General features: G+C 65.6%; 52 protein-coding genes and 1 riboswitch (2 of these 53 cut by a window edge). Of the genes, 21 read left to right on the top strand and 31 right to left on the bottom strand.

Going from position 1 to position 55,781, the window contains the following annotated elements; all coding sequences use genetic code 11:
- Positions 1–295, top strand: the end of a protein-coding gene (locus tag OEW28_RS05955; RefSeq protein WP_263733786.1) for a coiled-coil domain-containing protein. 2,603 nt of this gene lie to the left of the window's left edge; the window shows 295 of its 2,898 coding nt (coding positions 2,604–2,898); the start codon falls outside the window, past its left edge; the stop codon is at positions 293–295.
- A gap of 20 nt (positions 296–315) precedes the next feature.
- Positions 316–1,011 carry a CpXC domain-containing protein gene (locus OEW28_RS05950; RefSeq protein WP_263733785.1) on the top strand — a complete coding sequence of 232 codons (696 nt, stop codon included), beginning with the start codon at positions 316–318 and terminating at the stop codon, positions 1,009–1,011.
- A gap of 17 nt (positions 1,012–1,028) precedes the next feature.
- Here the strand turns inward: OEW28_RS05950 and OEW28_RS05945 are convergent, their stop codons facing one another.
- Positions 1,029–1,670: a GntR family transcriptional regulator gene (locus OEW28_RS05945; RefSeq protein WP_263733784.1), complete on the bottom strand. Its 642-nt coding sequence runs from the start codon at positions 1,668–1,670 to the stop codon at positions 1,029–1,031.
- A gap of 153 nt (positions 1,671–1,823) precedes the next feature.
- Here OEW28_RS05945 and OEW28_RS05940 point away from each other — a divergent pair, with 153 nt between their 5' ends.
- The 3 genes from OEW28_RS05940 to OEW28_RS05930 all read left to right on the top strand — a co-directional run bounded on the left by OEW28_RS05940 (position 1,824) and on the right by OEW28_RS05930 (position 4,059).
- On the top strand, positions 1,824–2,468 hold the full coding sequence (locus OEW28_RS05940; protein ID WP_263733783.1) for a pyrimidine 5'-nucleotidase: 645 nt from the start codon (positions 1,824–1,826) through the stop codon (positions 2,466–2,468).
- 73 nt (positions 2,469–2,541) lie between these two features.
- The gene (locus tag OEW28_RS05935) at positions 2,542–2,790 is read left to right on the top strand and encodes a hypothetical protein (protein ID WP_263733782.1); all 249 of its coding nucleotides are present in this window, start codon (positions 2,542–2,544) and stop codon (positions 2,788–2,790) included.
- Between the two features lie 69 nt (positions 2,791–2,859).
- Positions 2,860–4,059, top strand: coding sequence for a UbiH/UbiF family hydroxylase (locus OEW28_RS05930; protein ID WP_263733781.1), 1,200 nt, complete (start codon positions 2,860–2,862; stop codon positions 4,057–4,059).
- 20 nt (positions 4,060–4,079) lie between these two features.
- On the opposite strand, the gene OEW28_RS05925 is transcribed toward OEW28_RS05930, so the two are convergent.
- From OEW28_RS05925 to OEW28_RS05915, 3 genes are all read right to left on the bottom strand, one after another.
- Positions 4,080–5,210, bottom strand: coding sequence for an aminotransferase class V-fold PLP-dependent enzyme (locus OEW28_RS05925; RefSeq protein ID WP_263733780.1), 1,131 nt, complete (start codon positions 5,208–5,210; stop codon positions 4,080–4,082).
- A gap of 89 nt (positions 5,211–5,299) precedes the next feature.
- Positions 5,300–5,758, bottom strand: a complete 459-nt coding sequence (locus tag OEW28_RS05920; RefSeq protein WP_263733779.1) for an Lrp/AsnC family transcriptional regulator — start codon at positions 5,756–5,758, stop codon at positions 5,300–5,302.
- Positions 5,755–6,213, bottom strand: coding sequence for an Lrp/AsnC family transcriptional regulator (locus OEW28_RS05915; protein ID WP_263733778.1), 459 nt, complete (start codon positions 6,211–6,213; stop codon positions 5,755–5,757). Before OEW28_RS05915 ends, OEW28_RS05920 begins: the two co-directional genes overlap by 4 nt.
- A gap of 128 nt (positions 6,214–6,341) precedes the next feature.
- Between OEW28_RS05915 and ilvC the strand changes: the two genes are divergently transcribed.
- Positions 6,342–7,364 (top strand): ketol-acid reductoisomerase, encoded by a 1,023-nt coding sequence (gene ilvC / locus OEW28_RS05910; protein WP_263733777.1) that lies wholly within the window; start codon positions 6,342–6,344, stop codon positions 7,362–7,364.
- Between the two features lie 117 nt (positions 7,365–7,481).
- Positions 7,482–8,063, top strand: a complete 582-nt coding sequence (locus OEW28_RS05905) for a hypothetical protein (protein ID WP_263733776.1) — start codon at positions 7,482–7,484, stop codon at positions 8,061–8,063.
- A 51-nt stretch (positions 8,064–8,114) separates the two neighbouring features.
- Here the strand turns inward: OEW28_RS05905 and glmM are convergent, their stop codons facing one another.
- The 8 genes from glmM to OEW28_RS05865 all read right to left on the bottom strand — a co-directional run bounded on the left by glmM (position 8,115) and on the right by OEW28_RS05865 (position 16,342).
- Positions 8,115–9,458 (bottom strand): phosphoglucosamine mutase, encoded by a 1,344-nt coding sequence (glmM, locus tag OEW28_RS05900; RefSeq protein WP_263733775.1) that lies wholly within the window; start codon positions 9,456–9,458, stop codon positions 8,115–8,117.
- Positions 9,455–10,468 (bottom strand): dihydropteroate synthase, encoded by a 1,014-nt coding sequence (gene folP, locus OEW28_RS05895; protein ID WP_263733774.1) that lies wholly within the window; start codon positions 10,466–10,468, stop codon positions 9,455–9,457. Before folP ends, glmM begins: the two co-directional genes overlap by 4 nt.
- A gap of 43 nt (positions 10,469–10,511) precedes the next feature.
- Positions 10,512–11,402 (bottom strand): dihydroneopterin aldolase, encoded by an 891-nt coding sequence (locus OEW28_RS05890; RefSeq protein ID WP_263733773.1) that lies wholly within the window; start codon positions 11,400–11,402, stop codon positions 10,512–10,514.
- Positions 11,403–11,475: 73 nt separating this feature from the next.
- Positions 11,476–12,159 carry a cell wall hydrolase gene (locus OEW28_RS05885; RefSeq protein ID WP_263733772.1) on the bottom strand — a complete coding sequence of 228 codons (684 nt, stop codon included), beginning with the start codon at positions 12,157–12,159 and terminating at the stop codon, positions 11,476–11,478.
- Between the two features lie 299 nt (positions 12,160–12,458).
- A complete protein-coding gene (locus tag OEW28_RS05880) occupies positions 12,459–13,220 on the bottom strand; it encodes an ABC transporter permease (RefSeq protein WP_263733771.1) in 762 nt (253 codons plus the stop codon).
- A complete protein-coding gene (locus OEW28_RS05875; protein WP_263733770.1) occupies positions 13,217–14,137 on the bottom strand; it encodes an ABC transporter ATP-binding protein in 921 nt (306 codons plus the stop codon). Before OEW28_RS05875 ends, OEW28_RS05880 begins: the two co-directional genes overlap by 4 nt.
- A gap of 79 nt (positions 14,138–14,216) precedes the next feature.
- On the bottom strand, positions 14,217–14,825 hold the full coding sequence (locus OEW28_RS05870) for a GcrA family cell cycle regulator (RefSeq protein ID WP_263733769.1): 609 nt from the start codon (positions 14,823–14,825) through the stop codon (positions 14,217–14,219).
- 110 nt (positions 14,826–14,935) lie between these two features.
- Positions 14,936–16,342, bottom strand: a complete 1,407-nt coding sequence (locus tag OEW28_RS05865; protein WP_263733768.1) for a hypothetical protein — start codon at positions 16,340–16,342, stop codon at positions 14,936–14,938.
- Between the two features lie 358 nt (positions 16,343–16,700).
- Here OEW28_RS05865 and OEW28_RS05860 point away from each other — a divergent pair, with 358 nt between their 5' ends.
- Both OEW28_RS05860 and argF read left to right on the top strand, forming a co-directional pair.
- Positions 16,701–17,891: an aspartate aminotransferase family protein gene (locus tag OEW28_RS05860; RefSeq protein ID WP_263733767.1), complete on the top strand. Its 1,191-nt coding sequence runs from the start codon at positions 16,701–16,703 to the stop codon at positions 17,889–17,891.
- 59 nt (positions 17,892–17,950) lie between these two features.
- Positions 17,951–18,877: an ornithine carbamoyltransferase gene (argF, locus tag OEW28_RS05855; protein WP_263733766.1), complete on the top strand. Its 927-nt coding sequence runs from the start codon at positions 17,951–17,953 to the stop codon at positions 18,875–18,877.
- Between the two features lie 9 nt (positions 18,878–18,886).
- Here argF and hrpB read toward each other — a convergent pair whose 3' ends face one another.
- The gene (gene hrpB / locus OEW28_RS05850) at positions 18,887–21,340 is read right to left on the bottom strand and encodes an ATP-dependent helicase HrpB (protein ID WP_263733765.1); all 2,454 of its coding nucleotides are present in this window, start codon (positions 21,338–21,340) and stop codon (positions 18,887–18,889) included.
- A gap of 171 nt (positions 21,341–21,511) precedes the next feature.
- On the opposite strand from hrpB, the gene meaB reads away from it, so the two are divergent.
- On the top strand, positions 21,512–22,489 hold the full coding sequence (gene meaB, locus OEW28_RS05845; RefSeq protein WP_263733764.1) for a methylmalonyl Co-A mutase-associated GTPase MeaB: 978 nt from the start codon (positions 21,512–21,514) through the stop codon (positions 22,487–22,489).
- On the opposite strand, the gene OEW28_RS05840 is transcribed toward meaB, so the two are convergent.
- The 4 genes from OEW28_RS05840 to OEW28_RS05825 form a co-directional block, all read right to left on the bottom strand.
- Positions 22,486–25,029, bottom strand: coding sequence for a pyruvate, phosphate dikinase (locus OEW28_RS05840; RefSeq protein ID WP_263733763.1), 2,544 nt, complete (start codon positions 25,027–25,029; stop codon positions 22,486–22,488). The genes meaB and OEW28_RS05840 overlap by 4 nt on opposite strands.
- 129 nt (positions 25,030–25,158) lie before the next feature.
- Positions 25,159–27,477 carry a glycine--tRNA ligase subunit beta gene (glyS, locus tag OEW28_RS05835; protein ID WP_263733762.1) on the bottom strand — a complete coding sequence of 773 codons (2,319 nt, stop codon included), beginning with the start codon at positions 27,475–27,477 and terminating at the stop codon, positions 25,159–25,161.
- A complete protein-coding gene (locus OEW28_RS05830; RefSeq protein WP_263733761.1) occupies positions 27,478–27,951 on the bottom strand; it encodes a DUF6446 family protein in 474 nt (157 codons plus the stop codon).
- Entirely contained in the window at positions 27,948–28,871 is a 924-nt protein-coding gene (locus OEW28_RS05825; RefSeq protein WP_263733760.1) for a glycine--tRNA ligase subunit alpha, read from the bottom strand. Before OEW28_RS05825 ends, OEW28_RS05830 begins: the two co-directional genes overlap by 4 nt.
- A gap of 153 nt (positions 28,872–29,024) precedes the next feature.
- On the opposite strand from OEW28_RS05825, the gene OEW28_RS05820 reads away from it, so the two are divergent.
- Complete coding sequence (locus OEW28_RS05820; protein ID WP_263733759.1) at positions 29,025–30,746, top strand: trypsin-like peptidase domain-containing protein; 1,722 nt, start codon at positions 29,025–29,027, stop codon at positions 30,744–30,746.
- 37 nt (positions 30,747–30,783) lie between these two features.
- On the opposite strand, the gene OEW28_RS05815 is transcribed toward OEW28_RS05820, so the two are convergent.
- The 5 genes from OEW28_RS05815 to metZ all read right to left on the bottom strand — a co-directional run bounded on the left by OEW28_RS05815 (position 30,784) and on the right by metZ (position 37,809).
- The gene (locus OEW28_RS05815) at positions 30,784–32,364 is read right to left on the bottom strand and encodes a 5-guanidino-2-oxopentanoate decarboxylase (protein ID WP_263733758.1); all 1,581 of its coding nucleotides are present in this window, start codon (positions 32,362–32,364) and stop codon (positions 30,784–30,786) included.
- The gene (locus OEW28_RS05810) at positions 32,364–33,812 is read right to left on the bottom strand and encodes a TrkH family potassium uptake protein (protein WP_263733757.1); all 1,449 of its coding nucleotides are present in this window, start codon (positions 33,810–33,812) and stop codon (positions 32,364–32,366) included. Before OEW28_RS05810 ends, OEW28_RS05815 begins: the two co-directional genes overlap by 1 nt.
- Before the next feature lie 51 nt (positions 33,813–33,863).
- Complete coding sequence (locus OEW28_RS05805; protein ID WP_263733756.1) at positions 33,864–35,312, bottom strand: TrkH family potassium uptake protein; 1,449 nt, start codon at positions 35,310–35,312, stop codon at positions 33,864–33,866.
- 128 nt (positions 35,313–35,440) lie between these two features.
- Positions 35,441–36,538: a GTP cyclohydrolase FolE2 gene (gene folE2 / locus OEW28_RS05800; protein WP_263733755.1), complete on the bottom strand. Its 1,098-nt coding sequence runs from the start codon at positions 36,536–36,538 to the stop codon at positions 35,441–35,443.
- Between the two features lie 95 nt (positions 36,539–36,633).
- Complete coding sequence (gene metZ / locus OEW28_RS05795; RefSeq protein WP_263733754.1) at positions 36,634–37,809, bottom strand: O-succinylhomoserine sulfhydrylase; 1,176 nt, start codon at positions 37,807–37,809, stop codon at positions 36,634–36,636.
- Positions 37,810–37,853: 44 nt separating this feature from the next.
- Positions 37,854–37,932, bottom strand: a riboswitch (SAM riboswitch).
- Between the two features lie 96 nt (positions 37,933–38,028).
- Here metZ and OEW28_RS05790 point away from each other — a divergent pair.
- Both OEW28_RS05790 and OEW28_RS05785 read left to right on the top strand, forming a co-directional pair.
- Positions 38,029–38,283 carry a hypothetical protein gene (locus OEW28_RS05790; protein WP_263733753.1) on the top strand — a complete coding sequence of 85 codons (255 nt, stop codon included), beginning with the start codon at positions 38,029–38,031 and terminating at the stop codon, positions 38,281–38,283.
- Positions 38,284–38,349: 66 nt separating this feature from the next.
- On the top strand, positions 38,350–39,051 hold the full coding sequence (locus tag OEW28_RS05785; protein WP_263733752.1) for a glutathione S-transferase N-terminal domain-containing protein: 702 nt from the start codon (positions 38,350–38,352) through the stop codon (positions 39,049–39,051).
- Positions 39,052–39,061: 10 nt separating this feature from the next.
- On the opposite strand, the gene OEW28_RS05780 is transcribed toward OEW28_RS05785, so the two are convergent.
- The 3 genes from OEW28_RS05780 to ftsY all read right to left on the bottom strand — a co-directional run bounded on the left by OEW28_RS05780 (position 39,062) and on the right by ftsY (position 41,836).
- Positions 39,062–39,670: an inner membrane-spanning protein YciB gene (locus OEW28_RS05780; RefSeq protein WP_263733751.1), complete on the bottom strand. Its 609-nt coding sequence runs from the start codon at positions 39,668–39,670 to the stop codon at positions 39,062–39,064.
- 3 nt (positions 39,671–39,673) lie between these two features.
- Positions 39,674–40,573: a DMT family transporter gene (locus tag OEW28_RS05775; RefSeq protein ID WP_263734382.1), complete on the bottom strand. Its 900-nt coding sequence runs from the start codon at positions 40,571–40,573 to the stop codon at positions 39,674–39,676.
- 81 nt (positions 40,574–40,654) lie between these two features.
- Positions 40,655–41,836, bottom strand: a complete 1,182-nt coding sequence (ftsY, locus tag OEW28_RS05770; protein WP_263733750.1) for a signal recognition particle-docking protein FtsY — start codon at positions 41,834–41,836, stop codon at positions 40,655–40,657.
- Between the two features lie 115 nt (positions 41,837–41,951).
- Between ftsY and OEW28_RS05765 the strand changes: the two genes are divergently transcribed.
- Together OEW28_RS05765 and OEW28_RS05760 are read left to right on the top strand one after the other, a co-directional pair.
- Positions 41,952–43,022 (top strand): alkane 1-monooxygenase, encoded by a 1,071-nt coding sequence (locus OEW28_RS05765; protein ID WP_263733749.1) that lies wholly within the window; start codon positions 41,952–41,954, stop codon positions 43,020–43,022.
- 59 nt (positions 43,023–43,081) lie between these two features.
- The gene (locus OEW28_RS05760) at positions 43,082–43,471 is read left to right on the top strand and encodes a hypothetical protein (RefSeq protein WP_263733748.1); all 390 of its coding nucleotides are present in this window, start codon (positions 43,082–43,084) and stop codon (positions 43,469–43,471) included.
- Between the two features lie 3 nt (positions 43,472–43,474).
- On the opposite strand, the gene xseA is transcribed toward OEW28_RS05760, so the two are convergent.
- Positions 43,475–44,977 (bottom strand): exodeoxyribonuclease VII large subunit, encoded by a 1,503-nt coding sequence (gene xseA, locus OEW28_RS05755; protein ID WP_263733747.1) that lies wholly within the window; start codon positions 44,975–44,977, stop codon positions 43,475–43,477.
- A gap of 67 nt (positions 44,978–45,044) precedes the next feature.
- Between xseA and purD the strand changes: the two genes are divergently transcribed.
- The 3 genes from purD to OEW28_RS05740 all read left to right on the top strand — a co-directional run bounded on the left by purD (position 45,045) and on the right by OEW28_RS05740 (position 49,089).
- The gene (gene purD, locus OEW28_RS05750) at positions 45,045–46,307 is read left to right on the top strand and encodes a phosphoribosylamine--glycine ligase (RefSeq protein ID WP_263733746.1); all 1,263 of its coding nucleotides are present in this window, start codon (positions 45,045–45,047) and stop codon (positions 46,305–46,307) included.
- A 109-nt stretch (positions 46,308–46,416) separates the two neighbouring features.
- The gene (locus OEW28_RS05745) at positions 46,417–47,631 is read left to right on the top strand and encodes a multidrug effflux MFS transporter (protein WP_263733745.1); all 1,215 of its coding nucleotides are present in this window, start codon (positions 46,417–46,419) and stop codon (positions 47,629–47,631) included.
- A 63-nt stretch (positions 47,632–47,694) separates the two neighbouring features.
- Positions 47,695–49,089 carry a helix-turn-helix domain-containing protein gene (locus OEW28_RS05740; RefSeq protein WP_263733744.1) on the top strand — a complete coding sequence of 465 codons (1,395 nt, stop codon included), beginning with the start codon at positions 47,695–47,697 and terminating at the stop codon, positions 49,087–49,089.
- 1 nt (position 49,090) lies between these two features.
- On the opposite strand, the gene OEW28_RS05735 is transcribed toward OEW28_RS05740, so the two are convergent.
- Entirely contained in the window at positions 49,091–49,330 is a 240-nt protein-coding gene (locus OEW28_RS05735; RefSeq protein WP_263733743.1) for a YdcH family protein, read from the bottom strand.
- Positions 49,331–49,531: 201 nt separating this feature from the next.
- Here OEW28_RS05735 and OEW28_RS05730 point away from each other — a divergent pair, with 201 nt between their 5' ends.
- Both OEW28_RS05730 and OEW28_RS05725 read left to right on the top strand, forming a co-directional pair.
- Positions 49,532–50,662, top strand: coding sequence for an aminodeoxychorismate synthase component I (locus tag OEW28_RS05730; protein WP_263733742.1), 1,131 nt, complete (start codon positions 49,532–49,534; stop codon positions 50,660–50,662).
- Entirely contained in the window at positions 50,626–51,252 is a 627-nt protein-coding gene (locus OEW28_RS05725; RefSeq protein WP_263733741.1) for an aminotransferase class IV family protein, read from the top strand. Before OEW28_RS05730 ends, OEW28_RS05725 begins: the two co-directional genes overlap by 37 nt.
- A 2-nt stretch (positions 51,253–51,254) precedes the next feature.
- Here the strand turns inward: OEW28_RS05725 and OEW28_RS05720 are convergent, their stop codons facing one another.
- The 4 genes from OEW28_RS05720 to betI all read right to left on the bottom strand — a co-directional run bounded on the left by OEW28_RS05720 (position 51,255) and on the right by betI (position 55,123).
- On the bottom strand, positions 51,255–51,788 hold the full coding sequence (locus tag OEW28_RS05720) for a DUF1003 domain-containing protein (protein ID WP_263733740.1): 534 nt from the start codon (positions 51,786–51,788) through the stop codon (positions 51,255–51,257).
- Between the two features lie 75 nt (positions 51,789–51,863).
- The gene (betA, locus tag OEW28_RS05715; protein WP_263733739.1) at positions 51,864–53,513 is read right to left on the bottom strand and encodes a choline dehydrogenase; all 1,650 of its coding nucleotides are present in this window, start codon (positions 53,511–53,513) and stop codon (positions 51,864–51,866) included.
- A 10-nt stretch (positions 53,514–53,523) separates the two neighbouring features.
- Positions 53,524–54,516, bottom strand: a complete 993-nt coding sequence (locus OEW28_RS05710) for a pyridoxal-phosphate dependent enzyme (RefSeq protein ID WP_263733738.1) — start codon at positions 54,514–54,516, stop codon at positions 53,524–53,526.
- 31 nt (positions 54,517–54,547) lie between these two features.
- Entirely contained in the window at positions 54,548–55,123 is a 576-nt protein-coding gene (gene betI / locus OEW28_RS05705; RefSeq protein WP_263733737.1) for a choline-binding transcriptional repressor BetI, read from the bottom strand.
- Positions 55,124–55,333: 210 nt separating this feature from the next.
- Here betI and choX point away from each other — a divergent pair, with 210 nt between their 5' ends.
- Positions 55,334–55,781, top strand: partial view of a choline ABC transporter substrate-binding protein gene (choX, locus tag OEW28_RS05700; RefSeq protein ID WP_263733736.1) — the 5' portion only. It continues 476 nt past the right edge of the window; the window shows 448 of its 924 coding nt (coding positions 1–448); its start codon is at positions 55,334–55,336; its stop codon lies off the right edge, out of view.

Raw genomic sequence — 55,781 nt, 5'->3', positions numbered from 1 at the left:
AACCGCCTGGAGCGCTCGGAAGCAGAATGTGGACAACTGGTACAAGGCAATGTCGACTGGCAGCAAACCCTGGGACAACAAGCGTGCCTCAAGCGACTATGCGATAGGCGGAAAGGTCTACCATGAAGCCTACGGTGACACGTGGGTTTCGTATGACGCAGGTTCGCGCAGGCAAGGCGTTACAGGCTACCAGTTCCGAGCACCGGGCGAGTGGTTCTCGGAACTGTATGCGGCCTATCACACCGGCAAGCTCAACCCCAAGCATCCGGCTGCCAAGTGGCTGTCGACCCTCTGACACAGTGAAAGGATCACGCCATGTCGATGTTTACCACACTGTCCGTGGCCTGTCCCAACTGTGGGACGGCAAACGAGATGGACATCTTCCAGAGCGTCAATGCCGACCGGCGCCCAGACCTGAAGACCGCCATCCTAGAGCAGCGCTTTCAGGTGAAACCCTGTTCAAGCTGCGCGACCGAATTCAGGCCGGAACCCGATTTCAACTACCTTGACGGCAAGGCCGGGATCTGGATCTCTGCGCGCCCGATCGCGGCGCTTGCCCAGTGGGATGCCGAAATCGCAAAGGCGGCCGACGACTTCGCGCTGGCCTACGGCGACAAGGCGGGCGAGGCCGCGCGCGACATCGGGCGCGCCCTGAAGGCCAGGCTTACATTCGGATGGCCCGCGGTCCGAGAGAAGATCGTCATCGCGGACGCGGGCCTTGACGATGTCGCGATCGAGACGGTGAAGCTGGTGGTTTTGCAGACCCGGCCAGGAAATATCCTGCAAGCGGGCGCGGAACTGCGCTTGATCGACGCCGCCGGCGACCAGTTGACCTTTGGCTGGATCACGGTCGCCTCGGACGAGATCCTGCAAAGATTCGTGGCGCAGCGCGCCCTTCACGACGCGGTCCGGGATGGGGAGGACTGGGCCCAGACGCGCACGGACCTTTCGGGCGATCTGTTCGTGGACATCCAGCGCAACTTTATCGTTCCCGAACCGGTCGAGGTCTAGGACGCGCCGGCGGTGCCTTAGGCGTCGCTCTCCCTGCGCTGAGAGGCCGCGTCAAGCTTGAGCCGTGTTTCGAACGCTTTCGAGATATGCGCGCGCAGCGCAGTCTGCGCGCCGATCTCATCCCCGTTGGCAATCGCGCTCACGATGGCGTCATGCTCGGCCAGAGCCGCCTCGCCCCGTCCTTCCGCCGCAAGCGACGTCGTCGCCAGAAGCGCCATGGAGCGGTGGACCAGCCCAAGCTGCTGCACCAGGTAGCGGTTGTGGGAAGCAAGGTGAATCTGCTTGTGAAAGCGCCGGTTGGCGCGTGACAGCGCCTCGGGATCGCTAAGATGCGCGCGGTCTTCATCAATCATGTCCTCAAGCACGCGAATCTCCTCTTCGGTCGCGTGCTTGGCGGCCAACCGCGCAGCCAGGCCTTCAAGCTCGGCGCGCACGACGTAAAGCTCGGCCAACTGGTTGTGATCCAGAGAGGCCACGATCAGCGACCGCCCGTCCCGCGTCAGCATCGACTGCGTTTCCAGACGCTGAAGCGCCTCCCGAACCGGGGTGCGCGACACGCCAAGTCTCTCGGCCAGTTCGGATTCAACCAGGCGATCGCCCGGACGGTAGGTCCCGCCCTCGATCGCTTCGAGGATCAGGGTATAGGCATCTTTCTGCATCCGCATGTCCTGGCCGTAGTGAACAAGGCGCAAACCTAGGGCGCATCGCCCCCCCTAAGCAAGAGGCTTCGCTGCCGCATGGGCCTGGCGGCCTTGCCCCCTGCCCCGCCGCATGAGACAAATGCCCTGGTTCGACACGATGTGATTGCCGACATGCCCGCTTCTGCCTTTGCCCATGTGACCTGCTGGGTTTTCGACCTGGACAACACGCTATACCCCCCGGAAGCGCGGCTTTTCGATCAGATCGAAGTGCGTATGACCACATATGTCATGCAGTCGCTCGGCGTGGCGCGGGACGAAGCGGACCGCCTTAGGCGCCATTACTGGGCGCGCTATGGCACGACCCTGGCGGGGCTGATGACGGAACACGGCGTGGATCCCGCCCCCTATCTGACCGAGGTTCACGAAATTTCGCTGGACGCGCTGGCGCCGGACGCTGCGCTGCGACAGGCCATCGCCGCGCTGCCCGGCCGCCGCATCGTCTATACCAACGGCAGTCGCCCCTACGCCGAGCGGGTGATCGCCGCGCGCGGACTTGAGGGCGTATTCGATGCCGTCTACGGCGTGGAACACGCGGGCTTCCGCCCCAAGCCGGAACGCGGCGCCTTCGAGGCGGTCTTTGGCCACGACGGCATTGACCCCATGCGCGCCGCCATGTTCGAGGACGATCCGCGCAACCTGACCGAGCCTCATGCGATGGGAATGCGCACCGTGCACGTGGCGCCGCAACCTGATCCCGCGCCGCATATCCACCACCACACTGACGATCTGGCCGCGTTTCTGGCCCGGCTTGTCTGAGCCCTGCGGCGATACGTCTTCTCGTGTTCCTGCGCCCTCGACCTTAAGTCGACGCCGCGAACAGGAGTTTACGATGACTGACATGCCGATTTCCTCGGGCCGCCCCGTTCGGTCCTGGTTTCACCACATCCCGGTCCTGGGATGGATCGCCTTTGACATCGCCTACGGCGACCCCGACACCATCTGGTACGCGCTGGTCATCCTGGTGACCGTGATGGTTCTGGCGGTTCAGACCTGGGGGCTCGTGGCTTTGGCGATGACGGCGTTGGCGATGGTGCCGGTGATGTTTGTCACGCTGATCCTGATCACCCTTGGAAAGTAGCGCTCGGGACGGAATGTCGCTTGGCCCTCCGGCGCGGGACCGCATATCATGCGCCCAAAGGAGCATGATATGCAGGCCCAGGCGATAGACATCCTGATTTCCGGTGGCGGCGTGGCGGGGCTGACCGCCGCATCGGCCTTCGGTTCGGCGGGTTTTTCCGTCATTTGCGTCGACCCCGCCCCCCCGGTAACCGAGGCGGATGCCGCAGGCGCCGACATGCGAACGACGGCCTTTCTGCAACCGGCGCGCAAGGTGCTTGAGCAGGCGGGCCTTTGGGATCAGCTTGCCCCCCATGCCGCCGCGTTGAAGGTCATGCGGATCGTCGATGCCGGGGGCGAAGTTCCCGAACCCCGTATCGTCAGGGATTTCGATGCCTCGGAAATCGGGGATGAACCGTTTGGCTGGAATTTCCCGAACTGGCTTCTGCGCCGGGAAATGGTCGCCCGCCTGGCAGAGCTTCCGAATGTCGAATTCCGCCCCGGCGTGTCGACGCGGACAGTCCTGACCCGAGAAAGCGAGGCGCGGATTGCCCTGTCGGACGGAACGCAGGTCGCGGCCCGACTGCTTGTCGCCGCCGATGGTCGCGCCAGCCCGGTGCGCGCGGCGGTGGGCATCGGCGTCAAGACGATGCGCTACGGGCAAAAGGCGCTGGCCTTCGCGGTGACCCACCCAATCCCGCATCAGAACGTCTCGACCGAGGTTCACAGGACCGGGGGACCCTTCACGCTGGTGCCGCTTCCGGATCGGGAAGGGAAGCCCTGTTCCGCCGTCGTCTGGATGGAGCGCGGACCAGAGGCGGAACGCCTGGCCACCCTGCCCCTCCCTGAATTCGAGGCAGAGATGTTCACGCGTTCGGCCGGACTGTTCGGGCCGCTGAAGCTGGTCACCCGCCGATCGGTCTGGCCGATGATCGCCCAGATCGCCGACAGGTTCGAAGCTGAACGGACGGCGCTGATCGCCGAAGCGGCCCATGTGGTGCCGCCCATCGGCGCACAGGGCTTGAACATGTCGCTTGCGGATCTGGCCTGCCTGCTGGACCTTGCGGCCACAGCGCCGGATCGGCTGGGTGAACGCGCGATGCTGTCGGCCTACAACCGTCGACGCTGGCCCGAGGTCAAGGCGCGCGTGACGGGGATCGACCTTCTGAACCGCACGTCCATGCTGTCGCCGCGCCCCCTGCGCGACCTGCGCGCCGGGGCTTTGAACGCGCTTTATTCGCTGGCCCCCGTGCGCAAGACCCTGATGAAGGCTGGGCTCGGCATGCGCTAGGGCAGCCGGGCCCTCCTTGCTTAGCCCAAGGCCTCGTCCAGCGCGCGCCGGACGCGCGCGACGGTCGCTTCGACGTCGTAAAGCTTGTCCAGGCCGAAAAGGCCGATGCGGAAACTGCGGTAGCTGTCGCCTTCCCCAACCTGCAACGGCACGCCGGCGGCGATCTGCACCCCTTGGGCCGCGAATTTCTTGCCGGTCTGGATGTCGGGATCGTCGGTGAAACTGACAACGACACCGGGCGCCCCGAAACCCTCGGCCGCGACCGAACGGATACCACGGGCGGCAAGGTCCGCCCGAACCGCGTCGCCAAGCGCCCACTGCGCTGCGCGAAGCCGCTCGAATCCGTAATCCCTGGTTTCCAGCATCGTATCGCGGAACGCCTTGAGCGCGTCCGTCGGCATGGTCGCATGATAGGCGTGTCCGCCGCCCTCATACGCAGTCATGATCGCGCGCCACTTCTTGAGATCGAGTGCGAAGCTGTTCGAAACCGTCGCCTCCATCCGCTTTTCGGCCTCGGCGCTCATCATCACCAGACCCGCGGACGGCGATGCCGACCATCCTTTTTGCGGGGCGGAGATCAGTACATCGACTCCGATCCCTTGCATGTCGACCCATATGCAGCCAGAGGCGATGCAATCCAGCACGAAAAGCGCACCCACCTCGTGCGCGGCTTGCGCCAATGCCCTGAGATAGTCGTCGGGCAGGATCATGCCGCTTGCCGTTTCGACATGCGGAGCGAAGACGACGTCGGGCCTTACCTCGGCGATCTTGGCCGCGACCTCTTCGATCGGGGCCGGGGCAAAGGGCGCCTGAACCTCGTTTCCGGCGCGGCGCGCCATGGCGACATGGGTTTCCGCGGCAAATCCGCCCGCCTCGAAGATCTGGGTCCAGCGGTAAGAGAACCAGCCGTTGCGGACGATCAGTGCCCTTTTTCCACCCGCGAACTGGCGCGCCACAGATTCCATGGCATAGGTCCCGCCGCCCGGCACAAGGGCCACCGCGTCGGCGTTGTAGACATCTTTCAGCATGGCCGAGATGTCGCGCATCACGCCCTGAAACTGCTTGCTCATGTGGTTGAGCGAACGGTCAGTGAAGACCACCGAGAATTCTTCCAAACCGTCGGGATCGATGTGGGGCAGCAGCGCGGGCATAAAATCCTCCTGTCTCTCTTGGTCCTGCGGTAGCGCAGGATGGCCGGAAAGGCCAAGGATTTCACGACAGAGCATGACGGTTTTGGGCATCAGCCCAGGGGACCGGGGCGTCTTTCCTCGCTAAGCAGCACGTTTGCCTCGACGTTTCCCACGCCGGGCAGCGTCATGATCCGGCGCCTCAGCACGCGCTCGAAGTCCGCAAGGTCCCGGGCGGTCACGCGCAGCCGGTAGTCGTAAAGGCCCAGCACATGCTGGACTGTCTGCACTTCGGGAATCGCTGTCGCGGCACGTTCGAAATCCTCAAGGCTCACGCGCCCCTTCGCCGCAAGCTTCACACCAAGGAAGACCGTCACGCCGAAGCCAAGCGCCTCGGTGTCAAGGTCAATGCGCCGCCCCGCCAACACGCCCGCCTGCTCAAGCCGCCGGATCCGCCGCCAGGTCGCAGGTTGCGACAACCCTAGCTGCCGGCCGATCGCACCCGCACTTTGCGTGGCGTCCGCGACCAACTCCCGCAGGATCGCGCGGTCGATGTCATCAAGCTCGATCACAATGGCACGCTCCCCGTTTCCTTGATCGTGGAAACCAGCATCAGGCTTTCGATGTCGGAGATATGCGGCAGCGTCAGGATCCGGTCGCGATAGACCAGTTGGTAATGCCCCATATCGCGCGCGATGACGTTCAAGCGCACGTCGACCCGTCCAAGGAAGGTCTGGATCTCGATCACCTCTGGCACGTCGCGCGCGGCGGCCAGGAATTCGTCGAAGGCGCGCGGATTGGTCTTGTCCAGCGTGAAGCGCAGCGAAACCTCGACCGCCCAGCCAAGCGCGCGCCAGTCGATCACCGCGTGCTGCCCCTTCAGGACGCCCGCGGCGGTCAGCCTTTCCAGCCTCCGCCAGCAGGTTGCGGCCGTCACTCCGGCGCGCTCGGCCAGATCGGCAGTCGCGAGAGTGGGATCGGCCAGCAGCTGCCGCAGGATGCGCCTATCGGTATCGTCCAACTGCATTCTTTTTTCGTATTTGCAGACTTATGAGCATTGTTCTTTGCACAATAGCCGAAACTAGTCAATTTTTGCACGGTAATTCGCGCCGAAGTCCGTATGCTCGCCGCCAGAAACCAAGAAAGGAATGCATCATGCGCGTCTATTACGATCGCGATTGCGATATCAACCTGATCAAGGACAAGAAGGTCGCCATCCTTGGCTACGGCTCGCAGGGCCATGCCCATGCGCTGAACCTTCGCGACTCCGGCGCCAAGAACGTGGTCATCGCGCTGCGCGAAGGCTCGGCTTCCGCCGCAAAGTGCGAAAAGGAAGGTCTCAAGGTCATGGGCATCGCCGAGGCGGCCGCCTGGTGCGACGTGATCATGTTTACCATGCCGGACGAGCTTCAGGCTGAAACCTACAAGAAATACGTCCACGACAACCTGCGCGAGGGCGCGGCGATCGCCTTCGCCCACGGTCTGAACGTGCATTTCGGCCTGATCGAGCCGAAGCCCGGCGTCGACGTCATCATGATGGCACCGAAGGGCCCCGGCCACACCGTGCGTGGCGAATACACCAAGGGCGGCGGCGTCCCCTGCCTCGTCGCGGTCCATCAGGACGCGACCGGCAAGGCCATGGAAATCGGCCTGTCCTACTGCTCCGCCATCGGCGGCGGCCGTTCCGGCATCATCGAAACCAACTTCCGCCAGGAATGCGAAACCGACCTCTTCGGTGAGCAGGCCGTGCTTTGCGGCGGCCTGGTCGAACTGATCCGCATGGGCTTCGAGACCCTGGTCGAAGCCGGCTACGAGCCGGAAATGGCCTATTTCGAGTGCCTGCACGAAGTGAAGCTGATCGTGGACCTGATCTACGAAGGCGGCATCGCCAACATGAACTACTCGATCTCGAACACGGCCGAGTATGGCGAGTATGTCTCCGGTCCGCGCATCCTGCCCTACGACGAGACCAAGGCGCGGATGAAGGCGGTTCTGTCCGATATTCAGACCGGCAAGTTCGTCCGTGACTTCATGCAGGAAAACGCTGTCGGCCAGCCGTTCTTCAAGGCGACCCGCCGGATCAACGACGAGCACCAGATCGAGAAGGTCGGTGAAAAGCTGCGCGCCATGATGCCCTGGATCTCCAAGGGCAAGATGGTGGACAAGTCGCGGAACTGATCCGCACGACCTGCTGACTTACCTGCCGGGAGGCGCGTGTCGCGCCCGGCAGGCTTTTCCTTTGTCCGCACCCGAAGCGATGGTAGGCTTTTCCCCTCAACAAGTCAGGAGGGGAAGATGGACCGAAGGGCATTTGGCACCGGCCTTGTCGCCGCCGGTGCGAGCTGTGCATTCCGCCCCAACCCGGCGTTCGCGAACGAACGCGACAAGGAGGTGCGCGCCCTGGCGGACGAATTCACGCGCGTCCACCTTACGGTGCCCGGTCTGCGGCAAGCCATTGTCCTGACCGCCCTTCTCGTCGTGGCCGGGAACATAGCCTATTCCTACAACATGCAACAGAAGTGGCAGCGCTTCGGCCTGTCGCGCGCCAATCTCGGGGCGCTTCCGCTTCTCGGCAGCCTGACCCGGCAAACGGTCCAGACACGGATCGCAAACATGCACCCGATCGGCCAAGCGTATCTCGTGCAAGCCACGCTGGTCCTTCTGCTCAGTGCCGCCCTGCCACGCGCGCCGAAGACGATGACGGTCGTTAACGACGACAACGAGTTCTGGACGAAGTCGAAGCCCGACCGGGTCCGCTGGAACAGGAATGCAAACGCCTTCGACCGCGCGCTGACGTCCGCCAATGTCGGGGCCCATTTCGACCCGAAGACCGGCGAGCTTCTGGCGCTCATTCCGCCGCATCTGCGCCTCCACTGACCGGCGGAAGGGCGCGGACGAACGCGCGCAACCCCGCGCTATCGCGCGCCGCTAGACCGCATCTTCCACCGCCGCGACGATCCCGCCGACCACATCGGCCAGAAGTGCTTCGTCCTCGCATTCGGCCATGACGCGGATCAGGGGCTCCGTCCCCGACTTTCGGATCAGGAGACGGCCCGATCCGTTCAGCCGCGCCTCTGCCTCTCCGATCACTTTTCGCACATTATCGGCGGCCAAAGGCTCCTGCCCGGCCGCATAGCGCACATTCTTCAACATCTGGGGCACGGTCTCGAACTGACGCACAAGCTCGGACGCCTTCTTGCCGGTCTCTGCCATCGCAGCCAGGAACTGCAAGCCCGCGATCAGCCCGTCGCCGGTTGTCGCGTAGTCCGTCATGACGATGTGCCCCGACTGCTCTCCGCCCAGGTTGAAGCCGCCTTCCCGCATCCGTTCCACAACGTAGCGGTCGCCAACCGCCGTGCGCTCAAGCCGTAATCCCTGCCCGCCCAGGAACCGTTCGAGCCCGAGGTTCGACATCACCGTCGCGACCAGCGCACCGCCGCGAAGCCGACCGGCTTCGGCCCACCGGCGCGCGAACAGCGCCATGATCTGATCCCCGTCGGCAACCTGCCCGGCTTCATCCAGGATCATCACCCGGTCCGCGTCGCCGTCCAGGCTGATGCCAAGATCGGCCCCGTGCGCCACGACCGCCTCGGCCGCCGTGCGGGTGTTGGTCGAGCCACATCCATCGTTGATGTTCAGACCGTTCGGAGCCACGCCGACTGGAATGACCTCGGCCCCAAGCTCCCAGAGAACCTCGGGCGCCGCCTTGTAGGCAGCACCATTGGCACAGTCGATGACCACCTTCAGGCCCGATAGCTGCCCTCGCGCCGGGAAGGTCGTCTTGGCGTATTCGACGTACCGCCCCAGTCCGTCGTCGATGCGTTTCGCACGCCCGATGTTCTGCGGTTGGGCCGGTTCGATCTGCCCCGCGACGATGGATTCGATCTTCGCCTCGGCCTCGTCAGACAGCTTGAAGCCGTCCGGGCCGAAGAACTTGATGCCGTTGTCATGCGCGGGATTGTGGCTGGCCGAAATCATGATCCCGAACTCGGCCCGCATCGAACGGGTCAGGAAACCCACGGCGGGCGTTGGCACCGGACCGAGCAGCAGCACGTTCATCCCGGTTGAGGTCAGACCCGCGGTCAGCGCGTTTTCCAGCATGTAGCCCGACAGCCGCGTGTCCTTGCCGATGACGACACGGTGGCGGTTGCGCCCGTCGGTGCGGAAATAGCGCCCGGCTGCCGCACCGAGCCGCAAGGCCATCTCGGCAGTCATGGGATGGGTGTTTGCCGTGCCCCTGACCCCGTCGGTTCCGAAAAGCTTGCGCGTCATTGCATGTCTCCCGCCGTCACCGCCTGCCAGAGCCGGATGGCCTGCCTTGTTTCTTTGATATCATGCACCCTGTGCCACTGCACACCCTGGGCAATACCCGAAAGCGTGACCGCGATCGTGCCCGGTCCTCGATCGGCGGCGGCATCGGCACCGCCCAACGTGCCGATGAAACGCTTGCGCGAGGCGCCCAGCAGAACGCCGCATCCAAGCCCATGGAAAAGCGACAGCCCCCTCAGAAGCGCCACGTTGTGTTCCAGCGTCTTGCCAAAGCCGATACCGGGATCGACAAGGATGCGCGCGCGGGGAATTCCGACCGACTCCGCCTCTCGCACGCACTCGGCAAGATAGTCGTAGACGTCAAGCAGCACGTCGGCATAGCGCGGGTCGTCCTGCATCGTGGCGGGCACGCCCAGGGCATGCATCAGGCAGACCGGCACCTCGCGCGCGGCAACCAGATGGCCAAGGGCCGCGTCATAGGCAAAGGCCGAGACGTCGTTGACCATCGAGGCCCCGGCGTTCAGCGCCGCGCAGGCGACAGGCGCCTTGCGCGTGTCGATCGAGATGGGCGTGGTTATCCCTGCCTGCCTCAGCGCGGAAATCACCGGCACCGTTCGGTCGGTCTCTTCTGCAAGCGGGACATCGGCTGCGCCGGGCCGAGTGCTTTCCCCTCCGATGTCGATCAGGTCGGCGCCTGCCGTCACCATCGCCAGGCCGTGCGCCCGCGCGGCGGCCGCTTCGGCGAAAAGCCCCCCGTCAGAGAAGCTGTCGGGCGTCACGTTCAGGACGCCCATGATCCTTGGCCGGTCCAAGCCCATCCCAAGAAAATCGGGGCGCGGATCGGTCAGCGCCGCCTTGGCCTCAGGGGGCAATTCGCTGGCTGGGATCATGCCGCGCGGTCCCTGCCGCGTCAGCACCTCGACCCTGTCGAACCAGCACCAGCCCCCGGCAAGGGTCAAGGCGCCCTCGGGTCGGGCGGGATCGGTCATCGCGATTGGTCGAAAGTATTCCATGGCGCGGTTTTCCGACGAAGCGTTGCGATTGGCAAGGCGGCTGTCAGCGGCGCTGTACGGGCACGCGGCTTCCCGCCGGGATGGTGACACTGCCGTGAACGACAAGCTGGCGTGCCTCCAGCGTCTCGGCCAGCCAGACGGCGAGCGCGGCGCCATCCTCGGCCGACGCAAGCGGCGCACCCGGCGTATCCAGCACCAGCTTCGAAGGCGCCCAGACGGCGGTGCGGCCGTGGCGCATCGCCCAGTCGAGCTCGGTGCGCGAGGCCACTACCTTGAGCCGTGGATCGCGTGCGGCAAATGCCCAGGCGTTCTGTTCAATCGCCAGAAGCGCGATGCGGCGGCGCGCGTCCTCGGTCGCAGCGGCCGGTCGCGGTTCGGGCGGCAGGCCCAGCGTGACAACGACCGGGCTGGCTGCGTCCATGTGGCTTTCCAAACGCGCCGCCAGATCGGTTGCCATCAGGGCGTCCGCCCCGAAATGGATGACGACGGGATGCGGGGCAGGCGCTTCGTCGACAGGACTGTCCGCTGCCTCCCGCACAATTTCGACACCAAGCGCGAAGGGGCCGCGATCCAGCTTCTCGATCCGCACAAAGACCCTTTGCGCCTGCGGTTCGGCAAGGATGCGCGCCGCCACGCCGTCGGCCAAGGTCTCCAGAAGGTTGAGCCTTTCGCGCGCCAACTCTGCCTCGACGGCCTCGATCAGCCGATCGTACGACAGGATCTGGTCGACATCATCATCCAGCCCTTCGGGCAGAGGCGCAATTTCAACGACGATGTTGAAGCGCAGACGCTGCTCGGCGCCGCGTTCTTCCTGAAACGCGCCTATGTCCGCCGATACGATGAAATCGCGCAGGGAAAGCCTGTCCGCGAGCGTCGCAGTAGCGCGGGATCGCGCCTCCGGGTGGTCAAAGGCCTGGGCGATGTCGTCCGTCATGTTCCGTCCCTCAAGGTTTTCCCATGCTAGCGGGACCGGACACGAATGGGCAGCACGGACGCGACGCCAGAGATCAGTTCAGCGCCGTGACGATCGGGGCGCGGTAGAACAGGTGCGCCCCGATGGTTGCGGTCAGTTCGAACCGCTTGGACCACGACGGGGAAACCTGCGGGGTGTGGAAATAGGTAGCACCTTCGGTCAGAATCCGCGGCGCGCCATCCAGCATCGCGCCCGCGATCTTGGCCGAACGTTTCCACGCCTCGGGTTCAGCGACCACCTCGGCACGCCCGTCGCATGTGTAGGAAAACTGGCATCCGCCGTTGCCGCCCTGGTTCACCACCGCGCAGACGGTCTTGGGAAACGACGGGCTATCGACCCGGTTCAGGATGACCTCGGCCACCGCGGCCTGGCCCTTGATCGACTCGCCCCTCGCCTCGAAGTAGAGCGCCTGCGCCAGACAATCGAGTTCGTCGCTGGATTCGGGCCGCGGAAGCGCGGCAAGCCAGGTGCCGTCGTAGGACATCACAGCCTTGCCCTTGGACTTTCCGGGCTTCATCGGCGCGGTCGCGATCGCGGCCACGTCGCTTGAAGTGAGCGTGCTCAACGCGGCACGCTCCTGCCCCAGAAGCGCCGTCATGTGCACATCAATGGATCCGTCCGGATCGTTCGACTGGCTCACCGTCATCTCGGCTTGAACGCCTCCGGCAAGTCCGAAGAGCAGGACGACTGGAGCCGCCCAGCGCATCAGCACTGTCATTGGTAGTTTCCCGAATTGCTTCGACGAGCCATGGCCCCCAGGCAATGACTGGCGGCGGATTAGCGCAAGTTGGCAAGACTGTCCACCCTTGTTGCGAAATTGCAACGAATGCGCCAAGCAGAGCGTTTTTGTTCCCGCTTTCTAGACAGGTAGCAGTCCAGACGACCGCCAATTGCGCCATGGCGCGGCAGAAATTGGCTTAGTCAAATCAGCCGGGCGGCGTCGTTTTGCGTGCTCCAGGTGATTCGTTTCGGCGGGTTTTCGGCTTGGGAACAGCGCCGAAGCGGCCAGTTTGGATGTCAGGGACGAAGCCGCCAGCCTGTCCGGAAAATCGCCCATACCGCGACGAAACCAAGCCCCAGAAAGATCGCCAGCGCGATGATCGAGGAAAGGATCGGCACATCGGCCATGCCGAAGAACGTCCAGCGAAAGCCCGAAACAAGGTAGAGCACCGGGTTGAGCTTGGCCACGCCCTCCCAGAACGGCGGCAGCATCGAGGCAGAGTAGAAGGCGCCGCCAAGGAAGACCAGCGGCGTGATGACCATCATTGGAATGAACTGCAGCTGCTGCCAATCCTTGGCCCATATCCCCATCAGGAAGCCCCAGAGCGCAAATCCGAAGGATGTCAGGATCAGCAGCGCCAGCGCGAGCACGGGGTGAACAAGCGGCAGATCGACGAACAGCAATGCCGTCAGGTAGATCACGATCGCGATGATCACCGACTTCAGCGCAGCCGCCCCCACGAACCCCGCGACGACCTCGATGAAGGATATCGGGGCTGCAAGGATCTCGTGTATTGTTCCGACGAACTTTCGCATGAAGATCGCGTTCGAGGCGTTGGCCAGAGACTGCTGCAAAACCGTCAGGATGATCAGTCCCGGAACGATGAATGCGCCATAGCTGATGTCGTCCACCGACTGGATGCGCGTGCCGATCGCCGCCCCGAAGACGACGAAGTAGAGCACAGTGGACACCACCGGCGCGGCCAGCGATTCCCATGGGGTCCGCCAGAACCGCGCCATCTCGAAGTTGAAGATCGTCAGGATCGACCGCCAGTTCATGCGAGGTCCCTCACCAGCCGCAAGAATACGTCCTCAAGCGAGGATTGCTCGGTGGCGACGTCACGCACGCTGATCCCCTCGGCCGCGAAACTGGCCAGAAGCCGCGCGATCCCCGTCCGATCCGCATGCGCGTCATAGCGATAGCTCGCCCTGAGACCGTCCGACGAAAGTTCGAGACTGGACAGGGCGGGCGGCAATGCGGTGATCGGTTCCGTCAGCTCTACCGTCAGCACCTTGCGTCCGAATTCGTGCATCAGGTCGGACTTGTCGCGCACCAGAAGCAGACGCCCCTTGTCGATGATGCCCACCCTGTCGGCCATTTCCTCGGCTTCTTCCAGGTAATGGGTGGTCAAGATGATGGTCACGCCCTCGGACTTCAGCCCGCGGACGACCTCCCACATCTCGCGCCTCAGATTCACGTCGACCCCGGCGGTCGGCTCGTCCAGAAAAAGGATGCGCGGGCCGTGCGACAGCGCCTTGGCAATCAGCACCCGGCGCTTCATTCCCCCCGAAAGCTCTTTCAGTTTCGCGTCTCGCTTGTCCCAAAGCGCCAGTGCCCTGAGTATCCGTTCCAGATAGGCGTCATCGGCCGGCTTGCCGTAGAGGCCGCGCGAAAATCGGACGGTATTGATGACCGTTTCAAAGTATTCCAACGCGATTTCCTGCGGCACAAGGCCGATCAGCGCGCGCGCGGCGCGGTAGTCGCGCAGGATATCATGGCCACCGACGGTCACCTTCCCGCCAGACGGCGTCACCAGGCCGCAAAGGATTGAAATGAATGTGGTCTTTCCGGCACCATTCGGACCCAGCAACGCCAGGATCTCGCCTTCGCGGATATCAAGCGACACTCCTGACAGTGCCGATGTGCCACTGGCATAGGTCTTCGAGAGGTCGCGGACCTCGATCATGGCAGACATGCAAAGCTCCTTCGCGCGCCGCGGATGGTAGCGGCACGAACCGAGGCTGGAAAGGGGGTCAGGCCACGGCGGCCGAAGATCAGCGGCGGCGGTCGCGCCGCGCGCTCATCGGCTGGAACGCGACGCCCACATGCGCTTCGCAATAGGGCTTGCCAGGTTGCGCCGGCAGACCGCAGAACCAGAAATCAGCCGTCGCCGGATCGCCGATCGGCCATTTGCAGGTCCGCTCGGTCAGTTCCATCAGCGTCAGCTTGCGGGCGCGCTTTTCGACCTCTCGCACCGAGGCCAGGGCCTCGGGGCTGATCTCGCCGACCGAGGGCTGCGGGGGAAGCGGCTGCCCGGCCGGAACGATCGGTTTTCGGACAGCCGGCGCGGTCGTCTGCGCCGCTGGCTGGGGCGCCGGCTCCACGGCCCGGGGTGCGGGCTTGGGCTCAGCGCGCGCGGCCGCAGAGGGTTTCGTCGCCTCGGCGGCCGGGGGTGCATCGTTGCGAACCGGCGTCGCGGCAGCCTTCGGCTTTGCCTCGGGCACAGGGGCGGCACCGACGCGGTTGGACAGACCAAGCCTGTGCACCTTGCCGATCACGGCATTGCGCGTCACGCCGCCAAGTTCCTTGGCGATCTGGCTTGCGGACTGGCCTTCCGACCACATCTTTTTCAAGGTCTCGACGCGTTCGTCGGTCCAGGACATCTCTGACCCTCGGGCTTCGTGCCGGCAGGCCGGCGATTTTCGGTTGGCCCCATTCTAATCGGGACGAACTGAGATACAACCTGACGGCGGAGGTTTCAAGCGCTACGGGCTCAGCGCAGCAATTGCGCTGCCAGAAGCCGTGTGCGCCTGGCGGGACGCGGCGGCCTTTCGCCAGCCTTGGGGGCGCAGCCGGACGGCTCGCGCGCGGCCGCCTGCCATTCCAGAAGCATCTCGGCAAGACGCGCCGTCACGGGATCGTCCGGGTCAAGTTCCCGCGCGCGCTTGCACATGCCCAGAAGGGCCATCTCTCTGAAGCGGGCGTCGACCTCGGGCCGGGCGCTGCCGGTGATCTCTTCAAGGATCGGCATCAGGTCCTCGGGCGTCTGCGCCGCGCGGCATATCGCTTCATGGCGCTGGACCAGTGGGCGCAGAACCTGGTTGCGCTGAGCCTTCGCGCGATCGCTTTCTATCATGTCGCGCGACACCGCGTATTCGGTACCGGCGACGACATCGTGCCAGTCCCGTTCAAGACGCCGCGTCGTCAGGCTTTCCAGGTCCAGCCGGTAGGCCCGCGCCAGGGCAAGGGAATAAAGCGATCCAAGCCGATGGCGGCCCGTATCTCCCAGCTGTGATAGCGCCGCGACGGAAAGCAGGACGTCGCGAAGCTCTTCGACCGTTCTGGCCCGGCCGATCGCGCGTTGCGCTTCGGCCTCGACGGTTCCGATTTCGGCCTCGGTCAATGCCTCGCCGCCGATCGCGGCGGCTCCGTCATCGGCCGGGCCGAAGCCTTGCCGCAAGGCCGTTTCCATCACCGACTGCCCGACCCGCGTCGGCAGGCGGGTCTCTTCGAGGTTCTTGTCGTCCAGAACGATCAAGGCGCATGATCTGAAGACGCGACGGGCGTCAAGGGTGCGCGAAAGATCGACGCCCATGCCGTTCGCCAGCGACATGAGCGCCATGCGGTCAAGCCTGTGCGTTGCGGCGTCGCCGCCCAAAGCCTCTTCGAACGGCTGCGCCCGCCCCGATGCGACGACCTGCCAGTCGTCCACCTCGTGCCGGCGGCTCTCGACGCGCCGCAGAACGCGGGAACCGCGGCGCAAGGTGAAGCGGTGCACATCCTCGGCTTCGCCCAAGACGCCGCCGCGCAGGGACAGAACCGAGATGCCCGGCCGCAAGCGCGCGATTGCGGCAGCAAGCCAGGCGTTCCCGTAATCCTCGATCAGGGTAATGCCTTCCGCGTCCGAGGGCTCCGACAGCACGATGGGCCAGTGCGCAAGCACCCAGGCGCCGGTCCTGTTCCGCAACCGCTCGGTCATCTGCTGTTCTGCGGCGAACAGCGTCTGGGGCGTACTCAGCACATTCTCGGCCAGCGCAACCTGACCGTGGCGCGCGCGGAGGATGCCGGTGGCGGTCGGCAGAACCTTTTCGAAAGGGGCGAAAACCAGCGTCACCGAAAGCGGAGGCATCTCTGCGGATGGATCGTCGGCATCCGCGACGGCTCGTAAATTCCGGTTCAACGCATTCTCCTTTTTACTGAAGTCCGAGGATGCCGGAAAACTTGGCAAAAATTCGGCATCTTCAACGAAATTCTGTGGCTTCTGTCGCCGCCAGCGCTAATTGTCGTGTTTAGCCAGGCTCAAGTCAGTGTTTTGTGCGGCACCGATGGGCGTGACCTGGGCCGTGGACAATCCGCGGGATTATCGCTAAGGGGCTGGCATGACCCTAGGGATCCGACATTGCTCACGCCCCCTTTGCCGCCCGGCGCGACGCGCCTGAGGGCCGGTCATCGCGTGGCCTTGCGCCACACCCCTCTGAAATCGTTGACATGACGCCCGCACTCGGGCACCCCTTGGCCTTCCTTGACCGGAGCTTCCCATGATCCCGACCGTTCTGCCGACCTACAATCGCGCCCCCATCGCCTTCGTGAAGGGCGAGGGCAGCTGGCTGACCGCCGAGGACGGCACGCGATACCTTGATCTTGGGTCGGGGATCGCCGTGAACGCGCTTGGCCACGCCAACCCCGCGCTTGTGGCGACGCTGACCGAACAGGCGGGCCGGCTCTGGCATGTGTCCAACGTCTATCGGGTTCCCGAACAGGAGCGTCTTGCGGACCTTCTGGTCGCCAAGACCTTCGCCGACACCGTGTTTTTCACGAACTCGGGCACCGAGACCGCGGAACTCGCCATCAAGATGGCGCGCAAGTACTGGTACGAAAAGGGCGAAGCCGACCGGATCGAGATCCTGACATTCGAGGGCGCCTTCCATGGCCGCTCGACTGGCGCGATCGCGGCGGCCGGGTCCGAGAAGATGGTCAAGGGGTTCGGCCCGCTGATGCCAGGTTTCCGGCAGCTGCCCTGGGGCGACATCGCCGCCTTCGAGGCGGCCATCGGCCCGAAGACCGCCGCGGTGATGGTCGAGCCGATCCAAGGTGAGGGCGGCATCCGCGTAATGCCCGACGCCGACCTGCGCAGGATACGCGAAGCCTGCGATCGCACCGGCGCGCTTTTGATCATGGACGAGGTGCAGTGCGGCGTCGGCCGCACGGGCCGGCTTTTCGCCCACGAATGGGCGGGCGTCACGCCCGATATCATGATGGTGGCCAAGGGGATCGGCGGCGGCTTCCCGCTGGGCGCGGTCCTGGCAACCGAAAAGGCGGCATCCGGCATGACGCCGGGCACCCACGGATCGACCTACGGCGGCAACCCGCTGGGCTGCGCCGTCGGCGCCAAGGTGTTGGAAATCATATCGGAACCGGACTTCCTGGCCGAGGTCGGACGCAAGGCGGGCCTGTTGCGCCAGCGTCTAGAAGCCCTGGTTGCAAGCCACCCGGACGTGTTCGAGGGCGTTCGCGGCCAGGGGCTGATGATCGGTCTGAAATGCCGTGTCGCGCCGGCGGACCTGGTCACGGCGGGCTATGCCGAACATATCCTGACGGTCGCCGCTGCCGACAACACGCTGCGCCTTCTGCCCCCGCTGACAATCAGCGACGCGGAGATCGCAGAGGCTGCAGGCAGGCTGGAAGCCGCCGCGGCACGGATCGAACAGAGCCTTTCTTCTTCACAGTAGTACGATCGCGGGGGTTTCGGGGCAGAAGGCGCCCCGGGCCGCCCGACTAAGGAGCCGACATGCGCAGCTTTCTTGATATCCACAAGACTTCCCGGGACGAACTGAGGGCGATGATCGACCAGGCCCGCGCGATGAAGACCGCGCGCGACGGCCTTCCCAAGGGTACGACCGACTCCGAAACCCCGCTGTCGGGTCGCATGATCGCTCTGATCTTCGAAAAGCCCTCGACCCGGACCCGCGTTTCCTTCGACGTCGGCGTGCGGCAGATGGGCGGACAGACGATGGTCCTGTCGGGCAAGGAAATGCAGCTTGGCCACGGCGAATCCATTGCCGACACCGCGCGCGTGCTGTCGCGGTTCGTCGATCTGATCATGTTGCGCACGTTCGAGGAAGCGACGCTGCTCGAAATGGCCGAACACGCGACGGTGCCGGTCATCAATGGCCTGACCGATGCATCCCACCCCTGCCAGATCATGGCCGACATCGTGACCTACGAGGAACATCGCGGCCCGATCGCTGGGCGCAAGTTCGTCTGGTCGGGCGACGGCAACAATGTCTGCGCCAGCTGGCTTCACGCGGCGGGCCAGTTCGGCTTTGACCTGACCTTCACCGGCCCACAAACGCTTGACCCCGATCCGCGCGCCGTGGAATTCGCCCGCTCGCGCGGATCCCGGATCGAGATCGTGCGCGATCCGCTTGAGGCTGCGCGCGATGCCGACGCCATCGTCACCGACACCTGGGTTTCGATGCACGACCCCGAAAGCGCGCGCGAGCGGCGCCACAACCAGCTGCGTCCCTACCAGGTCAACGCCCGCATGATGGCCGAGGCGAAGCCTGACGCGCTTTTCATGCATTGCCTGCCTGCCCACCGCGACGAAGAGGCGACAAGCGAGGTCATGGATGGCCCGCAATCCGTGATCTTCGACGAAAGCGAAAACCGGCTTCATGCGCAAAAGGCGATCCTGCGCTGGTGCCTGGGCGTCTGATGGCCTCGCCTAGGTTCCCCGCGGCTTGGCCCTGAGCGTCGGTTCGGCCTGCGTGGGGTCCTCGGGCCAGGGGTGCTTGGGATACTGGCCGCGCATGTCCTTGCGAACGTCTGCATAACTCGACGCCCAGAAGCCGGGCAGGTCCATCGTCACCTGCACCGGCCGCCCCGCCGGCGACAGCAGCGTGATCCTGAGCGGGTGGCGCCGGGGGCCGACCGTCGGGTGCACCGTAACGCCGAACAACTCTTGCAGGCGAACAGCGATAGCGGGGTGTTCGCCCTCATAGTCGATGGGAACCGCACGGCCCAGCGGGCTTTCGAATTTGCCCGGCGCGAGCCGGTCCACCAGCTGCGCCTCCTCCCATGTCAGCGCGGCGCGCAGCGCATCGGTCAGGTCAAGCGCGCGAAGATCGGCCTCATTCCGCTTGCCCCGCAGGTAGGGCAATATCCAGCCTTCCGCCCGTTCCAGAAGCCCCTCATCCGTGAAATCGGGCAGGTCCGCGCCCTCGCGCCGCAGGAACTCGACCCGCGCGCGAAAGCGCCGCGCGGGGTCGCTCATGGGCAGGCCGATGCGGCGCAGCCCCTCCAGCGCGGCGCGCGCCACGGCCTCATCCGGCGCATCGGTCCAGTTGCGTTCGGCCAGCACCAGCGCACCCATCCGCTCCTGCCGGCGCGCAATCACCCTGCCCTCGCGCCGCGACCATTCGCAGACATCCGTCCAGGCGATCAGGTCGGCGAACAGCTCCCGCACCTCGGCTTCCGATATCGCGGCACCCTGGCGGATGCGCGCCTCACGCGGGTCGCCGTCCAGATCGGTCGCGACCAGAAGCCGCGCGCGACCCAGGGCGTCGCCATCGGCCACCACCGCCCCCTTGCCGCCGGACAGGACGTAGCGCGGGTCTTCGCCGGCGCGGCGCAGCCCGATGCGGTCAGGATAGGCAAGAGCCGCGCATTGCGCATCGCTTGGACGATCCGCGACCGCCGGGGCCAGGCGCGCAAGCCGCCTCGCCTCTGTTCCGATCCGCTCGATGGCGGCGCGGTCCGCGGGCCAGGGATGATCGTCAGCGTAGCGCCTGGGATCGCGCAGGGCCTGCAGCCTTAGCGTCAGATCCGCGGGTGCCCCCCGCAGCGGGTCACGATCGGCCAGCAGCGCAGCCAATGGCGCCGCCTGAGGTCCGCCGACGACCAGCATGTGGCCCAGGCGCGGATGCAGCGGCAGCGCCGCCAACGCCCGGCCGTGCCCAGTGATCCGACCGGACGCGTCAAGCGCACCCAGATCGTGCAGCAACGCCCGAGCCTCGGCCAAAGCGGGCGCAGGCGGCGGCGTCAGGAAGGCCAGATCCGCCCCATCCGAGCCCCAGAGGGCCAGTTCCAGCGCCAGGCCGGTCAGGTCGCCTGCCTCGATCTCGGCCGGCGGAAAGGCCGCCAGCGCGCCCTCCTCCCCCTTTGCCCAAAGCCGGTAGCAGGCGCCTTCGGCCACGCGCCCCGCGCGGCCCCGGCGCTGCTCCGCCTCGGCCCGCGTCACCCGTTCGGTCACCAGCCGCGACATGCCGGATGCAGGATCGAAGCGCGCACGGCGCGCGCGCCCTGCGTCGACGACGACCCGGATGTCCTCGATCGTTAGCGAGGTTTCCGCGATGGATGTCGCCAGCACGACCTTGCGCCCCGAAGGCGCGGGTGCGATCGCAGCACGCTGCGCGCCGAATTCCATCGCACCGAACAGCGGGCGGATCGTGCAATCGCCGGGCAAGCGGTCCCGCAGCATCGCTTCGACGCGGCGGATCTCTCCCTCGCCGGGCAGAAAGACCAGGATGCCCCCATCGGTTTCGGACACGGCGCGCTCTACCAGCGATGCCACTGCGGCCTCGAACCTAACCGTGCGGTCTAGCGGCCGGTCCAGCCATCGGGTTTCCACGGGGAATGCCCGTCCCTGCGAGGTGATGACCGGCGCACCGTCCAGAAGTGCTGCAACGGGTTCGGCGTCAAGCGTCGCCGACATCACCAGCACCATCAGGTCCGGGCGAAGCGCGCCCCGCACCTCCCACGTCAGGGCAAGGCCAAGGTCGGCGTTCAACGATCTTTCGTGGAACTCGTCGAACAAGACCGCGCCAATACCCGAAAGCTCGGGGTCGGACTGGATCATCCGGGTCAGGATGCCCTCGGTCACGACCTCGATCCGGGTGGTGGCAGACGTCCTCGCCTCGCCCCGGATGCGGTATCCCACGGTCTGACCTACGGGCTCGCCCAGCGTGGCGGCCATCCTTTCTGCCGCCGCACGCGCGGCAAGGCGGCGGGGCTCAAGCATGACGATCCGTCCTTTGCACAGGCCCGCCGCATGCATTGCAAGAGGGACCCGGGTCGTCTTGCCCGCGCCGGGCGGCGCCTGCAGCACTGCACGCCCCGAGCCACGCAGCGCGTCCACAAGCCCCGGAAGGGCGTCGTCTATCGGAAGCCTGTCCTTCATCCGGCGCTTATCGCCGTTTCAGACGGCGTTTGCCATAGCGGGCCGAAGGGACACGGTTCCGATCGCTTCTATCCGGTTGTGCTGGACATCCCTTCCCTTAAAAAGGCAAGAAACGGGCCTGAGACGAACATCGGGCGAACGCGGATCAGGCAACAGGGCCGGAGCACCAATATGCAAACACGCGATCTTGCGCAGGCCGTGATCGCCGGGGACCGCCGGGCGCTGGCACGTGCGATCACGCTTGTGGAAAGCGGGCGCGCGGATCACCGCGAAGCGGCCGCCGAGTTGCTGGAAGTCTGCGCCAAGTCCGGTCGGCAGGCGCTGCGTATCGGTCTTTCAGGCACGCCCGGCGTCGGCAAATCCAGCTTCATCGAGGCTTTCGGAACCATGCTGACCGGCCAGGGCCTGCGCGTCGCCGTGCTGGCTGTGGACCCGTCCTCCGCGCGCTCTGGCGGCTCGATCCTGGGCGACAAGACGCGGATGGAACGATTGTCGCGCGATCCAAGGGCGTTCATCCGGCCCTCGCCCAGCCAAGCCGAACTTGGCGGCGTCGCGCGGCGCACGCGGGAGGCGGTGGCGCTCTGCGAAGCGGCCGGGTTCGACGTCGTGCTGATCGAAACCGTGGGTGTCGGCCAATCCGAAACGCTGGTCGCCGGAATGACGGACATCTTCGTCCTGCTTCTCGCCCCTGCGGGTGGTGACGAATTGCAGGGGGTCAAGCGCGGCATCATGGAAATGGCGGACTTGATCGTCGTCAACAAGGCGGACGGCGATCTGAAGCATACCGCCACCCGCACCTGCGCGGACTACGCCGGCGCATTGCGACTGCTCAGAAAGCGTCCTCAGGACCCAGAGGGTTTTCCCAAGGCGCTGACCGTCTCGGCCGTCGAAGAACACGGGCTGGACCGGGTCTGGAACGAGATCAGGGACCTTGCCGAGTGGCGCAGTTCCAGCGGTCACCTGGCCAGCCGCCGCGCCGAACAGGCCCGCGGCTGGTTCGAAGAAGAGGTGCGTCAGGGCCTCTTGGCGCGGCTCACGCGCGACCCTGTGGTCAAGGGTGAAATGGACAGGCTGGGCCAGTCCGTCGAGGCTGGCGATATCGCGCCCGCCCGTGCCGCATCCCGCATCCTGTCGCAAATCAAGGGTTAGGCGGCATCCACATCCTCGCGCGGGTCGATCAGCGCGAAATGCGCGGCCGCCAGTCGCGCCACCGGGACCCGGAAGGGTGAACAGGAGACGTAGTCGAATCCCGCCTTGCGGCAGAAGGCGATGGATTCAGGGTTCCCGCCGTGTTCGCCACAGACCGAGATCGTGACCTCAGGCCGAACCTCGCGGCCGCGTTCGGACCCGATCAGCAGCAGTTCTCCCACGCCTTCGCTGTCAAGGACGTGGAACGGGTCCTCGGCATAGACTCCCTGCTGCACATAGGACCCCATGAACCGCCCCGCGTCGTCGCGCGACAGGCCGTAGGTCATCTGCGTAAGGTCGTTGGTGCCGAAGGAGAGAAAGGCGGCATGCTGGGCGATTTCGCCCGCACGAAGCGCCGCGCGCGGCGTTTCGACCATGACCCCAAGCCGATAGTCGAAATCGGCCTTCAGCTCGTTCTTGACCGCCGCCGCCACGGCGTCGATCCGGGTCTTGACCAGCTCGACCTCGCGCTTGGCGGAAACCAGCGGGATCATGACCTCGGGCACCACGGTCGCCCCGCGACGCGATGCTTCGACGGTCGCCTCGAAGATGGCGCGGGCCTGCATGTCGTAGATTTCCGGGACGGTGATGCCCAGGCGGACCCCGCGCATCCCGAGCATCGGGTTGAACTCGCTCAGCGCCTCGACGCGCCGGGTGACTTCGGACAGCGGACGGTCCAGCGCCTCGGCCAGTTCGCGCATCCCTTCCCGGTCCTGCGGAAGGAATTCGTGAAGCGGAGGGTCGAACAGGCGGATGCACACCGGCGATCCCGCCATGATGTCGAACAGCGCGATGAAGTCCGCGCGCTGCATGGGCAGAAGCCGGTCCAGCGCGACCTTCCGGTCCTTGGCTGAGTCCGCGAAGATCATCTCGCGCATGACGGTCAGGCGGTCTTCGTCGAAGAACATGTGCTCGGTCCGGCACAGGCCGATCCCCTCGGCCTCGAACATGCGCGCGGTGCGGGCGTCGTCGGGCGTGTCGGCATTGGCCCGCACGCCGATGTCGCGCACGTTGTCGGCCCAGTGCAGAAGCGTGCGGAACCATTCGTCCAGGGCGGGTTCCAGCATCTCGGCGGACCCCGCCAGCACCTCGCCATTGGTGCCGTCGATCGTCACCACGTCGCCCTCGCGGAAGATGCGCCCGTCGCGCGTGGCAAAGCGTCTTTCCCGCAGATCAAGCGTCAGTTCCGAAGCCCCGACGATGCAGGGAAGGCCAAGCCCGCGCGCGATCACCGCGGCGTGGCTGGTGACACCGCCGCGCTCTGTCAGGACGGCGACGGCGGCATGCATCCCGCGGATGTCCTCCGGCGCTGTTTCCCGGCGCACCAGGATGCAGCGTTCATCCCGCGCCGCTGCGGCCTGCGCGTCTGCGGCGGAAAAGACGATACGGCCCGAGGCCGCGCCCGGACTTGCCGCGATGCCGCGCGCCACGCGGTCGCGGGGGACGCGCGGATCGACCTGATAGTGCAACAACTCGGAAATCGCGCGCGGCTGCACCCGCAGGATCGCCTCCTCGCGCGAGATGATGCCATCCTTGGCCAGCGTGACCGAGGTGCGCACCGTCGCGCGGGCCGAACGGTTCACGCGGGTCGCGTCGATGACCTTGAGCGATCCGTTCTCCAGCGCGAATTCCAGCTGCATCTCCTCTCGCAGCAATTCGCGGCAGCGGCGGCACTGGTCCTGAAGGGTGGCGAAAACCTCGGGCGCGGCTTCTTCCAGCGAATGCCCGCGCTTGTCCTTGACCAGGTAAAGCGTCTCCTCCGCCTTGCGGTTGGCTGGATTCAGCCCGCGGAATCGGCCCGTCACCTGCGGCGCGCCGGTCACGGATTCGATCAGCTGGATGGTGCCCGCGCCGGACAGGCCCGGACCGATCGCCTGTGCCATTTCCTGGACGACAAGGCCAAGCGCGGCGTCGCTTGGGGCGCCCTTCGCCTCGCGCAGCAGGCGCGCCGTGGTTCCCTCCCAGGCGCGCGCCATTGATCGCAGTACCTCGGACAATTGCTTGGCGGGCGATTGCGGAAATTCCTCGTCCATCTCCGCCTCGTAGGCGGCAAGGGCGGCGGCCAGCGCCTCGGACGAGGGTTCGGCGGTGAACATGTCGGGGTCAAGCCGGGCGACATGGACGGCGTAGGATTGCACGAAGCTCAGGTAGATCGCATCGGCGAAGGCCTGTCCCTGCGTCTTGACGAAGCGGGCGTGGATGGCCGCGTTCATGCCGACGTTCAGGACCGACCCCGGACCGCCCCATTCCGGGTTGGCGGGGCTTGGACGGACCGAGACCAGAACGTCGGGGAACAGCGCCGAAAGCTTCTTGGTGTCGGGCATCTGGCCCGCTGCAATGGCGCGAACCGTGTCGCAGGGCAGCGCCACGGTCGGCGGCACCGGCAGATCAAGCCGGATCAGCCGTTGCAGGCACTTGGCGCGCCAGCCGTGGCGCGCGGTCTCGATCCCCGCCGAGGGGGTGATCACGGTAAACTCTGCAAAGTCCGTATGTTTCTGCACTGCGGCAAACCTTTCAAGGGCTGCAGAATACGCCGTTCGCGCCACTTGTCCAGCGCCACGCGGGATCGCGCGCAAAGGGTGCGCCGCGCCGGCACCCTGGGTCCGTTTGGGCGGGGCGGGAAGGCCCCGTCAGCCTTCGATCCTGTTCAGGTCCGCGACGGACAGACAGATTGCGCGGATGCGGGACAGAAGGTTCAGCCGGTTGCGGCGCACGACCGCGTTGTCGGTGTTGACCTGCACCGCCTCGAAGAAGGCGTCCATGGGCGCACGCAATGCGGCCATCGCGGACATCGCGGCGGTGAAATCCTCTGACTTCATCGCGGGGGCGATGGCGGCCTCTGCCGCGTCCAGCGCGTCAAAGAGGGTGCGTTCGGTGGCGTCCTCGGCGAACTTCGGATCTGCGCCGAAGCTGTATTCGACGCCGTCCTTTTCTTCCGCTTGCGTCAGGATGTTGTTGGCGCGCTTGAAGCCCTGGAGCAGGTTTTCGCCGTCGTCGGTTTTCAGGAAGGCGGCCAGTGCCTCGGCCCGTTTCACGAGCAGCGTGAGGTCGTCATTGCCCGGCATGGCCAGGCAGGCGTCGATCACGTCGTGGCGGATGCCTTGGTCCTTCAGGTGGACCTTGAGGCGGTCGTGGAAGAAGGAGAGGAGGTCACCAGCAATGGAACCTGCTGGCGCAACGGCTTCTTCTCCCTCATAGTCCTTAACCATTTCAAAGCTTGATGGAGTGCGCACGCGAACGAGTTTCCCACCAACCCAAGCCTCACGGACACTATCCTCTGTATCCGGCATCCAAATCATCTTGCCGTTATTGAACGCGACAAACCTTGTGAGAGTCTCACCTTCGCCCTCAACGCCATTGAAGTTCGACTTCAAACGCTGCCGCTTCCCCAGATGGCCAGCCTTAGCGGTCGCGACAACATTTAGATCAAGTCCATGTTCGAGAAGGTCAGCTAGGTTGCACCTAAGATCGCCCATCAACACCAACCGGATCACCCCGAGCGCCGCCCGCCGCAGGGCAAACGGGTCCTTCGACCCCGTGGGCTTCTCGTCGATGGCCCAGAAGCCGGTCAGGGTGTCGATCTTGTCGGCGAGCGCCACGGCGACGGAGACGGGCTCGGTCGGCACGTCGTCGGAGGGGCCCAGCGGCTGGTAGTGGGCCTTGCAGGCGTTCGCCACCGCCTCGGGCAGCCCGGCGGCACGGGCGTAGTAGACGCCCATGGTGCCCTGAAGTTCGGGGAATTCGCCGACCATGGCGGATTGCAGGTCGGCCTTGGCCACGCGGGCGGCCTCGGCCGCGAGGTCGGGGGCGGCGCCGACCAGCGGCGCGATCTCGCGCGCAAGCGCCTCGATGCGGCCGATGCGGTCAGCCTGTGAACCCAGCTTGTTGTGGAAGGTGACATTGGCAAGGCCCGCGGCCATGCCCTCCATCCCCACCTGATCGACGGTGCGCAGGTCGTTTTCCCAGAAGAACTTGGCATCCGACAGGCGCGCGGACAGCACCTTTTGGTTGCCCTTCAGGATCGTCGCGCCGTGATCGGCGGTGGCGTTGTTCGCGACCGTGATGAAACCTTCGATCCGCCCCGTCTTGGGATTGCGACAGGAAAAGAACTTCTGGTGCTCCTTCATCGAGGTCTGCAGAACCTCGGGCGGCAGGCCCAGGAAATCGTCGTCGATCTTGCCCATCAGGACCACGGGCCATTCGACCAGCCCCGCGACCTCGGTCAGAAGGCCCTTGTCCTCGACCACCTCAAGCCCCGAGGCGAAAGCCATGTTGGTGGCGTCGTGCCAGATGTGTTCGGCGCGGTCCTCCGACGACAGGATCACATGGGCGCGCTTGAGTTTCGCCGCATAGTCGTCGAACCCAGTGACCGCGAAACTGTCGGGCGACAGGAAGCGGTGGCCGCGCGTGGTGTCGCCCGAGGCGATGCCGTCGATGTTCAACTCCACGACCTCGGACCCGTGGTCGTCGGTGAGAAGGCAGAGGATCGAATGCAGCGGACGGACCCAGCGAAGCGTACCCGATCCCCAGCGCATCGACTTCGGCCAGGGGAAGGTGCGGATCGTCGCCTCAAGCACCTCGGCGATGATCTCGGCGGCCTTGCGGCCCGGCTTCTCGATGACGGCGAAATAAGCCTGCCCCTTGCCCGCGTCCCGCACCTCGAGCTGATCCAGCGTCAGTCCGGTCGAGCGCAGAAAACCCTGCAACGCGGCTTCGGGCGCGGTCGTGGCGGGACCTTTGCGTTCCTCGCGCACGGCGCGGCTTTCGGCGGTCAGCGCCTCGATCGCCAACGTCAGGCGGCGCGGCGTCGAAAAGGCCTGCGCGCCGCGATAGGTCAGCCCCGCCTCGACCAGACCGTCGGTGACAAGCTTCTTCAGGTCCTCGCGGGCTTTCGCCTGCATCCGGGCCGGGATTTCCTCGGAAAAGAGTTCGATGAGAAGGTCGGGCATTTACTTTTCCGCGCTTTCGTTCAGCTGGTGCCAGGTATAGGCCCGGCCGTCGGGATAGACCGCGACGACGCGGTCAACGCCGGGGTGGATGTTCTTTTCGGACAGGAAGGCAAGGGCCGCACCGCTTTCCAGGTCCGCGCCGATACGATCGGCGTCGAAGCAGTCGAACCAGGACGGTGCGACAAGCGGCGTGGGATCCTCGTAGGATTCGAAGGTTTCGCTGAGCATCGCCAGCGTCATCGGCGTGACGAAGCAGCCGCGGAACCGCAGGGGGGAGCTGTCGGCGTCGATGCCCTCGAAATCCGAGGTCAGCATCGCCTCTTGCACGCCGCCCAGCGACATCAGCCGGATCGCGGCCGCGGGCGAGGAGACCTCGACCGGCCGGTAGAAGGCGTAGACCTGCAGGTAATACATCGCGGCGCCCGCGACAGCGGCGGTCAGCACGAGGAACCCTCCGATGATCTTGCCATTCACGCCGCGACCCCGCCGCCCGCTTCGGTGGTCACAAAGGCATCGGCGCATTTCTTGGCCAGCGCCCGGACCCGGCCGATATAGGCCTGCCGCTCGGTCACCGAAATCACGCCGCGCGCATCGAGCAGATTGAACAGGTGCGAGGCCTTGATGCACTGGTCGTAGGCCGGATGCGCCATGACGATGCGGCGGCCTGCCTTGTCCTCGGGCTGTGCGGCCAGGATGCGCTCACACTCGGCCTCGGCATCCTCGAAATGCTTGAGCAGCATCTCGGTGTCGGCCTGGTCGAAGTTCCAGCGGCTGTATTCCTGTTCCGTCTGGCGGAAGATGTCGCCGTATTTCAGGGCGATCGGCGCATCTGGATCGTTGAAAGGCATTTCCATGACGTGGTCGATGCCCAGCACATACATTGCCAGCCGCTCCAGCCCGTAGGTCAGTTCGCCCGACACCGGCTTGCAGTCATGTCCGCCGACTTGCTGGAAATAGGTGAACTGGCTGACCTCCATCCCGTCACACCAGACTTCCCACCCCAGGCCCCAGGCACCCAGCGTGGGGCTTTCCCAGTCGTCTTCGACGAAGCGGATGTCATGCAGGCCCGCGTCGATCCCGATGGCGGCCAGCGACCCGAGGTAAAGGTCCTGAAGGTTCGCGGGGCTGGGTTTGATCAGCACCTGGTACTGGTAGTAGTGCTGAAGCCGGTTCGGGTTTTCGCCGTAGCGCCCGTCCGTCGGCCGGCGCGAGGGCTGAACATAAGCCGCGGCCCAAGGGCGCGATCCAAGCGCGCGCAGCGTTGTCGCCGGATGGAAGGTGCCCGCCCCCACTTCCATGTCGTAGGGCTGAAGCACGGCGCAGCCCTGCGCGGCCCAGTAGGACTGGAGCCGCAGGATGATCTCCTGGAACGAACGCGGGGCGGTGGTGTTCATGTCGGGCCTGTTATGGTGCGAAAGCGCGTTCTCAATAGGCAACAGCCTGGGGGCGGTCAATCGGCGCAAGGGGTTTTTGGCGTGACGCCGCCGCCCATCCTGCTAGTTTCGACGCCGGATTCGTCCGATCGGAAACAAAAGGAATTTCTGGGTATGCTTCGTGCGCTTTGCTTTGTCGTTCTGATCACCTCGCTTCTGGGTGCGCGTGTCGCGCTGGCGCAGGAGTCCTGGGTGCAGATAGAGGCGCATTCGACGCTTCAGGAAGCACAAGAGCGCGCGCGCGCTTACGGCGGGGCCTTTCCGAACGTGGTCGGGTATTCGATGTCGACGGGATGGTACGCGGTCGCCCTTGGCCCCTATACGGCGGAAGAGGCGGGCTACGCCCTGACCCGGCTGAAAAGCGACAGGCTGATCCCGGATGACAGCTACGTCACCGACGGGTCGCGGTTCCGGCAGCGATTCTGGCCCGTGGGGACGCTCGGCGCGACCGAGGCGCCGGCGGCAATCGAACCGGAACCCGTGGTGACGGCCCCTGCCGAAGCGCCAGAGGAAACACAGGCCGAAGCCTACGCGTCCGAGGCGTTGCTGACACAAGAAGAACGCAGGCTTCTGCAGACCGCGCTGCAGTGGGCGGGCCACTACACAAGCGCGATCGACGGTGCGATCGGGCCGGGCACGCGGCGCAGCATGGCGGAATGGCAGGCAGAGGCCGGGTATCCGGTGACCGGCGTCCTGACCACGTCGCAGCGCAACGCCCTGATCGGCGCCTACCAGGCCGAGCTTGCGCTTTTCGGCTTCACCAGGGTGCAAGAGGACGAGGCCGGCATCGAAATCGACCTGCCGCTTGGTCTTGTCGCGTTCGACCGCTACGACGCCCCTTTCGCGCGCTTCAGCGAAAAGGACGGATCGGGGTTCCAGGTGCTGCTCATCTCGCGGCCCGGTGACCAGAATTCATTGTTCGCGCTTTACGAGCTGATGCAGACGTTGACGATCGTCCCTCTGGATGGGCCGCGTGACATCCAGCGCAACAGCTTCACGATCTCGGGCGCGAATTCCACGGTCGCATCCTACACCCAGGCAAGCGTGGATGGAGGATTGATAAAGGGCTTCACCCTGGTCTGGAACGCCTCGGACGCCGAGCGCGCCGACCGCGTTCTTCGGACCATGCAGGCAAGCTTCAGGCCCTTCGGAACGCATGCCCTGGATGACAGCCTTGGCCAGCCGCTTGCGGAACCGCGCGAAAACCTGATCGCCGGGATCGAGGTTCGGCGCCCGGTGCTGTCGCGCTCCGGCTTTTACGTCGACGGCGCGGGCACCGTCCTGACCACCGTCGAGGCGGTGAAGCAATGCGGCCGCGTCACACTTGACGGCACGCACGAGGCCGATGTCGTCTATCGGAGCGCCGACAGCGGCATCGCGATACTGAAACCGCGCGAGTCGCTCGCCCCGATGAGCCATGCCGCATTTCGCGCGGTCCCGCCCCGGCGCAATGCCGAGGTGGCGGTCGCGGGCTATTCCTATGGCGACGCGCTGACGCAACCGGTGATGACCTTCGGCACGCTTGCCGATGTGCAGGGGCTTGACGGGGAAACCGAGGTCGCGCGGCTGTCGCTCAGGGCACTGCCGGGCGATGCGGGCGGTCCGGTTTTCGACATGTCGGGATCGGTGGTCGGCATGCTGCTGCCGCGCGAAGACAAGAACGGCCGCGTCCTGCCCGAAGACGTGGGTTACGCGTTGGAGGCCGACGTCATCGCGACGGCACTGGGCGAACAGGGGCTGTCGGCCATGCCCACCGATCGTTCGGGCGCCATGGCACCCGAAGACCTTACGCGGATTGCACAGGGTATGACCGTCCTGGTATCCTGCTGGAACTGACACTTGGGCTTGCGGGCGGCCAAGCCGCCCGCAAGCCTCAGACCATGGCCTGCGTCATGTGGATCAGTGTCGGGCCGTCTGCCGAAAGCGCGTTGTGAACGGCCGACTGAAGATCGCCGATCGATCCGGGACGCACGGCGTTGGCGCCATAAGCCTCGGCAAGGCGCACGAAGTCTGGATTGCGCGCGACGACGGCATTGGGCGCGATCTGCGAGCGCACCATGCTTTCCTCGATCTCCTTCAGCTTGCCGTTGTCCCAGACAAGGATCGGCAGCGGCAGGCCCAGTTCGACCGCCGTCCCAAGCTCCTGGATCGTGTACTGAAGCCCGTAGTCGCCCGCGATCGCGACCACGGGTTCGCCGGGCAGACCGACCTTGCCGCCGATCGCCGCCGGCAGCGCATAGCCCAGCGTGCCGAACCCGAAGGGATGATGCCATAGGCCGGGTTCGGGCATGTCCCAGACCTCCTTTGCGACATAGGCGAACTGGGTCATGTCGGAATAGATCCGCGTCTGTTTGGGCAGGCAGTCGCGCAGCGCGTCCACGACGCGCACGATGCCGGGCCTCTCGGCATCCGTCTCAGCCCGCCAGCGGGCGCGGGCAGCGGCGATCTCTGCGGCGTTCCAACCGCTGGACGCGCGCTCTGGCAGGGCATCGGCAAGAGCGCTCAGGAAAGCGCCCGCATCGCCAAGCACGGCCAAATCCGCGGCGCTGTCGTCGAAAAGCTCGGCCGGGTCGATATCGACGCGCAGAAGCGGCACGTCGGGCAACGCACGCGGCCGCCAGGCGTCAACCTCGGAGAGTTCGGTTCCAATCGCGATGATCAGGTCGGCCCGCGAAAGCATCCGCTCGGCGTCGGGGCGCGCCAGGTAGTTGCCCAGCGACAGGGGATCGCCGGGCGCGACGATCCCGCGCCCGGCGTAGGTGACGATGCTCGCGGCGCGGGTCTTCGCAAGGACCCGGCGCGCGGCCTGCCAGCCTGCGCGCGCGCCACCACCAAAGACGAAAAGGGGACGCTCGGCCCTGGCGATCCGTTCGATTGCCGCCGACAGGTCCGCGGCGACCGGGCGGGCGGGCAATGCACGCGGCGCGTCGAACTCCGGGGCCAGGGCGCCCAGGACCTCGATCGGGACCTGCATGTGCTTGGGCCGGGGCCTGCCCGCGGCGAACTCGGCGAAGGCGCGATCGACAAGCTGGTAGGCGGTGGCGGCGTCCATCGCCGTCCTTGACCAGTCGCAGACGGTTGCGGCCGCGCCTTCCTGGTCCTTCATCTCGTGCAGACGCGCGCGCCCAACCCCCAGGTCCGCGCGGTTGAGGCAGGAGGAAATCGCCAGCACCGGCACGCTGTCCGAATAGGCCTGCCCCAGAGGCGTCAGGATGTTCGTAAGCCCCGGCCCGGTGATGACATAGGCCACGCCCGGCCGCCCGGTCGCGCGCGCGTAGCCGTCCGCCATGAAGCCTGCGCCCTGTTCGTGACGAGCCAGAACATGCGTCAGCCCGGCTTCCTCGATCCCGCGGTAAAGCTCGACATTGTGGACCCCCGGAATCCCGAAGATCACTTCGACACCACGCGATTTCAGCATGTGCGACAACTGCGCACCCAGCGGACGTTCGACCATCAGGCCCTCCAGAATCTTGGCAAGAAAAGAACAAGCACGACCAGAAGCTCCAACCTGCCAAGCAGCATCGCCCCCGTCAGGATCCACTTCGCGGTATCGTTGATCGGCGCGAAATTGCCCGCCGGCCCGATCGTATCGCCCAGCCCTGGTCCTATGTTGGCAATCGCCGTCGCAGCCCCCGAAACCGCCGTCACGAAGTCAAGCCCGGTCATGCCCAGCAGGACCGACGTGACCCCGAGCGTCAGCACGAAAACCCCGAAGAACGACGCGACGGAGCTGATCAGGGCATCGCCCACGGGACGGCCATCGTAGTGCTGCACGAACACGCCGTTCGGGGAATGGATGGCGCGGATCTGCCGAACGACGGCGCCGAACAGGATCTGGTATCGGAAGATCTTGATCGAACAGCAGGTCGAGCCCGCGCAGCCGCCGATCAGCCCGATGAAGAAGAACAGGACAACGGGAAAGCCGCCCCAAAGCTGGTAGTCGACGCTGGCATAGCCGGTTCCGGTAATGATCGACGTGACGTTGAACAGCCCCTCGCGAAACGCGTGTTCGGCGTGGTCCCCGTTCGCCACGACGCGGTAGGCGGCCACGATCAGCACCAGCCCCAGCACGGTCCACATGAAGCCGCGCACCTGGCTATCCTGGAGGAGCGACCTGGTCTGTCCGGACAGGATCTGGACATAGCGCACGAAGGGAAGACTGGCGAGCACCATGAAGATCGAGGCGACGTATTCGGGTGCCCCCTGATACGCGCCGAACGACGCGTCCGAGGTTGAAAACCCTCCGGTCGAAAGCGTCGTCAGCGCGTGGTTGATCGCCTGAAAGCCGTCCAGCCCCACGGCCAGGTAGGCAAGGTGGCACAGGACTGTCAGCCCGACATAGATGACCGAGATATGCGCCGCGATGGCGGCAGCGCGCGGCAGCACCTTGCCACCGGTTTCGAAAGCCTCGGACCGGAAGATCTGCATTCCTCCGACGCGCAGTTCCGGCAGGAAGACCATCGCGACCACGATGATGCCGATCCCGCCGAACCATTGCAGCATCGAGCGCCACAGCAACAGTCCCGGCGGCAGGGACTCAAGCGCGACGAACACGGTCGAACCGGTTGTGGTCAGTCCCGACATCGCCTCGAAGATGGCGTCCACCGCCCTGGCCTCGGTCGCGCCCACAAGGAACGGGATCGCGCCGAACAGCGGCAGCACCGACCAGACGCCGGTCGCGAGCAGAAAGGTTTCCTGTGTGCTGAGCCGTGCCCGCACACCGCCCGCGCAGGCCATCGCAATGATGCCGCCAGTGACGGTGGTGATCAGGGAAGACTGCAGGAAGATGCGCCAGTGCTCGTTCCCATGCAGCAGGTCCGCCATCAATGGAAATAGCATCGTTGCCCCGAAAATTGCGGCAAGCAGGCCGATGACATATCCGACGGGGCGCAGATCGAGCATTTCGCTACCATGTCGAGCGGGCTTGGCCTGTCAAGCCCCTGCCCGCTCCATTCAATCCCGCCAGAAGCGCGGCAGGATGACCACGAACACCGCCAGCAGCGAAAGCCGACCCATGATCATGGCCAGGATCATGAGAAGTTTCGCGACATCGGGGAAATCGATGAAGGTCCCGGTCCTGACCAGCATCGGGCCAAGCCCGTAGCCGATGTTGCCGATGGAGGTCCACGATGCGAAGACGGCGCTTTCGAAATCGACGCCGCTTTGCAGGATCAGCACGGCAATCACCCCGAACGTCAGGATGTAGGCACCCAGATAAAGAATCATCGCGTCGATAGTGTCCGGATCGACCGAGCGGCCCTGGTAACGGATCGGCGCGATGCGATGGGGTGCGTGGATGCGGCGTATCTGCTGGTGGAGGGCTGCGAACATCAACTGCACCCGAAAGACGGACAGCCCCGCGGCGCTCGAGCCCGAACAGGCGCCGATCACGCCAAGCCACATCCCCACGATGATCGCGAAGCTGCCCCAGGCGGGAAACGACCCCATCCCGAAACCCGTGCTCGACATGATCGAGACAAGGTTGAACAGGCTTTCGCGGAATACGCTCTCGGCGGGTTGATCGGACGTCCCGACCCGCCACAGGCAGACGGAAAGCACCGCCACGGTGACCCAGCCCAGATAGGCGCGAACCTGGGCGTCGCGCCACAAGGGCCGCAACCCGCCCTGGACGATCTGGACGTAGCGGATATAGGGCAGGCTGCCCAGCACCATGAACAGCGCCGTCGCATAGTGGATGCCGCTGGAATAGTCCGCGAATGAAGCCGCCCGCGGCGAAAACCCGCCTGTCGCGATCGTGGCCAGCGCATGTTCCACCGCCTCGATCGCTGGCATTCCAAGGAAGGCGTAGGTCCCCATGCAGCAAAGCGTCAGCGTCACGTAGACGAAGAAAAGCTGACCCGCGATATCGGTCGCGCGCGGCAGGATTTTGCCAAAGGTATCGAACCCCTCGGTCCGGAAGAACTGCATGCCGCCGACGCGCATGACCGGAAGGAAGATCATGGCGATGAAGGCGATCCCCAGCCCGCCCAGCCAGTTCAGCATGGCCCGCCACATGTGCACGCCGACCGGCAGGCTGTCGATGTCGACGAAGACCGACGCCCCCGTCGTGGTGATGCCGGACACAGCTTCGAAATAGGCGTCGATCAGGCGCACCGAGGGCGCGCCGATCACAAGCGGCAGCGCCGCGAACAGCGGCACCAGTAGCCAGATCCCGATCGTAAGCAGGAACGCCTGCCGGATCGAAAGGCTATGGCCCGCTCGGTTCTGACAGGTGATCGTGGTCATCAGGCCCACGACGACCGTCATCAGGGCCGATTCGAAGAACGCGCTGGAATTTCCCGTCTGCGCCGCGGCATCCACGATGCCGGGCACGATCATCGTGCCGCCCAGGACAGAGATGATAAGGCCGATCACATATCCGACAGGGCGAAGGTCGATCATGATGGCAAACGGATGCAGCGCGGGAAAGACAGTGTCAATATCCCGCGCGACAATGCAGCCTTGAGGCCAGATCAATCCCGCACTGCGGCGAACGCCGCGCCCTTTGGCGCAAGGTCAGCCTTCTTGCCTCACCCGGCCTTGTGCAGGGACGCGAAAAGCCGGGGATCGATGCTTTCGGACACGAAGGTCGGACCCTCGGTCAGCATTGATACCGCGTCGTGCGAATGCAGGCTTTCCTGGTGGCTTGCCACGATGCGGAAATCACCGATGCGGTCGTCCGCCAGCAGCCTTTCCGCGAAACTGCGGGCGGCGTCCTCGACGAAGATCGGATTGGCGGCGTTCAGCTCGGCGAATGCCTGTTCATCCTCTCGCTTTACCATCACCTGGGTTTCGGTCGGCACTGCGGCGCGGGCAAGGTCGATCAGATCTTCGTACCAAAGCCGCTTGCCGCCGAACTCCACCGCAGAGATGCGTGCGACGGAACGCTGGGAATGAGGCGTTGCAAGCTGACCGCGCGCCTGTCGAGCGTGTTCGGAAAGTTCCAGCGAACAGGGGCAGGTCGACGAATAGACGTAGTCCAGATGGATGATGCGCTTGCGCGCGCCCTCTCTCTCCATCAATTCGAGGGCGATGTCGTAGTATTGCCAGCCGCTCAGACCGGAGCGCAGGGAATTCACCCGCGCCGGGAAGGAAAACCGCATCATCAGGCGGGCGTCGACACTGTCGTGATCGGTCTTGTAGTCCTCAAGCACGGCCTCAAGGACCGAGAACGAGAACGTGCGTTCCGCATGGGCGTAGAAGGACCGCATGATGCGGCTCATGTTGATGCCCTTCTTCTCACCGATCAGGCTGACGGTTCCGGTGACAGAGGTCTCCAGCGTGATGTCGTTGCCGTCGCGGGTGTGGAAGCGGATCGGCAGGCGGAAATTGGATATGCCGACATGCTGGATCTGCGCCTTCGCTCCGACGATCAGGCTTGAGGGCCCGTTCTGCAGATCCGGCATGGAAGCGCGATAGGCGGCGTCGGCCGCGAAGTTCTGCGGATAGACACGGGACAGATCGGGATAGTTGCCGACTTCCCTGCCCGGCAAAAGCCGCGCGATGGCGGGATCAAGCCGTGCAACCTCGGTCGGGTCGGCCTGGGCCGCCCAACGACGCAAGAGCCGAAGCGCCTGTTCGGCGTCGGCACGCTCTGGTTCGCGGTCAATTTCGCCCACGAAGTTCATCGGCATCTCCCAGATCCCAGGGGAATGTCACATTATGTGGGTGCGGGATGGCACTTGTCCAACCCTACACGAACAGTTGCGTCGTTATTGCGACGTCAGACCGCCGCCAGCGCCCCGGTCAGATCGGCAAGCAGGTCTTCGGGATCCTCGAGCCCTACCGACAGGCGGACCAGCCCCGGCGTGATGCCAAGCAGCACCTTCTGCTCGGCCGGCAGGCGCTGGTGGGTTGTCGTGGCCGGGTGGGTGATGATCGTCTTCGCATCGCCAAGGTTGTTGGAAATCATGATGATTTCCAGAGCGTTGAGGAAGCGGAACGCGCCCTCTTGCCCGCCCTTGACCTCAAGCGTCACGACGGTGCCGCCCGCCCCCATCTGCGTCATCGCGATGTCGTGCTGGGCGTGGCCCTTCAGGCCCGGATAGATCACTCGGGCCAGCTTGTCGTGCCCCTCCAGAGCCTTTGCCAGGTCAAGCGCCGATGCCGCTTGCTGGCGGACGCGCAGGTCCAGCGTCTCCATCCCCTTCAGCATCACCCAGGCGTTGAACGGGCTCAGCGCGGCCCCGGTGTGCTTGAGATAGGGTTCCAGCACCTTGCGGATGTAATGCTTCGTGCCGCAGACGATGCCGCCCAGGCAACGGCCAGAGCCGTCGATGTGCTTGGTCGCGGAATAGACGATGACATCCGCACCCAGTTCCACCGCCTTGGAGAACGTCGGCGTGGCAAAGACGTTGTCTACTACGACGGCCGCGCCGACCGCGTGGGCGATTTCGGCGACGGACTTGACGTCGATCACCTCAAGCGTCGGGTTCGACACCGACTCGAGGAAGACGACCTTGGTGCCCTCGCGCACGGCCGCGCGCCACTGGTCCAGGTCCGTGCCGTCGACCAGCGACACTTCGACACCGAAACGCCCAAGGATCTCAAGCACGTAAAGGCATGACCCGAACAGCGCGCGCGCCGCGACCACGTGATCGCCCGCCTTCAGCATCGAGGTCAGCGCGCCGTTGACGGCTGCCATTCCGCTGGCCGTTGCGAACGCGTCTTCGGTGCCCTCGATCGCGGCCATGCGTTCCTCGAAGATCCGGACGGTCGGGTTGCCGTAGCGCGCATAGATGAATTCGTCCGGCCCGCTCTCGATGAAGCGCGCCTCGGCCTGTTCGGCGCTGTCATAGACGAAACCCTGCGTCAGAAAGATCGCCTCGGACATCTCGCCGTACTGGCTGCGCCGGGCCCCGGCGTGGATCAGTTTCGTGCGCGTCTTCCAATCAGTCATGGCCGTTCCTCCGGCAACAAAAAGCCCCCACCGGGACGGGTGGGGGCCAAGGGCCTCCGACCTTTTTAGCGGCATGTTTAACGTGGCCCGCAATCCGGTGAACAAATCGCCACGCTCGCGCGATAGCGCGAAGCGCGCGCCAGGTCAACTGGTAGCTGGGGCTTGTCGGCGCACCGGCATTGGGTGAAAGTCCCTGACAGAAGCCAAAGGAGGTCCCGTATGTCCCGCACCGCGCTTGCCTGCATCCTTGCGCTTGCCGCCTGCGCGCCCGCCGCCACGCCGCCCGAGGTTGGATCGGTAAGCTATGCAGGCGCGACCTATCCGATCCATGCCCTGGGTTCGGATCCGACCGTGTGGCGCGTGGAAGCCGGCGGCCAGGTCGTCACCTGCCGCGCCGCGACCGAAGAGGACTGCTACTGGTCGCTTCGAAATTACCTGCAAAGCCGCGCCGCGCTTGATGACATTGAGCCCTGATCACGTTTTCGAAACCTGGACGATCAGGCCCGCCGCAGCCCGCCGCCGCACTTTGGGAAGGCCTTCATGACCGACATGCTGGACGCATTCTTCTGGCCCGCGCCCAACGGCTGGAAGCTTACCATCGCGCTTGAGGAGATGGGCCTTCCCTACAGCCTGCGCCTGGTGAACATCGACGCGGGCGAACAGCACGCCCCCGACTTCCTGCGCGTCTCGCCCAACGGTCGAATTCCGGCGATCGTCGACCCGAACGGCCCTGGCGGCGCGCCGGTCTCGGTCTTTGAGAGCGGGGCCATCCTGCTTTACCTTGGCCGGAAGACCGGACAGTTCCTTGGCCGCACCGAGAGAGAGCGGATTTCGGTCCTGGAATGGCTCATGTGGCAGATGGGCGGACTTGGGCCAACTGCCGGGCAGGCGCATTATTTCCTGCGCACCGTGCCGGGCACCGATCCCGACCAGGACGTGACCTTTCCGCAGGCGCGGTTTCGCAAGGAGGTCGCGCGACTATACGCGGTGCTCGATCGCCGGCTGGCCACCCATGAATACGTCGCGGGCGACTTCCTGTCCGTCGCGGATTTCGCGATATGGCCGTGGGCATCCCAGTGGATCCGGCAGGGACAGACGCTGGGGGACAAGCCGCATTTCAGCCGGTGGCTCCGCGCGCTTGGCACACGCCCCGCGCTGCGGCGCGGGCGTCTCTTGCACGCCGAACTTCGCAAGGAGACAGCGGAAGAACTTGCGCACCGCAGGGAAATTGTCGGCGGCTGACCCCGCGGCCTTAGCCGTCCTGGTTGCCGTCCTTGATGCCGTAGCGCTGCAGCAAGCGGCCCTGCGCCATGAAGAAGACGAACATCGCCGCTGTCAGGCCGAAGGTCTTGAAGTTGACCCATGCCGTGTCGGACATCGTGCGCCAGATGACCTCGTTCAGGATCGCGAGCGCGCCAAAGAACGCAGCCAGACGGCGGGTCAGGATCATCCACCCCTCATGCTCAAGCGGCATGACCTCATCCATGACAAGCGCCAGGTAAGACGTGCCGCGCAACAGCCCGAAGCCCAGAACGCCCGCGAAAAGCAGGTAGATCATCGTCGGCTTCATCTTGAAGAACCGTTCGTCGTTGAACCAGACCGAAAGCCCCCCGAAGACGATCACCAGGACAAGGGTCACGATCTGGATCGTCGCGATCCGCCCGGTCAGCCGCCAGAGCGCGAGCGTGCTCAGGATCATCAGCGGCACGAAAATCGCTGTCGCCAGGATGAAGCCGCCATAGCTCGTGCCGCCGAACACGAAGTGCGCGTCCTTGAAGCGGGTAAAGGCCACGAAGAAGGCCAGAACCGGGCCAAACTCCAGCGCCAGCTTCAGCCACGGATTGATCTTGCGTCCGGCCACTTTCTACCCCGCCAGTTTCACGACCACGGCGCCCGCCGCGATCAAAATCATGAGTCCCAGCCTGCGCGGCCCAACCCCTTCCCCCAGCATCAGCCAGCCGATCAACGCGGCGAACAGGGTGGAGGTTTCCCGCAATACCGCCGCCTCCCCCACCTTGTCGAGCCTTGTGGCCAACATGAATGTGCCGAAACTTGCCCATGCGACGATCGCTCCCACCACGCCGCGCAACGCAAGACCGGGCAGCGCCGAAGACGGGAGGCGCCGCCAGCGCCGCCATGTCCAGACCGGCATGAAGACCCCGTCGACCAGGAAGAACCAGGCCAGGAAGGTGAAGGGATCCGCTGTCGAGCGGATACCGAAGGCGTCGTAGGTCGAATAAAGCGCGACGAAGCCCCCTGTCAGGATCGCCAGCAGGATCGCGGGCACCAGCGTTTCGCGCCCCAGCGTCAGCGTCCTGTAGTTGTAGACCGCGAACCCCCAGATACCCGCAACCAGAATCGCCACGCCGAGCCATTGCCCCGGCGCGAAATGTTCCCCCAGAAGGACGCTTGCCCCCAGCACGGTAAACAGCGGGGCCGTGCCGCGCACCACGGGATAGACGACGGTATAGGCCCCGCGCGAATAGGTCGCCGCCTGCGCCAGCTTGTATCCCGCGTGGATCACGAAGGCACCGGCGAGGATCGGCCAGAGATGCGGCTCGGGCCAGGGAACGACGAACAGCGCGATCGGAAGCGCCATCAGCGCGTAGCAGGCATCGATCGCCGCGCGCGACAGCCAGGGATCGTGGCGACCCTTCTGCAGCGCCCCGAACAGCGCGTGGGTGAATGCGGCCCACAGGGCAAGACCCATGGCCAGGTGGTGCCCAGCCTCGGTCCCTTCAAGCGAGATCAACCAGTCGCTCAGCAAGCGTCAAGCCCACGGGGCGCGCCCTCGGGCTCTCCGACGGTCAGGTTGGGCCACGGCGTCAAGGTCGGCATTGAGGGCTCAGCCATCCATCCCGACAAGGGCGCAGGCAAAGTCCTGAGGATCGAATGGCGCCAGATCGTCGATCTGCTCGCCCACGCCGATGGCATGGATCGGAAGGCCGAACCGATCCGCCAGCGCAACCAGGACGCCGCCCTTGGCAGTGCCGTCAAGCTTGGTCATAACCAGGCCCGACACATCGGCCAGCTTGCGGAAGGTGTCGACCTGGCTCAACGCGTTCTGACCCGTGGTCGCATCAAGGACCAGAAGCGTGTTGTGCGGCGCCGAGGCGTCCTTCTTGCGGATGACGCGCACGATCTTGGCCAGTTCCTCCATCAGGTCCTGGCGGTTCTGAAGCCGCCCGGCGGTGTCGATCAGCAGCAGGTCGGCCCCCTCGCGCTCGGCGCGGTCCATGGCGTCGAAGGCAAGGCTGGCGGGGTCGGAGCCTTCCGGCGCGGTCATCACGGGCACGCCTGCGCGGGCGCCCCAGACTTGAAGCTGTTCGACGGCGGCGGCGCGGAACGTATCGCCCGCGGCGATCACCACCTTCTTGCCCGCGGCGCGGAACTGGCTGGCAAGCTTGCCGATCGTCGTGGTCTTGCCTGATCCGTTGACCCCCACGACCAGGACGACCTGCGGCTTCTTCGCGTAAAGCGGCAGAGGCCGCGCGACGGGCTCCATGATCCGGGCGATTTCACCTGCCAGCAGGCCCTTGATCTCGGCCACGGAAAGCTTGCGCCCCATGCGGCCCTCGGCAAGGTTGGCGGTCACGCGCAGTGCGGTCTCAACCCCCATGTCGGCCTGGATCAGCACCTCTTCCAGGCTTTCGATCATCGCGTCATCCAGCACGCGACGGGGCGCGGAGGACTCGCCACGACCGAAGATGCGCCCAAGCAAGCCCGGCTTTTCGGCAAGGGAAGCGGCAGAGGACGGCGCTTGGCCGGGCAACTCCTGTGGCGGCTCCATCGGCGTTTCTGCGGGCGCTGCGGGAACCTCGTCAGGCATGTGCGGAAGTTCGGCCGGCGTCGCCGCGGGCGTTTCGGACGGCGGCTGGGGGACCTCGCCGGGTGCAGGTTCGGGGACGGTGTCAGCCGCGGTCTCGGGTTTTGCGTCCGGCGCGTCGGCCACGATCGCCTCAAGCCCCTCTTCGAGCTTCGAGGAGGATTTGAAGAGCCGTTCCTTCAGTTTCGAGAAAAACGCCATTGCACACCCCGTCCGTGAATGTCTCCACCTAGTCTTTTTGGATCGGGGATGGAAGAGTGGGGTCCGCACCACCTGCGTGCCTTCGTCTTGGACTTGCAGGAAGGACCAGACAGAAATGACCGCAATCGCCTCTCGTGTCCTGTCCACTCCCGTCGCCCGGTTCTGGGCGGCAAGTGCCGTGCCGATCGTCCTTCTGGCGCTGGCCGCCATTCTTGGCGGATGGTTCAGCCTTGCCGCCTTCCTGTGGATCACCGGCGTGGTCTTCGCCATGGACGAGGCAGAGGTCATCCCCCGCGGGATCATGGGCGGGGCAGACGACCCGCGGCTGACGCTTTGGCTGCCGGTGGCGCTCGGCATCGCGCATTTCCTGATGATCCCGCTGGTGTTGTGGTCGCTGACCGCACCCGTTCCTGGGCTCTGGGACTGGTTTGTGACCTTCCTTGCTTTCGGGCTATGGTTTGGCCAGGTGTCGAACGCCAACGCGCACGAACTGATCCACCGGTCGGATCGCCGCCTGTTCCAGCTGGGCATGTGGGTCTACACCTCGCTGCTGTTCGGCCATCACACCTCGGCCCATCGCAAGGTGCACCATCGCTTCGTCGCCACGACGGACGATCCGAACACCGCCCAGTGGGGCGAAAGCTTCTACGCCTTCGCTGTCCGCGCCTGGCCTGGCGCCTTCCGGGCGGGCTATGAGATCGAGAGGTTCCTGATGCGGCCCAGGCTTGGCCGCAAGGCGGGCCGCATCAATCCCTACGCGGTCTACATTGGCGGCGCCCTGGCCGTTCTCGTCGTGATCGGCGCAATCTTCGGTCTGGCCGGCATCCTGGTCTGGATCGCGCTGTCGGCGCATGCGCAATCGCAGATCCTGCTTTCGGATTACGTCCAGCACTACGGGCTGCTCCGCAAGACGGGCCCCGACGGACGGGCAGAGCCAGTTGGCCCCCAGCACAGCTGGGACGCGCCGCAGGGCTTTAGCGGCCTTTCGCTATTGAACGCCAACCGGCATGCGAACCACCACATGCGGCCGGGCCTGAGCTTCGCGGAACTGGAACTGTCACCCGGCGACAAGGCGCCGCTGCTGCCCCATTCGCTTCCCGTGATGGCGACGGTTGCGCTTTTTCCGCGCCTGTGGCGGCGGATCATGGACCGCCGCCTGCCGCTCGAGGACAGTCGCGCGCTCTGACGGCTTTCGCATCGGGCTGCGCTGTGCGATCCTTGCGCAGTTTTCGAGATGAGGTTGCGATGCGCAGCGCCATGCTTCTCATCCTCCTGTCCGGCCCGGTCCTGGCCGCCGACGACAGCCCGCTGTCGGCCGAGGAGTTCGAGGCGCGCACCACTGGCCGCACGATCACCTATTCCAGCGGCGGAACTTACTACGGCACCGAACAATACCTTCCAGATCGCCGGGTCATCTGGACATTCGGAGACTTCTGCCGCGAAGGCCGTTGGGAGGCCGTCGGCGAAATGATCTGCTTCACCTACGAGGACAGTCCCGAACCGTCCTGCTGGATCTTCCGCGCACACGGCGGCGGGCTTGCCGCCTGGAGCGATGACGACCCCTCGGGCGAACCGCTGGTTTCGACCTACCAAAGCCACGCTCCGATGGCGTGTGGTCCAAAGGTCGGCGTCTGACAGTCAGAACAGGCTTCCCTGGGACGGTGGCGGATCGCCCCGTGACTTGCGCTGCTTGGGGCCCGCGCCGGTCCCGGCGGACAGACGGCCATCCTGGAACTCGATCTCGAACGACCCGGCCGCCTCTGCTGCCGCCTTGGTGGTCAGCAGGCCGCACTCACCCCGCACCACGGCATAGCCGCGGCGCAGCGTTTCCGTATAGCCAAGCGTCTGGCGCATCCGGTCAAGGGCGCCAAGGCGTTCCGTCAAGCTGGCCAGACGCAGGGGCATCGCTGCCTCAAGGCGGGCGCCGAGGCCGTCAAGATCTGTGCGCCGACGCGCCGTGTCGCGGCCCGCGTCGCGGGCAAGCCGCTGAAGGGCCGGGCCCAGACGGGCAGCACGCTCTTGCAGAAACCGCCGCTCGCGCCCGATGAACGAGGTCAGCAGGCCGGGCTGCATCCGCGCCGCCGTCGCATTGAAGGTCGCCCGCTTGCGCGTCGCCGCCGCCAGAAGCGCAGGCCCCAGCCGGTCGGACCAGTTGTCGAACCGCTGGCGCGCCGGATCCAGCAGCGCCTCCGGGCGGCCAAGCGCACGGGACAGGTCCGAAAGCCGCTGCTGCCGCAGATCCTGGCGCTGGCGGATCGAGCGGGTCATGCGTGCGCCCTGCTCGGACGACCAGGCCAGTAGCTCCATCCGCACCGGCACCGCCATCTCCGCCGCGGCCGTGGGCGTCGGCGCCCGCCGGTCTGACGCGTAGTCGATCAGCGTCGTGTCTGTTTCATGCCCGACCGCCGAGATCAGCGGAATGCGCGAGGCAGCAGCGGCCCGCACGACGACTTCCTCGTTGAAGCCCCAGAGGTCCTCGATCGATCCACCGCCGCGCGCGACAATGATCAGATCAGGGCGCGGCACGGGCCCATCGGCGGGCAGCGCGTTGAACCCCAAAATTGCAGCGGCGACTTCTGGCGCGCATTTCTCTCCCTGGACCGCGACAGGCCAGATCACGACGCGGCGTGGGAATCGGTCGCGCAGGCGGTGCAGGATGTCCCGGATCACCGCGCCCGAAGGCGAGGTGACGACACCGATGACATCCGGCAGGAAGGGAATGGACTTCTTTCGGGCCGTATCGAAAAGCCCCTCGGCCGCAAGCGCAGCCTTGCGCTTTTCAAGCATCACCATCAGTGCGCCCGCGCCGGCCGGCACGATATCCTCGACGATGAGCTGGTATTTCGACTGGCCGGGAAAGGTGGTCATTCGGCCGATGGCGATGACCTCCATCCCTTCTTCGGGGCGCACGGTCATCCGTGCGGCCTGGCCCTTCCAGCTGACCGCCGCGATCACCGCGCGGTCATCCTTGAGATCGAAATAGAGATGCCCCGAAGACGGACGGGACACGCGCGAGATCTCTCCCCTCACACGGACATGGCCAAATTCGCCCTCGATCACGCGCTTCACCGCGCCCGATATTTCCGAGACGGTGTATTCGGGCTGATTGCCCCGCGGGGCGCTTTCTTCCAGAAGGTCCATGGGGCGCTTGTATCCTTTGCCCCCCCACCTTAGAACGCGCGCGAACGAAGGCCAAGGGAGCGGTCGCATGAACATTCTGATCCTCGGCGGCGGCGGGCGCGAACATGCGCTGGCCTGGGCGGTCAAGCAGAACCCGAAGTGCGACCGGCTGATCGTGGCGCCGGGCAATGCCGGGATATCCGCCATCGCGGAATGCGCCGACATCGACATCCTGAGCGGCGCGACCGTCGTCACATTCGTCGAGGAAAACGCGGTCGATTTCGTGATCGTCGGCCCCGAGGCACCGCTGGCTGCCGGGGTTTCCGACGCGCTGCGCGCAGCTGGCATCCTGACCTTCGGCCCCTCGGCCGAGGCAGCGCGGCTTGAGGCGTCCAAGGGCTTCACCAAGGAAATCTGCGACGCATCCGGCACGCCAACCGCTGGCTACGCGCGCTTCACCGACAAGGCGGCGGCTGCCGACCACGTCCGGCAGAACGGCGCGCCCATCGTGGTCAAGGCCGACGGCCTTGCCGCTGGCAAGGGCGTGGTCGTCGCCATGACCGAGGACGAGGCGCTGGCCGCGCTGGACGACATGTTCGGTGGCAGCTTCGGTGCCGCCGGCGCGGAGGTCGTGATCGAGGAATTCATGGAGGGCGAGGAAGCCTCGTTCTTTGTGCTGTGCGACGGGACGGACGTGCTGCCAGTCGGCACCGCGCAGGACCACAAGCGCGTGGGCGAAGGCGACACCGGACCGAACACAGGCGGCATGGGCGCCTATTCCCCCGCCCCGGTCCTGTCGGACGACATCGCCCAGGCCGCGCTGGACCGGATCGTGAAGCCCACGGTTGCCGAAATGGCGCGGCGCGGAACGCCGTTCCAGGGCGTGCTTTACGCGGGGCTGATGATCAAGGACGGACAGCCGCGGCTCGTCGAATACAACGTCCGCTTCGGCGATCCCGAGTGCCAGGTCCTGATGATGCGACTGGGTGCGCAGGCGCTGGATCTCATGCTGGCCTGCGCCGAAGGACGGCTGGCCGAGGCGCGCGTGAACTGGGCCGACGACCACGCGCTGACCGTCGTCATGGCGGCCGAGGGTTACCCCGGCACCTATCGCAAGGGAACCGAGATCCGCGGCCTGGACGCCCTGCCTCCGGATTCGTTCCGCATCGTATTCCACGCCGGCACGGCCGAACATGATGGACATGTCGTCGCGACGGGCGGGCGTGTCCTGAACATCACGGCGCGCGGCGCCTCGCTGGCCGATGCGCGTGACCGTGCTTACGCGATGGTCGACGCGATCGACTGGCCCGAGGGGTTCTGCCGCCGCGACATCGGCTGGCGGGCGCTCTAAGACCTCTGGCTTCGGATCACGCGGATCGCCTTTTCGGCGGCGCGGCCCCGATTGTACGGACCACAATTTGCCAGTGGACAACGCGCGGGCGCGGACCTAGCAGTTTGGGATGATCGATCGCCCGACAAGCCGGTTCCTGATCCGGTCCACCCCGCCGCACATCGCGACGCTGATCCTCATCGCGGGGATATCGGCGCTGTCGATGAACATCTTCCTGCCCTCGCTTCCCGCGATGGCCAAGGCGTTCGGCACCGATCCCCACGTCATGAACCTGGCCATCGCAGGCTATCTAGGCGTCAACGCCGTGCTGCAGGTCCTGATCGGCCCGCTGGCCGACAGGATCGGCCGGCGCCCGGTGATCCTTGGCGGGCTGGCGGTCTTCGTGCTGGCCACGATCGGCTGCATCCTTGCGCCGACGATCGAGCTTTTCCTGCTGTTCCGGATGATCCAGGCGGTCATCGCCGTGTGTTTTGCCGTATCGCGCGCCATGATCCGCGACATGGTCCCGCCCGAGGAGGCGGCATCCATGATCGGATATGTCACGATGGGCATGGCGATCGTCCCGATGATCGGACCTGCCATCGGCGGCGAACTGGACCGCGCCTTCGGATGGGAGGCCAGCTTCTGGGCACTTGCGGTAGCGGGGCTGGCCATCGGCGCGCTCTGCTGGGCGGACCTGGGGGAAACCCAAGTTCATCGCTCAGCCGGGATCGGCAAGCAGCTTCGCGAATACCCAGAACTGCTCGCCTCGCCCAGGTTCTGGGGCTATTGCATGGCATCGGCCCTGTGTTCGGGGGCGTTCTTCGCCTATCTTGGCGGCGCGCCCTTCGTCGGGACCGAAGTCTTTGGCCTGGCCTCTGACAAGCTTGGCTACTTCATCGGTGCGCCGGCGCTTGGCTATGCGGCGGGCAACTACCTGTCGGGCCGCTTTTCACGTCAGGCCGGGATCGACCGAATGGTTCTTTGGGGCACGCTGATCACGGCGGCGGGCACAGCGCTTTCGCTGGCCCTGACCTATGCCGGACTGACCGACCAGTGGAGCTTCTTCGGACTGATGACCTTCGTCGGCCTGGGCAACGGCATGGTGATCCCGAACGCGACATCGGGGATGCTGTCGGTCCGCCCGCATCTGGCCGCTACCGCGTCGGGCCTGGGCGGGGCGATGATGCTGGGGGGCGGCGCGCTGCTGTCCGGGCTTGTGGGTGCAGTATTGACGCCCGGCTCGGGGGCGGCGCCCTTGCAATGGATCATGGTGCTGACATCGATCGCGGCCACGATGTCGGCGCTCTTGGTCATCGCGCGGCGCCGAGCCATCCGCCGCTAGGCGCTTGCGCGGCGGGTTTGCAAAAACTACCGTGCGGGTTGGCAAACCCGCCCGGAGCAGATCATGGCCACGCAGAAGCTTTACGCAGGCGTCAAGCTGCGCGAGACGCGCGCGCGGCTGGGGCTGACCCAGCGGGCCTTTGCCCAGAAGCTTGGCGTGTCGCTGCCCTATCTCAACCAGATGGAGAACAACCACCGCCCGGTTTCGGCGACAGTAGTGCTGGCGCTTGCGGGAGAGTTCGGTCTGGACGTGACCGAGCTTTCATCCGGCGATGCCGAACGGATCGTCACCGACATGCGAGAGGCGCTGGCCGATCCGGTCTTTGCGGATATGGCGCCGCCGCTGGCCGATCTGCGCCTGACCGCGTCGAACGCGCCGGCCTTCGCGCGGGCCTTCCTGGAGCTGCACCGCGCCTACAGGCAAAGCCACGAACGACTTGCTTCGCTTGACGAGGCATTGGGGCGGGACGATGCGGCGGCCCTGGCGTCACCCTGGGAAGAGGTGCGGGACTTCTTCCACTACTGCGACAACTACATCGACGCGGTCGATCATGCGGCAGAGCGTTTTGCTGCGCCCGACGGGCGGCTGGCCGATCCCGTCGCGCGCGCGGTCGAGGTGCTGAAGACACGCGGCATCGCGGTGGACTTCGCGGACAGCCCGGCGCTTCGCGAAGCATCCGAGGGGCGGTTGGTCCTGTCGACGCGCGCCGCCGCACCGACCCAGCGGTTCCAGATCCTGCACCAACTGGCGCTTGTGACCCACGACGACCTGCTGGAGGCGACGCTCGACCTTGCGCGCTTTCAGACCGAGGCCGCGCGCGCGATCGCCAAGATTGGCCTTGCCAACTATTTCGCGGGGGCAGCACTTCTGCCCTATCGTGCGTTCATGGAAGCCGCGCAGGAAAGCCGGCATGACCTGGAACGGTTGGCCGACCGCTTCGGCGCCTCGATCGAACAGGTCGCGCACCGTCTTTCGACGCTTCAGCGACCGGGGCTGAAGGGCATCCCCTTCTTCTTTGTCCGTGTCGATCAGGCGGGAACCATCACCAAGCGGCATTCGGCGACACGGCTTCAATTCGCGCGCTTCGGCGGCGCCTGCCCCTTGTGGAACGTGCATCAGGCGTTCGAAACGCCGGGCCGGTTCCTGCGCCAGCTTGCGGAAACCCCGGACGGGGTCCGCTACCTGTGCCTTGCGCGCGACATTTCGAAATCGGGCGGATCCTTCAACGCACCCGTCAGGCGTTTCGCCATCGGTCTGGGCTGCGAGATCAGCCATGCCAAGGGGCTGGTCTATGCCGACGACCTGGACCTGACGAACGCCCGCGCCTACGAACCGATCGGCATTTCGTGCCGGATCTGCGAAAGGCGCGGGTGCCACCAGCGGTCAGTGCCGCCGCTGGAACGACGGCTTCGCGTCGATCCGTCGCGGCGGGGGCTTCTGCCTTACGAAGTGGAGTGACTCAGGCGTCCGACAGCATTCGGGCGATTTCGTCCTTCAATGCGGCGCGCTTCTTGCGCATCAGCGTTTCGGTCATGCCGTCCACAGGCTCGACGTTGGTCTCGGCCCGGTGCACCTGCCGGTTGATGTCGTGATACTCGTCCGTGAGCCGCGCGAAGTGGGCGTTTCCAGCCTTCAAGTCGTGAATTTTCTCGGCGAGGCCCGGGAATTCCTCGGCCAGTTCATGCGGGGTGTTCGACATCGCGCTCTCCTATCGTTCGTGTCTTTGCGCCGATCCTAGGCATGCCGTCGCGCCTCGACCTTGACACGTGTCAAATCGCGCGCGCCGCGAACGGACGCCAAAGCGGCGGCGGCATACTTGCAACAAATCCCGTAACGAGCGAATTTGCGGCACGATTCCGCCCCCCAATCCCGGCAGCTATCCGGGTGCTGACACAGACCGATGATCCTTCTCGAAAACGGCCCTTTCGGCGAACCCGCGCTATTCGACAGTCCAAGGCGACTGATCCGTGCCGATACCGCCGCCGAGGTCGACGCGGCGCTGTCGGCGATCGATGCCGCGCGGGACGAGGGTGCGTGGCTTGCGGGCTACGCCAGCTATGAACTTGGCTATGCGCTGGAACCGAAGCTTTCCGCGCTGATGCCGCCACGGCCGCCGGGCCCGCTTCTTCATTTCGGCGTCTACGACTCGCCGCGTCTGGCCCAACCGCTGCTTGACCAGGCAGGGGCCGAGGCGGCAGGCGCCACCATCGCCCGCGCAAACCCGCTTTGGGACGCGGCCGCGCACGCGCGCGCGGTTCGCGCGGTGCAGGACTACATCGCGGCCGGAGATGTCTATCAGGTCAACCTGACGATGCAGATGGTGGCGCGGGTGACGGGATCGCCGCTTGGGCTTTACGGGGCGCTGCGGAACCGTCAGGCGGTCGCCCACGGCGCATTCGTCGCCCTTCCCGACGCGCCGATCATCCTGTCGCGCTCACCCGAGCTGTTCTTTGCCACCGACGCCCGGGGACGGATCGAGACGCGGCCGATGAAGGGCACGGCGCCGCGTGCGACCAACCCCGCCCATGACGCGGCGCTGAAGCTTGAGCTGCAGGAAAGCATCAAGAACCGCGCCGAAAACCTGATGATCGTCGACCTTCTTCGCAACGACATCTCGCGCATCGCGCGGGTCGGATCGGTGCGTGTGCCCGCGCTTTTCGCGATCGAAAGCTACGCCACCGTTCACCAGATGGTCAGCCATGTGACGGGCGACCTGGTCGCGCGCACCGCCGCCTCGGAGATCTTCCGCGCGCTTTTCCCCTGCGGATCCATCACGGGCGCCCCGAAGATCCGGGCGATGGAGATCATCCACGAGCTTGAGGCAGGACCGCGCGGCATCTATTGCGGGGGGATCGGCTGGATCGCACCCGACGGCGCATCGGCCTTCAACGTGGCGATCCGCACGATGACCCTGGCCGGGGACGAAGTCAGCTTCGGTGTCGGCGGCGGCATCGTCATCGATTCGACCGCCGAAGGCGAATGGGAGGAGGCCCTGTGGAAAGCCCGCTTTGCCGACCTGACACCCGCCTGATCGAAACCTTCGGCTGGGATGAAACCGGCTTTCGCCGCCTTGAGGCGCATCTGGCGCGCGCGCGCGCCTCGGCCCAGGCGCTTGGCTTTCGCTGGGACCGGCGTGCCATTGACACGGCGCTGGCCGGCGTTTCGGGTGATGCCGCACTGAGGGTGAGGCTGACCATCGGCCAAGCCGGCGACGCCGAAGTCACGACGGCCCCGCTGGCCCCGAACCCGCCGCGCTGGATCGCGGGCCTTGCGACGGAACGCCTGGCCTCGGACGCGCCGCTTCTGCGCCACAAGACGACCGAGCGCGCGATCTACGATCAGGCGCGCGCGCGCCTGCCCGAGGGGCTGGACGAGGTGATCTTTCTCAATGAACGCGGCGAGGTGTGCGAGGGAACGATCACCAACGTGTTCGTCGAACGGGGCCGCACGCTTCTGACCCCGCCCCTCGCGTCGGGTCTTCTGCCCGGCGTGCTGCGGGCAGAGCTTCTGGCCGCGGGACGCGCGCAGGAAGCGGCGCTGACCCCGGACGATCTGCGGGGCGCGCGCGTCTTTCTTGGCAACGCATTGCGGGAGCTGATCCCGACGCTGGTTCTTGGCTGAGCTCAGCGCCTTCCGTTCAGCAGAGTTTCGATCCGCTCTTCGATCCGTGCGAAGTGATCCACCAATTCCCGCTGGCGCAGGGCATCCAGCTTTTCGTGCAGACTCATGATCTCGAGCTCGGACTTGAGATTCACTTCGTAGTCATGCGCGGCCGCGACGCGATCCTTCGCCGCCTGGCGGTTCTGGGACATCATGATGACCGGCGCCTGGATCGCGGCCAGCATCGACAGGATCAGATTCAGGAACACGAAAGGATAGGGATCCGCCGGAACCGTCAGCAGCCAGGCGTTCACGGAGACCCAGCACAGGATCACGGCAGCGAACAGGAAGATGAAGCTCCACGATCCGCCGAAGGACGCGACGCGGTCGGCAACCCGCTGGCCGAACGTCAGCCTTTCGTGAAACGCTTCGTTAATGTTGCGCGATATGGCTGCGCGGGCCGCGATGCGCCGCAGCACGCGCTGTTCCCGCTCGGGCAGGTCGTCGTAGCCCCGGCTCAGAAGCCGCTCGGCCAGATCGCGCACCTTCGTGTCCATGTCAGCCTCCGCACCAGACTGCGGGGATCATAGCACAGGGCTTCGCACCGGCCATCGGACAAGGGGCGGCGAACCCTAGCGCTGCGCCGCCGCCCAGCGTGGGCTGAGCCATGGTTCCGAATTCGCGGGCGACAGCATACCCCTGCCCAGGATGTGGTCCGCGGCCTTTTCGCCCACCATGATCGACGGCCCGTTCAGGTTGCCGTTCGTGATGCGCGGGAAGATCGAGCTGTCCGCCACGCGCAGGCCCTCGACCCCGATCACGCGGCATTCGGGGTCCACGACCGCCATGGCATCGTCACGACGGCCCATCCGCGCCGTGCCGCAGGGGTGGTAGGCGCTTTCGGCATGTTCCCGGATGAAGGCATCGATGTCATCGTCGCTTTCGACCGCCGCGCCGGGCTGGATTTCGTGCCGCACGAATGGCGCAAACGCATCCTGCGCGAAGATTTCCCGCGTCAGGCGAACGCATTTGCGGAACTCGGACCAGTCGTCGGGATGCGACATGTAGTTGAAGAATATCTTCGGCGCCTGTTTCGGATCGGCCGAGGCAAGCGTGATCGCCCCGCGCGACTTCGACCGCATCGGTCCCACATGGGCCTGGAACCCGTGGCCTTCTGCCGCGGCCTTGCCGTCATAGCGCACGGCGATCGGCAGGAAATGATACTGGATGTCGGGATAGTCGACGCCCTTGTCAGAGCGGATGAAGGCACAGCTTTCGAACTGGTTCGACGCGCCGATGCCCCCGCCCGTCAGCAGCCACTGCGCGCCCACCCAGGCCTTTCCCAGCAGGTTCCAGTAGCGGAACAGGGTGATCGGCTGACGCGACGCATACTGCATGTAGATCTCAAGGTGATCCTGAAGGTTCGCCCCCACCCCGGGCCGATCCGCGACGACCGGGATGCCGTGTTCGGCCAGATGTGCAGCCGAACCGATGCCTGACAGCATCAGGATCTTGGGCGTGTTGATGGACGAGGCGGCAAGGATGACCTCGGCCCGCGCGCGGATGACACTGACTGCTCCGCCGCGCTCGACCTCGACGCCGGTTGCCCGGCCGTTCTCGATCACCACGCGCCGCGCAAAGGCGCGTGTCAGGGTGCAGTTCGGCCGTTTGAGGGCAGGCTTGAGATAGGCATTGGCCGCCGACCAGCGCCGACCCTTGTAGATCGTCGCCTCCATCGGGCCAAAGCCCTCCTGCTTCTGCCCGTTGTAGTCCGAGGTGACTTCATATCCAGCCTGTCGTCCCGCCTCGACGAAGGCGTGGAACAGGGGATTGGTCCTTGGGCCGCGTGAAACGTGAAGCGGTCCGGAGGTGCCGCGAAACTCTCCGGCGTCGCCACCGTGCCAGGTTTCCATCCGCCGGAAGTAGGGCAAGACGTCGGCGTAGGACCAGCCGGCGGCCCCAGTGTCGGCCCAATGGTCGAAGTCGCGCGCGTGGCCGCGCACGAAGACCATGCCGTTGATCGAAGACGATCCCCCGATCACCTTGCCGCGCGGCGTGGCAAGCCGTCGCCCGCCCAGATGCGGTTCGGGTTCCGTCCGGAACCCCCAGTCATACATCGGCATGTTCATTGGATAGGACAGCGCGCCCGGCATCTGGATGAAAGGTCCGGCGTCCGACCCCCCATGCTCGATGACGATGACCGAGCGGCCGGCTTCGGCCAGCCGGTAGGCCATCGCGCATCCGGCGGACCCCGCGCCGACGATCACATAATCCGCTTCCATTTCTTCGCCCCTAATCCTGTTGGCCCAAGACAGCCGCAAAGCTTTCAAAGGCCACATTTCCGCCTGTCACGAAGACCAGCAGGTTTTCCCCCTCGACCGGCAGTCGTCCCGCCAGGGCCGCCGCAAGCCCCACCGCGCCTGACGGCTCAAGCACCAGCTTCAGCCGCTCAAAGGCGAACCGCATCGCGCTGCGGACCTCGCCATCGGTGACGGAAAGCCCCGTCACCCCGGCAAGGCGGGCGGCGGCGAACGGCGCGGCCCCCGGTTCGGTCGCCTGAAGCGCGTCGCAGATCGTTACCCGCCCCGAGGCGACGCGCCGCCGTTCGCCGGCGGCCAGCGACTGCCCCATGCCGTCGTAGCCTTCGGGTTCGACCGCAAACAGCCGGACGGACGGGTCGGCATCGTGAAACGCAAGCGACACGCCGCCGACCAGCCCGCCGCCGCCCACGGGACAAGCGACCAGATCGACGCGGGCTTCCTGTTCCGCAAGCTGCTCCAGCGCTTCCAGCGCGGCGCCCGCCTGTCCGGCCACGATGGCGGGATCGTCGAAGGGATGAAGCAGCACCAGGCCCTCTTCCGCCGCGATTTCCCTCGCAAGGGCCGAGGCGGCCTCTTCCCGTGGGCGGTCGCCGTGATGGGACAGGACGATGCGCGCGCCCAATACCTCGGTTGCGCGGCGCTTGGATTCTGGCGCGTCGACCGGCATCACGATCGTCACGGGAACCCCCTGCGCCTGCCCCGCTGCGGCCAGGCCTTGCGCGAAATTGCCCGACGAATAGGCCACCACACCCGCCCTGCGCTCATCCTCGGAAAGCCGGGTCAGACGCCAGGTGGCGCCGCGGATCTTGAACGACCCCGCGGTCTGAAGGTTTTCCGCCTTGACGAAGGCCCGTGCCGCCCCTGTGGCCCGTGCCAGTGGCGCGGACTCGATCAGCGGGGTCCGCACCGTGGTCCGGCGCGTCGTCGCAAACGCCTCGGACAATTCCTGGGGCGACGCGATCATCTGTGGTTCATCCGCGACTGGTCCGCCATCGTCAGTCCCTCAGTTCCAGCTTGATGTAGGACAGGACCTCTTCCGCCGCAGCTGCGGCGTCTGGGGGCGCGGATTTCAGCGCCTCGCGCAGGTAGACACCATCGATCAACGCGCCGACGTGGCGCGCCACTGCGTCGGCACGCGCGCCGATCAGCGTCCGCAGTTCGTGGCAAAGGTTCGAATGCAGGCGTCGATGGTAGATCGAGAGAAGCCGCTTCGCCTCTGGCACCGTCTGGGCCAGCACATAGAAGTTCAGCCAGGCGCCAATCACCTCGCGGCGGAAATTCGCGGTCGAGAAGCTGGCGCGCACGATGCCCGTGACCCGCGCCCACTCCCCGTCAGCCGCCGTCAGCGCGCCGCGAACCTCTGCCCCATAAAGCGTCAGGATATGGCGCATCGCGGCCAGGAATATCTGTTCCTTCGATCCGAAATAGTGATGCGCCAGCGCCGAGGACATGCCAGCGCGCTTGGCGATCTGGCTGACAGTCACGTCCAGCGATCCGGTGCGTCCGATCTCGACGATCGTCGCCTTCACAAGTGCTTCCTTGCGAATCGGTTCCATCCCGATCTTGGGCATTGCTCGCTCCTGTCCTTGCTTCCGAGTTACAAGAGCGTTTGTTGACTCGTCAATCAAGAAAAAACTTGTTCACAACTGCGCCTTTGCCACGACAGCCGCTATGGCATAGGCTTTCGGGACTGAAGAAGCCGAGTAGATGAGATTTTGCTTGCAAGGCCCGGTCCTGGTGCGGTTAATTGACGCGCCAATCAATAAAAAAGGGAGTTCCCCATGATCCTTCGTTCGATCCTGCTTGCCAGCGTCGCCCTTACGGCGGCGCCCGCCTTTGCCGAAGGCTGCGACACCGTGACGTTCTCTGATGTCGGCTGGACAGACATCACCGCGACCACGGCAGTGACGACCACGATCCTTGACGCCCTCGGCTATGAAACCGACGTCAAGGTTCTTTCGATCCCGGTGACCTATACCGGCATGGCCGAGGGCGACATCGACGTCTTCCTCGGCAACTGGATGCCCACGATGGAGGCCGACATTGCGCCCTACCGCGATGGGGGCACAGTCGACATCGTTCGCGTCAACCTGGTCGGCGCGAAATACACCCTTGCCACGAACGAGGCCGGCGCGGCGCTTGGCATCGGCGACTTCGCCGACATCGCCGCGCACAAGGATGCGCTTGAAGGGCAGATCTACGGGATCGAACCCGGCAACGACGGCAACC

The organism is Albidovulum marisflavi (assembly GCF_025751435.1).
Classification (GTDB): Bacteria; Pseudomonadota; Alphaproteobacteria; order Rhodobacterales; family Rhodobacteraceae; genus Albidovulum; species Albidovulum marisflavi.
The sequence above is the reverse complement of the archived record's forward strand: the minus strand, read 5'-3'. Positions and strand labels throughout refer to the sequence as shown.

What these genes read in the sequence shown, in the direction of transcription:
- OEW28_RS05905 (WP_263733776.1), top strand. Translation starts at nt 7,482, where the DNA reads ATGGACCGAAGGGCATTTGGCACCGGCCTTGTCGCCGCCGGTGCGAGC.
- purD (WP_263733746.1), top strand. Translation starts at nt 45,045, where the DNA reads ATGAACATTCTGATCCTCGGCGGCGGCGGGCGCGAACATGCGCTGGCC.
- hrpB (WP_263733765.1), bottom strand. Translation starts at nt 21,340, where the DNA reads ATGAAGGACAGGCTTCCGATAGACGACGCCCTTCCGGGGCTTGTGGAC.
- OEW28_RS05815 (WP_263733758.1), bottom strand. Translation starts at nt 32,364, where the DNA reads ATGGTCGAACGTCCGCTGGGTGCGCAGTTGTCGCACATGCTGAAATCG.
- OEW28_RS05930 (WP_263733781.1), top strand. Translation starts at nt 2,860, where the DNA reads ATGCAGGCCCAGGCGATAGACATCCTGATTTCCGGTGGCGGCGTGGCG.
- OEW28_RS05785 (WP_263733752.1), top strand. Translation starts at nt 38,350, where the DNA reads ATGACCGACATGCTGGACGCATTCTTCTGGCCCGCGCCCAACGGCTGG.
- OEW28_RS05890 (WP_263733773.1), bottom strand. Translation starts at nt 11,402, where the DNA reads ATGACGGACGACATCGCCCAGGCCTTTGACCACCCGGAGGCGCGATCC.
- OEW28_RS05790 (WP_263733753.1), top strand. Translation starts at nt 38,029, where the DNA reads ATGTCCCGCACCGCGCTTGCCTGCATCCTTGCGCTTGCCGCCTGCGCG.
- meaB (WP_263733764.1), top strand. Translation starts at nt 21,512, where the DNA reads ATGCAAACACGCGATCTTGCGCAGGCCGTGATCGCCGGGGACCGCCGG.
- OEW28_RS05880 (WP_263733771.1), bottom strand. Translation starts at nt 13,220, where the DNA reads ATGAACTGGCGGTCGATCCTGACGATCTTCAACTTCGAGATGGCGCGG.
- OEW28_RS05735 (WP_263733743.1), bottom strand. Translation starts at nt 49,330, where the DNA reads ATGTCGAACACCCCGCATGAACTGGCCGAGGAATTCCCGGGCCTCGCC.
- OEW28_RS05765 (WP_263733749.1), top strand. Translation starts at nt 41,952, where the DNA reads ATGACCGCAATCGCCTCTCGTGTCCTGTCCACTCCCGTCGCCCGGTTC.
- folE2 (WP_263733755.1), bottom strand. Translation starts at nt 36,538, where the DNA reads ATGAACTTCGTGGGCGAAATTGACCGCGAACCAGAGCGTGCCGACGCC.
- OEW28_RS05935 (WP_263733782.1), top strand. Translation starts at nt 2,542, where the DNA reads ATGACTGACATGCCGATTTCCTCGGGCCGCCCCGTTCGGTCCTGGTTT.
- OEW28_RS05860 (WP_263733767.1), top strand. Translation starts at nt 16,701, where the DNA reads ATGATCCCGACCGTTCTGCCGACCTACAATCGCGCCCCCATCGCCTTC.
- OEW28_RS05805 (WP_263733756.1), bottom strand. Translation starts at nt 35,312, where the DNA reads ATGATCGACCTTCGCCCTGTCGGATATGTGATCGGCCTTATCATCTCT.
- OEW28_RS05925 (WP_263733780.1), bottom strand. Translation starts at nt 5,210, where the DNA reads ATGCCCGCGCTGCTGCCCCACATCGATCCCGACGGTTTGGAAGAATTC.
- OEW28_RS05940 (WP_263733783.1), top strand. Translation starts at nt 1,824, where the DNA reads ATGCCCGCTTCTGCCTTTGCCCATGTGACCTGCTGGGTTTTCGACCTG.
- OEW28_RS05730 (WP_263733742.1), top strand. Translation starts at nt 49,532, where the DNA reads ATGATCCTTCTCGAAAACGGCCCTTTCGGCGAACCCGCGCTATTCGAC.
- betA (WP_263733739.1), bottom strand. Translation starts at nt 53,513, where the DNA reads ATGGAAGCGGATTATGTGATCGTCGGCGCGGGGTCCGCCGGATGCGCG.
- OEW28_RS05825 (WP_263733760.1), bottom strand. Translation starts at nt 28,871, where the DNA reads ATGAACACCACCGCCCCGCGTTCGTTCCAGGAGATCATCCTGCGGCTC.
- OEW28_RS05870 (WP_263733769.1), bottom strand. Translation starts at nt 14,825, where the DNA reads ATGTCCTGGACCGACGAACGCGTCGAGACCTTGAAAAAGATGTGGTCG.
- glyS (WP_263733762.1), bottom strand. Translation starts at nt 27,477, where the DNA reads ATGCCCGACCTTCTCATCGAACTCTTTTCCGAGGAAATCCCGGCCCGG.
- OEW28_RS05740 (WP_263733744.1), top strand. Translation starts at nt 47,695, where the DNA reads ATGGCCACGCAGAAGCTTTACGCAGGCGTCAAGCTGCGCGAGACGCGC.
- betI (WP_263733737.1), bottom strand. Translation starts at nt 55,123, where the DNA reads ATGCCCAAGATCGGGATGGAACCGATTCGCAAGGAAGCACTTGTGAAG.
- OEW28_RS05915 (WP_263733778.1), bottom strand. Translation starts at nt 6,213, where the DNA reads ATGCAGTTGGACGATACCGATAGGCGCATCCTGCGGCAGCTGCTGGCC.
- OEW28_RS05875 (WP_263733770.1), bottom strand. Translation starts at nt 14,137, where the DNA reads ATGTCTGCCATGATCGAGGTCCGCGACCTCTCGAAGACCTATGCCAGT.
- ftsY (WP_263733750.1), bottom strand. Translation starts at nt 41,836, where the DNA reads ATGGCGTTTTTCTCGAAACTGAAGGAACGGCTCTTCAAATCCTCCTCG.
- glmM (WP_263733775.1), bottom strand. Translation starts at nt 9,458, where the DNA reads ATGACGCGCAAGCTTTTCGGAACCGACGGGGTCAGGGGCACGGCAAAC.
- OEW28_RS05945 (WP_263733784.1), bottom strand. Translation starts at nt 1,670, where the DNA reads ATGCAGAAAGATGCCTATACCCTGATCCTCGAAGCGATCGAGGGCGGG.
- OEW28_RS05950 (WP_263733785.1), top strand. Translation starts at nt 316, where the DNA reads ATGTCGATGTTTACCACACTGTCCGTGGCCTGTCCCAACTGTGGGACG.
- OEW28_RS05745 (WP_263733745.1), top strand. Translation starts at nt 46,417, where the DNA reads ATGATCGATCGCCCGACAAGCCGGTTCCTGATCCGGTCCACCCCGCCG.
- OEW28_RS05810 (WP_263733757.1), bottom strand. Translation starts at nt 33,812, where the DNA reads ATGCTCGATCTGCGCCCCGTCGGATATGTCATCGGCCTGCTTGCCGCA.
- OEW28_RS05885 (WP_263733772.1), bottom strand. Translation starts at nt 12,159, where the DNA reads ATGACAGTGCTGATGCGCTGGGCGGCTCCAGTCGTCCTGCTCTTCGGA.
- folP (WP_263733774.1), bottom strand. Translation starts at nt 10,468, where the DNA reads ATGGAATACTTTCGACCAATCGCGATGACCGATCCCGCCCGACCCGAG.
- argF (WP_263733766.1), top strand. Translation starts at nt 17,951, where the DNA reads ATGCGCAGCTTTCTTGATATCCACAAGACTTCCCGGGACGAACTGAGG.
- ilvC (WP_263733777.1), top strand. Translation starts at nt 6,342, where the DNA reads ATGCGCGTCTATTACGATCGCGATTGCGATATCAACCTGATCAAGGAC.
- OEW28_RS05720 (WP_263733740.1), bottom strand. Translation starts at nt 51,788, where the DNA reads ATGGACACGAAGGTGCGCGATCTGGCCGAGCGGCTTCTGAGCCGGGGC.
- OEW28_RS05760 (WP_263733748.1), top strand. Translation starts at nt 43,082, where the DNA reads ATGCGCAGCGCCATGCTTCTCATCCTCCTGTCCGGCCCGGTCCTGGCC.
- metZ (WP_263733754.1), bottom strand. Translation starts at nt 37,809, where the DNA reads ATGACTGATTGGAAGACGCGCACGAAACTGATCCACGCCGGGGCCCGG.
- OEW28_RS05820 (WP_263733759.1), top strand. Translation starts at nt 29,025, where the DNA reads ATGCTTCGTGCGCTTTGCTTTGTCGTTCTGATCACCTCGCTTCTGGGT.
- OEW28_RS05710 (WP_263733738.1), bottom strand. Translation starts at nt 54,516, where the DNA reads ATGATCGCGTCGCCCCAGGAATTGTCCGAGGCGTTTGCGACGACGCGC.
- xseA (WP_263733747.1), bottom strand. Translation starts at nt 44,977, where the DNA reads ATGGACCTTCTGGAAGAAAGCGCCCCGCGGGGCAATCAGCCCGAATAC.